Origin of the sequence: Microbispora sp. NBRC 16548, from assembly GCF_030268985.1 — a bacterium.
In the GTDB taxonomy this organism is placed as follows: Bacteria; Actinomycetota; Actinomycetes; order Streptosporangiales; family Streptosporangiaceae; genus Microbispora; species Microbispora catharanthi.
Genome location: NZ_BSSF01000004.1, coordinates 1 through 57,671, shown reverse-complemented (window position 1 = coordinate 57,671; position 57,671 = coordinate 1). Strand labels below are relative to the sequence as shown.

48 protein-coding genes (1 of these 48 running past the window's edge) are annotated in these 57,671 nt (G+C 70.4%); 15 read left to right on the top strand and 33 right to left on the bottom strand.

Features of this window, described 5'->3' with window-relative positions:
- The 5 genes from QSK36_RS11345 to QSK36_RS11325 all read right to left on the bottom strand — a co-directional run.
- Nucleotides 1–100: the 5' end (the start) of an acyl-CoA carboxylase subunit beta gene (locus QSK36_RS11345; protein ID WP_285782347.1), read on the bottom strand. 1,361 nt of this gene lie to the left of the window's left edge; 100 of the gene's 1,461 nt are visible here — the first part of the coding sequence; its start codon is at nucleotides 98–100; its stop codon lies off the left edge, out of view.
- A gap of 124 nt (nucleotides 101–224) precedes the next feature.
- Entirely contained in the window at nucleotides 225–1,286 is a 1,062-nt protein-coding gene (locus QSK36_RS11340; RefSeq protein ID WP_285782346.1) for a methyltransferase, read from the bottom strand.
- Between the two features lie 35 nt (nucleotides 1,287–1,321).
- Complete coding sequence (locus QSK36_RS11335) at nucleotides 1,322–1,708, bottom strand: PPOX class F420-dependent oxidoreductase (RefSeq protein WP_041952844.1); 387 nt, start codon at nucleotides 1,706–1,708, stop codon at nucleotides 1,322–1,324.
- A 13-nt stretch (nucleotides 1,709–1,721) separates the two neighbouring features.
- Nucleotides 1,722–3,380 (bottom strand): FAD-dependent oxidoreductase, encoded by a 1,659-nt coding sequence (locus QSK36_RS11330; RefSeq protein WP_285782345.1) that lies wholly within the window; start codon nucleotides 3,378–3,380, stop codon nucleotides 1,722–1,724.
- Nucleotides 3,381–3,424: 44 nt separating this feature from the next.
- Complete coding sequence (locus QSK36_RS11325) at nucleotides 3,425–4,522, bottom strand: methyltransferase (RefSeq protein ID WP_285782344.1); 1,098 nt, start codon at nucleotides 4,520–4,522, stop codon at nucleotides 3,425–3,427.
- A gap of 161 nt (nucleotides 4,523–4,683) precedes the next feature.
- Between QSK36_RS11325 and QSK36_RS11320 the strand changes: the two genes are divergently transcribed.
- Both QSK36_RS11320 and QSK36_RS11315 read left to right on the top strand, forming a co-directional pair.
- On the top strand, nucleotides 4,684–6,324 hold the full coding sequence (locus QSK36_RS11320) for an FAD-dependent monooxygenase (protein WP_285782343.1): 1,641 nt from the start codon (nucleotides 4,684–4,686) through the stop codon (nucleotides 6,322–6,324).
- A 37-nt stretch (nucleotides 6,325–6,361) separates the two neighbouring features.
- Complete coding sequence (locus tag QSK36_RS11315; RefSeq protein WP_183537910.1) at nucleotides 6,362–8,251, top strand: KedN5 family methylcobalamin-dependent radical SAM C-methyltransferase; 1,890 nt, start codon at nucleotides 6,362–6,364, stop codon at nucleotides 8,249–8,251.
- Between the two features lie 51 nt (nucleotides 8,252–8,302).
- On the opposite strand, the gene QSK36_RS11310 is transcribed toward QSK36_RS11315, so the two are convergent.
- Entirely contained in the window at nucleotides 8,303–9,583 is a 1,281-nt protein-coding gene (locus tag QSK36_RS11310) for a DUF6365 family protein (RefSeq protein WP_285782342.1), read from the bottom strand.
- Between the two features lie 57 nt (nucleotides 9,584–9,640).
- The gene (locus tag QSK36_RS11305) at nucleotides 9,641–10,618 is read right to left on the bottom strand and encodes an acyltransferase domain-containing protein (protein WP_285782341.1); all 978 of its coding nucleotides are present in this window, start codon (nucleotides 10,616–10,618) and stop codon (nucleotides 9,641–9,643) included.
- A gap of 126 nt (nucleotides 10,619–10,744) precedes the next feature.
- Between QSK36_RS11305 and QSK36_RS11300 the strand changes: the two genes are divergently transcribed.
- The 3 genes from QSK36_RS11300 to QSK36_RS11290 all read left to right on the top strand — a co-directional run bounded on the left by QSK36_RS11300 (nucleotide 10,745) and on the right by QSK36_RS11290 (nucleotide 14,283).
- Nucleotides 10,745–12,025 (top strand): DUF6365 family protein, encoded by a 1,281-nt coding sequence (locus QSK36_RS11300; protein ID WP_285782340.1) that lies wholly within the window; start codon nucleotides 10,745–10,747, stop codon nucleotides 12,023–12,025.
- A 159-nt stretch (nucleotides 12,026–12,184) separates the two neighbouring features.
- A complete protein-coding gene (locus QSK36_RS11295) occupies nucleotides 12,185–13,726 on the top strand; it encodes an MFS transporter (RefSeq protein WP_183537913.1) in 1,542 nt (513 codons plus the stop codon).
- The gene (locus QSK36_RS11290; RefSeq protein ID WP_183537914.1) at nucleotides 13,723–14,283 is read left to right on the top strand and encodes a YceI family protein; all 561 of its coding nucleotides are present in this window, start codon (nucleotides 13,723–13,725) and stop codon (nucleotides 14,281–14,283) included. Before QSK36_RS11295 ends, QSK36_RS11290 begins: the two co-directional genes overlap by 4 nt.
- Nucleotides 14,284–14,347: 64 nt before the next feature.
- On the opposite strand, the gene QSK36_RS11285 is transcribed toward QSK36_RS11290, so the two are convergent.
- From QSK36_RS11285 to QSK36_RS11265, 5 genes are all read right to left on the bottom strand, one after another.
- On the bottom strand, nucleotides 14,348–15,898 hold the full coding sequence (locus QSK36_RS11285) for an FAD-dependent oxidoreductase (RefSeq protein WP_285782339.1): 1,551 nt from the start codon (nucleotides 15,896–15,898) through the stop codon (nucleotides 14,348–14,350).
- 7 nt (nucleotides 15,899–15,905) lie between these two features.
- On the bottom strand, nucleotides 15,906–17,339 hold the full coding sequence (locus QSK36_RS11280) for an NDP-hexose 2,3-dehydratase family protein (protein ID WP_285782338.1): 1,434 nt from the start codon (nucleotides 17,337–17,339) through the stop codon (nucleotides 15,906–15,908).
- 47 nt (nucleotides 17,340–17,386) lie between these two features.
- Nucleotides 17,387–18,703 carry a lipopolysaccharide biosynthesis protein RfbH gene (rfbH, locus tag QSK36_RS11275; RefSeq protein ID WP_225898220.1) on the bottom strand — a complete coding sequence of 439 codons (1,317 nt, stop codon included), beginning with the start codon at nucleotides 18,701–18,703 and terminating at the stop codon, nucleotides 17,387–17,389.
- A 90-nt stretch (nucleotides 18,704–18,793) separates the two neighbouring features.
- Nucleotides 18,794–19,795: an NAD-dependent epimerase/dehydratase family protein gene (locus tag QSK36_RS11270; protein WP_285782337.1), complete on the bottom strand. Its 1,002-nt coding sequence runs from the start codon at nucleotides 19,793–19,795 to the stop codon at nucleotides 18,794–18,796.
- A 126-nt stretch (nucleotides 19,796–19,921) separates the two neighbouring features.
- The gene (locus QSK36_RS11265) at nucleotides 19,922–20,941 is read right to left on the bottom strand and encodes a beta-ketoacyl-ACP synthase III (protein WP_183537917.1); all 1,020 of its coding nucleotides are present in this window, start codon (nucleotides 20,939–20,941) and stop codon (nucleotides 19,922–19,924) included.
- 161 nt (nucleotides 20,942–21,102) lie between these two features.
- On the opposite strand from QSK36_RS11265, the gene QSK36_RS11260 reads away from it, so the two are divergent.
- The 8 genes from QSK36_RS11260 to QSK36_RS11225 all read left to right on the top strand — a co-directional run bounded on the left by QSK36_RS11260 (nucleotide 21,103) and on the right by QSK36_RS11225 (nucleotide 28,880).
- Entirely contained in the window at nucleotides 21,103–21,369 is a 267-nt protein-coding gene (locus QSK36_RS11260; protein ID WP_041952854.1) for an acyl carrier protein, read from the top strand.
- Between the two features lie 36 nt (nucleotides 21,370–21,405).
- Nucleotides 21,406–22,623 (top strand): nucleotide disphospho-sugar-binding domain-containing protein, encoded by a 1,218-nt coding sequence (locus QSK36_RS11255; protein WP_285782336.1) that lies wholly within the window; start codon nucleotides 21,406–21,408, stop codon nucleotides 22,621–22,623.
- A gap of 16 nt (nucleotides 22,624–22,639) precedes the next feature.
- Nucleotides 22,640–23,605, top strand: coding sequence for a thiamine pyrophosphate-dependent dehydrogenase E1 component subunit alpha (locus tag QSK36_RS11250; RefSeq protein WP_285782335.1), 966 nt, complete (start codon nucleotides 22,640–22,642; stop codon nucleotides 23,603–23,605).
- 17 nt (nucleotides 23,606–23,622) lie between these two features.
- Nucleotides 23,623–24,660, top strand: a complete 1,038-nt coding sequence (locus tag QSK36_RS11245) for an alpha-ketoacid dehydrogenase subunit beta (RefSeq protein ID WP_183537919.1) — start codon at nucleotides 23,623–23,625, stop codon at nucleotides 24,658–24,660.
- Between the two features lie 18 nt (nucleotides 24,661–24,678).
- Nucleotides 24,679–25,557, top strand: coding sequence for a glucose-1-phosphate thymidylyltransferase RfbA (gene rfbA, locus QSK36_RS11240; RefSeq protein WP_139579828.1), 879 nt, complete (start codon nucleotides 24,679–24,681; stop codon nucleotides 25,555–25,557).
- A gap of 36 nt (nucleotides 25,558–25,593) precedes the next feature.
- Complete coding sequence (rfbB, locus tag QSK36_RS11235; protein WP_285782334.1) at nucleotides 25,594–26,556, top strand: dTDP-glucose 4,6-dehydratase; 963 nt, start codon at nucleotides 25,594–25,596, stop codon at nucleotides 26,554–26,556.
- A 474-nt stretch (nucleotides 26,557–27,030) separates the two neighbouring features.
- A complete protein-coding gene (locus QSK36_RS11230; RefSeq protein ID WP_183537922.1) occupies nucleotides 27,031–27,660 on the top strand; it encodes a polysaccharide deacetylase family protein in 630 nt (209 codons plus the stop codon).
- A gap of 50 nt (nucleotides 27,661–27,710) precedes the next feature.
- Nucleotides 27,711–28,880, top strand: a complete 1,170-nt coding sequence (locus QSK36_RS11225; RefSeq protein ID WP_285782333.1) for an endo-1,4-beta-xylanase — start codon at nucleotides 27,711–27,713, stop codon at nucleotides 28,878–28,880.
- Nucleotides 28,881–29,040: 160 nt separating this feature from the next.
- Here QSK36_RS11225 and QSK36_RS11220 read toward each other — a convergent pair whose 3' ends face one another.
- The 4 genes from QSK36_RS11220 to QSK36_RS11205 form a co-directional block, all read right to left on the bottom strand.
- Complete coding sequence (locus QSK36_RS11220) at nucleotides 29,041–32,241, bottom strand: type I polyketide synthase (protein ID WP_285782332.1); 3,201 nt, start codon at nucleotides 32,239–32,241, stop codon at nucleotides 29,041–29,043.
- Between the two features lie 314 nt (nucleotides 32,242–32,555).
- Nucleotides 32,556–33,380, bottom strand: coding sequence for a helix-turn-helix transcriptional regulator (locus QSK36_RS11215; RefSeq protein ID WP_183537925.1), 825 nt, complete (start codon nucleotides 33,378–33,380; stop codon nucleotides 32,556–32,558).
- 166 nt (nucleotides 33,381–33,546) lie between these two features.
- Nucleotides 33,547–34,698, bottom strand: coding sequence for an IS701 family transposase (locus tag QSK36_RS11210; RefSeq protein ID WP_183537926.1), 1,152 nt, complete (start codon nucleotides 34,696–34,698; stop codon nucleotides 33,547–33,549).
- Between the two features lie 30 nt (nucleotides 34,699–34,728).
- Nucleotides 34,729–35,766: a hypothetical protein gene (locus tag QSK36_RS11205; protein WP_183537927.1), complete on the bottom strand. Its 1,038-nt coding sequence runs from the start codon at nucleotides 35,764–35,766 to the stop codon at nucleotides 34,729–34,731.
- Nucleotides 35,767–35,985: 219 nt separating this feature from the next.
- Here QSK36_RS11205 and QSK36_RS11200 point away from each other — a divergent pair, with 219 nt between their 5' ends.
- A complete protein-coding gene (locus QSK36_RS11200) occupies nucleotides 35,986–37,482 on the top strand; it encodes an ATP-binding protein (protein WP_352240084.1) in 1,497 nt (498 codons plus the stop codon).
- A gap of 127 nt (nucleotides 37,483–37,609) precedes the next feature.
- Here QSK36_RS11200 and QSK36_RS11195 read toward each other — a convergent pair whose 3' ends face one another.
- From QSK36_RS11195 to QSK36_RS11115, 17 genes are all read right to left on the bottom strand, one after another.
- On the bottom strand, nucleotides 37,610–38,038 hold the full coding sequence (locus QSK36_RS11195; RefSeq protein WP_285782330.1) for an ATP-binding protein: 429 nt from the start codon (nucleotides 38,036–38,038) through the stop codon (nucleotides 37,610–37,612).
- Nucleotides 38,038–38,373 carry an anti-sigma factor antagonist gene (locus QSK36_RS11190; RefSeq protein ID WP_139579837.1) on the bottom strand — a complete coding sequence of 112 codons (336 nt, stop codon included), beginning with the start codon at nucleotides 38,371–38,373 and terminating at the stop codon, nucleotides 38,038–38,040. Before QSK36_RS11190 ends, QSK36_RS11195 begins: the two co-directional genes overlap by 1 nt.
- Before the next feature lie 6 nt (nucleotides 38,374–38,379).
- Complete coding sequence (glgX, locus tag QSK36_RS11185; protein ID WP_285782329.1) at nucleotides 38,380–40,491, bottom strand: glycogen debranching protein GlgX; 2,112 nt, start codon at nucleotides 40,489–40,491, stop codon at nucleotides 38,380–38,382.
- 10 nt (nucleotides 40,492–40,501) lie between these two features.
- Complete coding sequence (locus QSK36_RS11180; protein ID WP_285782328.1) at nucleotides 40,502–40,858, bottom strand: STAS domain-containing protein; 357 nt, start codon at nucleotides 40,856–40,858, stop codon at nucleotides 40,502–40,504.
- 92 nt (nucleotides 40,859–40,950) lie between these two features.
- Nucleotides 40,951–43,512, bottom strand: coding sequence for a DJ-1/PfpI family protein (locus QSK36_RS11175; protein ID WP_285782327.1), 2,562 nt, complete (start codon nucleotides 43,510–43,512; stop codon nucleotides 40,951–40,953).
- Nucleotides 43,509–45,107: a thiamine pyrophosphate-binding protein gene (locus QSK36_RS11170; protein WP_183537932.1), complete on the bottom strand. Its 1,599-nt coding sequence runs from the start codon at nucleotides 45,105–45,107 to the stop codon at nucleotides 43,509–43,511. The genes QSK36_RS11175 and QSK36_RS11170 overlap by 4 nt, the downstream gene beginning before the upstream one ends.
- A gap of 6 nt (nucleotides 45,108–45,113) precedes the next feature.
- On the bottom strand, nucleotides 45,114–45,938 hold the full coding sequence (locus QSK36_RS11165; RefSeq protein ID WP_041952867.1) for a type 1 glutamine amidotransferase domain-containing protein: 825 nt from the start codon (nucleotides 45,936–45,938) through the stop codon (nucleotides 45,114–45,116).
- A 131-nt stretch (nucleotides 45,939–46,069) separates the two neighbouring features.
- Nucleotides 46,070–46,840 carry a MinD/ParA family ATP-binding protein gene (locus tag QSK36_RS11160; RefSeq protein ID WP_081964603.1) on the bottom strand — a complete coding sequence of 257 codons (771 nt, stop codon included), beginning with the start codon at nucleotides 46,838–46,840 and terminating at the stop codon, nucleotides 46,070–46,072.
- Between the two features lie 6 nt (nucleotides 46,841–46,846).
- Nucleotides 46,847–48,154, bottom strand: a complete 1,308-nt coding sequence (locus QSK36_RS11155; protein ID WP_285782326.1) for a PP2C family protein-serine/threonine phosphatase — start codon at nucleotides 48,152–48,154, stop codon at nucleotides 46,847–46,849.
- A gap of 4 nt (nucleotides 48,155–48,158) precedes the next feature.
- Entirely contained in the window at nucleotides 48,159–49,376 is a 1,218-nt protein-coding gene (locus QSK36_RS11150; protein ID WP_183537934.1) for an acyltransferase family protein, read from the bottom strand.
- Between the two features lie 18 nt (nucleotides 49,377–49,394).
- The gene (locus tag QSK36_RS11145) at nucleotides 49,395–50,291 is read right to left on the bottom strand and encodes a TIGR03619 family F420-dependent LLM class oxidoreductase (RefSeq protein WP_285782325.1); all 897 of its coding nucleotides are present in this window, start codon (nucleotides 50,289–50,291) and stop codon (nucleotides 49,395–49,397) included.
- Between the two features lie 3 nt (nucleotides 50,292–50,294).
- The gene (gene mftG / locus QSK36_RS11140) at nucleotides 50,295–51,833 is read right to left on the bottom strand and encodes a mycofactocin dehydrogenase MftG (protein ID WP_183537935.1); all 1,539 of its coding nucleotides are present in this window, start codon (nucleotides 51,831–51,833) and stop codon (nucleotides 50,295–50,297) included.
- 26 nt (nucleotides 51,834–51,859) lie between these two features.
- On the bottom strand, nucleotides 51,860–53,317 hold the full coding sequence (locus tag QSK36_RS11135; protein ID WP_067284637.1) for an MFS transporter: 1,458 nt from the start codon (nucleotides 53,315–53,317) through the stop codon (nucleotides 51,860–51,862).
- A gap of 205 nt (nucleotides 53,318–53,522) precedes the next feature.
- Nucleotides 53,523–53,927 (bottom strand): VOC family protein, encoded by a 405-nt coding sequence (locus tag QSK36_RS11130; protein ID WP_285782324.1) that lies wholly within the window; start codon nucleotides 53,925–53,927, stop codon nucleotides 53,523–53,525.
- Nucleotides 53,928–53,936: 9 nt separating this feature from the next.
- Nucleotides 53,937–54,398 (bottom strand): nuclear transport factor 2 family protein, encoded by a 462-nt coding sequence (locus QSK36_RS11125; protein ID WP_183537937.1) that lies wholly within the window; start codon nucleotides 54,396–54,398, stop codon nucleotides 53,937–53,939.
- A 56-nt stretch (nucleotides 54,399–54,454) separates the two neighbouring features.
- Nucleotides 54,455–54,877 carry a nuclear transport factor 2 family protein gene (locus QSK36_RS11120; RefSeq protein WP_285782323.1) on the bottom strand — a complete coding sequence of 141 codons (423 nt, stop codon included), beginning with the start codon at nucleotides 54,875–54,877 and terminating at the stop codon, nucleotides 54,455–54,457.
- Between the two features lie 467 nt (nucleotides 54,878–55,344).
- Nucleotides 55,345–56,736, bottom strand: a complete 1,392-nt coding sequence (locus QSK36_RS11115; protein WP_285782322.1) for an MDR family MFS transporter — start codon at nucleotides 56,734–56,736, stop codon at nucleotides 55,345–55,347.
- Nucleotides 56,737–57,289: 553 nt separating this feature from the next.
- Between QSK36_RS11115 and QSK36_RS11110 the strand changes: the two genes are divergently transcribed.
- Nucleotides 57,290–57,671, top strand: a 382-nt coding sequence (locus tag QSK36_RS11110; protein WP_285782321.1) for a helix-turn-helix domain-containing protein, incomplete at its 3' end; no start/stop codon positions are given.

Here is a 57,671-nt window from a genome sequence, read left to right as displayed (position 1 = left end):
ACTCCTCCACGGAATCCTGGTCGAGCAGTTTCCTTACTCGGACACGCGGGTCCCGGGTGTTCTCGCTGCCGGTTTCCGATCGCGGGATTGTCGTCGTCATACGCGGGCTCCTGTGGTCATCCGTCCGATCGAAAGCAAGGAGAACGGGGTTTCCAGCGCACGGCGGATGCCGGACCGGCTCGCGGAAGCCGGGCCGGTACGGCACCGCCGCGAAAGGCGACAGGTCAGCGGCGGACCGCCTCGATGATCGTGGTCGACTGCACGCCGGTCCACGCGGGACGCACCGGGATGAGTCTGGACAGCTCGAACCCGGCGCGCTCCAGCAGCTTCTGGAAATCCGCCTCGGTCCGCTCCCTGCCGCCGGGGCTGCTCAGCAACATCATCACGTCACTGCGAGCAGCGATCTTCGACGCCACCGAGTCGTCGAACCGCTCCGGGCACACGGTCTCGACGAGCAGGAGCCGGCCACCCGGCTTCATCGCTCTGTGGCAGTTGGCCAGGATCTGCACGCTGCGCTCGTCGTCCCAGTCGTGGACGACGCTCTTGAGGATGTAGAGGTCGCCGCCGGCGGGCACCGACTCGAAGAAGTCACCCGCGACGATCTCGATGTCCTTGCCGCCCTCCGTCGTGGCCAGGTGCGACTTCGCCGCCTCCAGCAGGAACGGCTGGTCGAGGAGAATCCCCCGCAGCCCGGGGTTGGCCGCCACCACCGCGGCGAGCAGCGAACCCAGGCCACCGCCCACGTCGACCACGGTGGAACATCCGCTGAAGTCGTAGGCGTCGACCACCGAGCCGACCGTGTAGGTGGAGAAGAAGGTCATCGACTGGCTCAGCAGGGCGATGACCTCGGGCGGCGGTTCGGAGAACACCGCCGACCCCTTCTCGAAGAGGGCCGTCTTGCCGGTCTGCAACACGTCGGCCAGACCTGCCCAGCGCTCCAGGTGTTCCGGGCTGGCCAGCGTCATCGCCACGGCGTAGAGCGAATCCCGCACATCGCTGCGCAGGTGATAACCGACATCGGTCAATCCGAACACCCCGGACCGGGGCTCCTCCAGCACCCCCGAGCTGACCAGCAGCCGCAGGAATCTGAGCAACGACGCCGCGTCCGTCGCCGACGCGGCCGCGAGTTCGTCCACCGGCCGCGGGCCGTCGGCCAGCAGATCCGCGATCTTCAGCTGTGCGGCCACGTGCACCGCGCTCGACTCGTGGTGGCCCGTGATCAGCTGGAACAGCTCGACCGCCGACGTCGGCGCATCGGTCCCGCCCGCGACCTCTATCTCGACCATGCGTACTCCTCTGCTGTGGAAGTCCTCGCCGACGGTCACACGTCTCTCGCGTTCATCGGCCCGAACCGGTCACCGTCGATCCCCCACGCCACCAGCCGGTGCGGGGTGACCCGGATCAGCGGCGTGTCGGAGTCGGCGCCGATGGCCTCGGCCTTGCCCCTGATCTCGATGCCGCGCGGCCGCCACGGGTCGACCGACTCCAATTCGTCGACCACCAGCGCGGCCTGCCCCGTCTCCTGCACGTCCCGGAACTTCCTGCTGCGCCGCATCACTTCCGCGTAGCCGTGGATGTCGATCGTGCCCAGGTCGGCGTTGTAGTCGAACCCCACGGGGACGACGTGTGGCGCGCCGCTCGCGTTCACGGTGGCCAGCCGGCACAGCCGCTGCGCCCCGAGGAAGGCGAGCTCGTTTTCTGTGAACACTTCACTTCTCCCTTCACGCCGATGCCGCGGCACCGGCGTCGGAGCGGTCCAGCAGACCGTTGAGGACGCCGGCGAGCCGCTCGCCCGCGTCCTGCTGCGCTCCTGTGCTGCGCCAGGCGACGAAATTGTCCGGCCGGACGAGCACCGCCCCTTCGGCGGTGATGCCGACCTGCTCGATCACCTTGTCGTCGGCGTCCTTGACGTCGCCGTCGGGCCCCAGCCGGTAGACCGTCAGGGGCAGCTCGCTGTTCAGCCTGTCCGCGGCCTGCCGCCACCCGGCCGCGTTCGGCCCCAGGAGCAGGGCGAAACCGGCGCCGGCCAGGTCCAGGGTGGAGACCTTCTCCCCCTTGCGCTCGACCCACACGTGCGGCAGCCGGCTGCCGGGCGAGCCGTCCAGGTTCTGCTCGACGTCCTCAAGGGAGGGAAGCTCCTCGCGGGCATCGATCACGGCGCCCTGCGTGTACTGGAAACCGAAGCCGGTGACCAGCGGGTCGGCGATCCGCAGCTTCGCCTTCTCCGCCTCGCCCTCAGGGCTGTTGTCCCAGTGCAACTCCATGAAGCGGAAGCGCAGCCTGGCCTGCTCGCAGGTGAACTGCGCGATCGGCAGGCGCTCCTGGTCGTAGGTGTCCAGCAGCCCCGGCCCGGCCTCGCCGTTGATCACCATGGCCAGCTTCCAGCTCAGGTTGTAGGCGTCGCCGATGCCGGTGCTCATGCCGAAGGCGCCGACGGGTGGAATGGTGTGCGCGGCGTCGCCGGCCATCAGGACCCTGCCGACCCGTAGCTTGTCGACCACGCGTGCCGACATCTGCCATGCGAGCCGGGCCAGGACCTCCACCTCGAGGTCAGGCCTACCGACGACCTTGCGCACGATCTCGGCGCAGCGCTCCGGCGGGTAGTCCTCCAGCGACTCCTTGTCCGCGTCGTACGTGAAGTGGAAGACCCAGCGGTCCTTGTTGTTGATCGTGAGGAGGATGCCCTCGATCTCCCCGGTGCGAATCTCGGCGAACGCGAACTCGTTGCCGGCGACCAGGTCGCTCAGGTCCGCGCGGAACATCATGTTGATCATCGGCTCGCCGAGCTTGTCCAGGCCGCTCATGGTGAGCCCCAGCGAACGCCGGGTGCGGCTGGACGCGCCGTCCGCGCCGACGACGTAGCCGGCCCGCACGTCGCGGCGCTCGCCGGTCTCGTTGTTCAACAGCGTCACGGTGACTCCGGAGTCGTCCTGCGTCAGCGACTCCAGCTCGGTGGAGAACAGGACCTCCACCCCGCGGTCCGCCGCCGCGGCCACGAGCATGCGGTCGATCTGGTCCTGTGAGCATGGGCCGATGTCGGTCGGGCTGATCCGCCTGGTCACCTCCAGCACGTCCAGCGGAGGCGTGGGGAACCGCGGTGCCGCGGCCAGGTCACTGCCGGCCAGCGACGGCGACAGATTGACCTTGCTCATGCTCGGCGCCAGGTCGGCGCTGGCCTCGCGCATCCGCTCCTCCAGCCCCATGGCGCGGAAGAACTCACGCGCCGGCGGCTGCACACCGGTGGCCCGCGGATGGATGGACGTGGTGGCGCGGCGCTCGACCACCAGTGATCGAACCCCGTGGCGGGCCAGCGCGACAGCCGTCGACAATCCGACGGTGCCCCCGCCCACGATCAGCACCGGAACGTGTTCGTACGCCATGACAAGGCCTTTCTGGTGAGAAGGACAGCTAGGAGGGGGCCGGGTCAGGGGCGGACGGCCTCGACGATCATGCTGGAGCGCACGCCGGTCCAGGCGGGCCTGATCTCGATGATCCGCCCGGGCCGGAATCCGGCCGCCGACACCAGCGCCTGGAACTCGGCGGCCGACCGCTCCTTGGCGTTGGCGTTGACCATCATGTTGACGTCGCTGCGGGCGGCGATCCTGGACGCGATCGAGTCGTCGAACCTCTCGGGATACTGCGTCTCGACCACGAGCAGCCTGCCGCCGGGCTTGAGCTGGTTGTAGCAGTTGGTCATGATCTCGACGCTGCGCTCGTCGTCCCAGTCGTGGATCACGTTGTTGAGCAGGTACGCGTCACCGCCGGCCGGCACCGCGTCGAAGAAGTCCCCGCCGACGATCTCGCACCGGTCGGCCACGGGGTTGCCCGCCATCCGCCGCTTGGCGTTCTCCGCCATGTACGGCAGGTCGAACATGATCCCGCGCAGGCCGGGGTTGGCGGCCAGGATGGCCGAGATCAGGATGCCCTCGCCCGCGCCGAGCTCGACCAGGGTGCCGAATCGACCGAAGTCGTAGGCCTGCACCACGGCCTGGGCGGTGTGCGAGACGAAGAAGGTCATCGTCTTGCCCAGCAGTTCGAGGATGTGCGGCGGCATCTGCTTGAACGGATCACCCTTGTGCTCCTCGGGCACCCGGGACGCGCCGGTGCGCACGCAGTCCGCGAGTTCGCCCCAGCGCTGCTGGTTGCGCGGGTTCGCCATCATCAGCGCGAACGAGTGCAGCGAGTCGGGGCGGTCGGTCCGCAGGTGCTCGCCCACCCTGGTCAGCCCGTACAGGCCCGGCTCAGGCTCGGTGAACACGCCCGAGCTGACCAGCAGCCGCAGCAGTCTGCGCAGCGCGAACGCGTCGGTCTTGGTGGCGGTCGCGAGCTGCTCGAAGCCGACCGGCCCGGCGGCGACCAGGTCGGCCAGGCCGAGCCTGGCGGCCACGTGCACCGCGCTGGACACATGGTGCGCCGTGATCGACTGGAACAACTTGACGGCGGTAGTCGGTGAATCGCTCGTGCCGGTCAACTCTGCCAGCGCCATGAACACGTCCTTCCACGTCGGGTCGTCGACAGGCACTGTCGCCATCCTCGGTGGACCGCCTCTCGAAGCCCGCTCGATCCGCCGCCGGGGCGAGCCCTTCGAGCCGGGATGGATCGCAGGTCAAGGCGGCGCCACCACAGTGACCTGACCCAGCACAACGCTCCGCGACGTCCACAAGCGAGGAAGAGGGTTCACTCATGCCGGTCGAGCACGTTCCCGTTCTGATCACCGGCGGCAGCACCGTCGGATTGTCCACCGCCGTCGCCCTTGCCCAGCACGGACTACGTCCGATGCTCGTGGAACGCCGGGACGGAACGCTGATCCACCCGCGGGCGACCGGGCTGCACCCGCCGGCCCGGGAGTTCTTCCGCAGCACCGGTCTCGACGCCCAGATGCGAGAGGCCAGCGCGGTGCTGGCCAGCAGCCTGACCAAGTTCAGCGTGACGACGCTCGCGGGCGACGACCTGTCGAAAGTGGAGCGGATCCCGACCCCGCCGGAGGACGTGGTCGCGGCGACCCTGCGGATAAGTCCCACGGACGTCAACCCCTGTGCGCAGGACCAGATCGACCGGGTGCTGCTGGCCGCCGCGGCCGAGCGGGGAGTGGATGTCCGGTTCTCCACGGAACTGGTGTCGATGACCCAGGACGAGTCCGGGGTGACCGCGACGCTGCTCAACCGGGCGACCGACGAGCGCTACACCGTACGGGCCGACTATCTGGTCGGCGCCGACGGCTCCTCCAGCCGGGTGCGGGAGCTGCTGGGCATCCCCATGGAGATCGAGGATCGGCTCGGCAACCCGATGATCCACATCCTGTTCGACGCGGACCTCGGCGATCTCATCCGGGGCAACGAGTTCAACTTCTGCGAGATCAGGCACCCGGACTACGAGGGATTGCTGCTGTCGATCAACAACAGGGACCGCTGGGTGTTCCACCGCAGCTACGACGAGACCAAGGAGTCCGTGGCGGATTATCCGGAGGAGCGCTGCCTTGAGCTGATCAAGGGCGCGATCGGGCTGCCCGACCTGCCGGTGAAGATCCTGGCCATGTTGCCGTGGCGGATCTCGGCCGGAGTGGCCGACGCGGTGAGGGACGGCCGCGTCTTCCTGGCCGGGGACGCCATTCATGTCATCCCGCCCATCGGTGGTTTCGGCATGAGCACGGGCATCGCCGACGCCTACAACCTGAGCTGGAAGCTGGCCATGGTGCTGCGCGGCCACGCCGGGCCGGGTCTGCTGGACACCTACTCCCACGAGCGGCTGCCGATCGCGGAGTTCACCAGGGACCAGGCCGTGCTGCGGTTGCGGTACATGGCCCTGCACTGGGATCCCCGTCCGGAGGCCGAGCAGGAGCGCAACATGCTGCGCATCGCCGACCCGCTCGTCACCAGTTCGGGCTACCAGTACACGCAGGGCGCCGTGATCGATGCCCGCGAGGAGCTTCCCTCCCTTGAGGACGTCGAGCAGAACCTGGACGGCTCGCCCGGCAGCCGGTTGCCGCACGTGTGGGTCGAGCGCAAGGGGGAGAAGGTCTCCACCCTGGACCTGGCCGGCACCGGCTTCGCCCTGCTGACCGGTACGAACGCCACCGGCTGGCAGCAGGCCGGGCAGGCCGTCGCCGAGCACACCGGCCTGCCGTTGGGCGTCTACCGCATCGGGCCGGGCGCCGAGATCGACGACCCCGGCAGCCGGTTCGCCACCGTCGCCGGCATCGGCGAGGAGGGCGCGCTGCTGGTCCGGCCGGACAACTTCGTCGCCTGGCGTGCCACGGGAGCCCACCCCGAGCCGCGCGAGCAGCTCACCGGGATCCTCGACGCCCTCCTGCACCGGACCGCCTGACCGTTCCCCACAGACTCCAGGACAGGAAAGGCGGTCGATGGTGAACATCAGCCTCGTTCAGCAGGGCGCATGGGACATGCCGCTCGACTCGATGCCGCTCGCCGCGGGGTACCTCAAGGCGGTGGTCGACGCCGATCCGGATCTGTCGGCGGAGGCGACCGTGCGGATCCGCAACTTCCGGGGCGGCCGGACGCTGACGCAGATGGCCCGCCGGTTGTTCCTCGACGAGACTCCCGACGTGCTGGCGTTCTCCGTGCTCGGCTGGAACTACCGCAACTTCGGCGCACTGGCCGAGATGTTCAAGCAGCTCAACCCGCACGGCACCGTGATCTTCGGCGGCAACCACGTCGCGTACCAGTCCGAGCGGGTGTTCCGCGAGTTCCCGCACGTCGACATCGTGGTCAACGGCGAGGGCGAGCACACGTTCCGCGAGCTGGTGGCATACCTGCTCGGCCGCCGCGGCGACCTGGACCCGGTCGGCGTGGCCGGCTGCTCCTTCCGCCGCCCCGACGGCTCGGCGCACACCACGCCGGAGCGGGAGCGGATCTCCGACCTGGACACCATTCCCTCGCCTTTCCTCACGGGGGCCATCCCGATGACCGACTCGGCCGGGAACTTCCGTTATGACGTGGCGTTGATGGAGACCAACCGAGGCTGCCCGTACAAGTGCTCGTTCTGCTACTGGGGCGGCGCGGTCGGGCAGAAGATGCGATCGTTCTCCGCCGAACGACTGGCCGCGGAGCTCGACGTGTTCGGCTTCCACCAGGCTCCGTCGATCGTGCTGTGCGACTCCAATTTCGGGCTGCTGGAGTCCGACGAGCAGTTCGTCGAAATGCTGATCAAGACCAGGGAGCGGCACGGCTACCCGCGTGCGCTGGAGACCAGCTGGGCCAAGAACAAGTCGGCCCGGTTCTACAAGATCGTCAAGGAGCTGCAGCGACACGGTTTCCAGAGTTCGTTCACGCTGGCCCTGCAGACTCTCTCCGATGAGGCGCTGACCGGCATGCTGCGCAAGAACATGAAGGTCAACCAGTGGGAGAGCCTGGTCGACTGGCTCAACGAGGAAGGACTGGACTGCTACGCCGAGCTGATCTGGGGCGCTCCGGGCGAGACGCCCGCGTCATTCCTCGCCGGCTACGACAGACTGGCCGCCAAACTGTCGCGCATCGCGGTCTACCCGATGTTGTTGCTGCCCAACACGTCCTACAGCGAGCAGAGGGAAGTGCACGGGTTCGTGACCATCCGCGGTGAGGACGACGACTTCGAGTACGTGCTCGCCAACCGCAGTTTCACTCTCACCGAGAACCTGGAGATGCAGCGGTTCATCTTCTGGGCCCGGATACTGGGCGAGAACCAGTACCTGCGGTACGTCTGGCAGGCGGCCCGGGAGCTGGCCGGGCTGACCCAGTCGCAGGTGATCAGCAGCCTCAAGCAGTATTTCGAAGGTTCCGACCACCCCTCGGCGATCGCGTTGCTCAACGCCGTTCCCGTGCTCGCCGAGTCACCGGCGATCGCCGGCGCCCTGCGTTCCCTGTACGGCCGGCCCGAACTGGAGGCGGTCGTACACCGGTGGTGGCGGGAGGTGATGGTGCCGCGGTTCCCGCCTCGGTGGCGGCGGTTCGCCGAAGCCCTCTACGAGTACGAGCGCTGGTCCCGCCCGGTGTACGTGGTGCCGGGCGAGGATCCACCGGCCGGCTGGCGTCTCGCCGGTGACGACGGGTACGAGAGCGAGACCGTGTGCCTGCCGTACGACGTGGAGCAGGCCCTCGCGAATTGGACGGAAACCGTGGCGTCCGGCCCCACGGAGCGGCCGACGGCGTTCGCGTTCACCGCTCGTCGCGGTTTCCACGACCACCTGGACAACCACGAGACGGCGGCGCACTACATGGCTCAGCCGAGGCGCGTCCCTCAGCCCGCCACGGTCTGACCGGCGAGACCCGTGGGCGGCCACCGGCGGCCCACGGGTCTCGCACTCGGGTCAGGCGTTCTCGATGCCGAGTTTGCCGACCGCGGCCCGGATCACCTCGTGAGTGGGCGGCAGGTCGTCGACCAACCGGACGTAACGCGACTGCGCTTCGGCCAGCCGCTCACGGACCGCGGGTTCGTACAGGATGCCCCGCATCCCTTCCACCACGGCCTTCTCATCGAACAGCTGCTCGTGGGCCATCGCCGTCAGGTACTCGTTGCCCTGCACCAGCGGCTCGACGAAGTGATACAGCCCCTTCGGCCAGTGCCGGAACGGATCGATCGGCACGACCTCGCCCAGCCACGAGCGCACGGTGTCCGACAGACCGCCGAGCTCCTGTTCCATGCCGGCGACGCTCTGCTCGTCGGTCAACGTGAACCGGTTGGTGAGCAGCATGCCGGGCGTGCCCATCAGCACGGCGCGAGCGAGCGTCACCGCGTTCATGCTCAGCGACAGCAGCAGGTCAGCGGAGCTGAGCAGCGCGTGATAGCGGTCGGGTGTGGTGGGCGCGAGCACGTGCAGCCGCTCCGCGGGCAGGGTTGTGAAGGGCTCCAGCATGGGACCGACCACCACGACGTGGGTGCTGTCCGGCAACTGGCGCAGATAGTGGGCGAGCAGCTCGGGCACCCGCTCGCCCAGGCGGACCATCATGTCCGTGGTCTGCCGGGTGACCTCCTTGGGCTGCTGCCAGCTCGACACCGGAATCAGCACCAACCGGTCGTTCGGCGACAGGCCGAGCTCGGCGAACACCTTCGCCCGGGTGCGCTCGTCGCGGCCCGGCTCGGGAGCGACGATCCGGTAGGGGTAGCCGCGGCCGGACGGCCCCGGGTCCAGGTGCGCGATCGGAACCGGCCGGAGGTGGACGTCCATGTCCAGGATGTGCCTGTCGTACTCCCGCCCCCAGCCCCGGCCGCAGAAGTCGTAGGCGAAGACGGTGTTCTCCCATTCCCACATGTCGATGGGGAGCAACGGAACGCCGTGCTTCTCGATGAACCATGGGTCGTCCACGCCGCTGCGGACCATGTGGCCCCAGAAGTTGGTGTAGTCGGCCAGCACTATGGCGTCCGGGCGGACATCCTTGATCACCTCGTCCACGAACCGCTCGACCGGCCGGGCGTCGCCGTCGATGATGTGGAACGGATACCTGCCCGCGCGAAACAGCGGCTCCACGGCTTTCGTGGTGACGAAGTGGTTCTGGACCCCGCCGTCGGCCAGTTGGTCGGCGAGGGACAGGCCGACGAAGGTCTCGCCGTACCCACCCAGCACCGGCAGGCTGAAGTGCAACAGTTTCATCCGAACTCCCCTTGGTGGACTCTCCGTCGACGATGGCGAGCGCGCCTCGAGACCCGCTCAAGCCCGGGTGGTCGCCTGGATGCGACGCATGGCCGCCCGCACCACGTCCCGGTCGGCCCGCGGGTCGCCGGCCCGCGCCGGCGACATGGCCACGACCTCGCTGCCGCCCGGCCGCACCGCGGGGTGACGCCGGGCCAGGCTGGCCAGGCCCTGCCCCGGCCCGGCCTCCACGAGCAGGAAGTCCCCGCTCGCCAGCAGCGCGTCCAGCGCGGGCCGGAACAGCACCGGAGCGACCGGATGACTCGCCCAGAAGGCCGGGGCGGCCACCTGCTCCGCGGTCAGCACCGCGGCCGTGTAGCCGGAGTAGATGGGGATGCTCGGCGGCCGGGCCGGCACCGCCGCGAAGGCGCGCTCCGCCCCGGCGACCGAGAACGCCAGCAGCGGACTGTGGAACGGGCAGGTCGCGGGCACGCGGCGGCAGGTGAACGCGTGGTCGCGCAACGCCTCCTCCACCGCGAGCAGGGGCGCCTCGGCGCCCGCGAGCACGGTCTGGCGAGGCGCGTTGATCGCTCCGACCACCACGTCGGAGCGCAGGAACGGCTCCACCTCCCGCACCGAGGCCGCGACCACCAGCATCCCGCCGGGCACCGCCCCTGACAGGCTGCGCACCCTCTCCCGCAGCAGCCGCACGGCGTCGGCCAGGTCGAAGACACCGCCCAGGACCGCCGCCGCCATCTCGCCGATGCTGTGTCCCAGCAGCGCCGCGGGGCGTTCCCAGCTCCCCGCCAGCCGGCCGAGGGCGTAGTCGACCGCGAACAGCAACGGCTGGGACCGGGTCATGTGATCGATGGACACCTGAGGACGTGCGGCAAGCCAGTCGTCCCGCAACCGCGGGCCCTGGTCTTCGAAGGCCGCGAACACCTCGTCCATCGCCTCGGTGAACACCTCCTCGTGCCCGTACAGGCCGGCTGCCATCAACGCCTGCTGTGAGCCTTGTCCCGGCAACAGCAGGGCCACCGGTTTGGGCGCCGTCATCGCGAACCTCCTCAGTGCGTGCCTGACCGACTGAGTAAGCACCGATGATCGAGGACGGTTCGAACCCGCCTCGAGCAGGCGTCGGCAGTCTCGGCAGCCGGTAGCAGCGACACGACGGGAGTTCCCATGAGATTGCTGTACTTCAGCCTCTCCGCGGCCGCGTTCGGCGAGACGTTCATCGGCCTGTCACTGGCCGAACAGCTGCGCCGGGCGGGCATGGACAACCATTTCGTGGTGCCGCCGGTCACCGCCTCCGCCGTACGGCACTTCGGCTTCGAGCACACCGTGGTGGACTACGCGACCTGTCCGAAGGGACCTGCCGCCCGGGCGTTCATCGACGACCTGGTGAAAACCGTGGAACCGGACGCGATCGTGCTGTCGGACTACGGCTCATACTCCCGCAGCGTGGAGTTCCACCTGCGGCTCGACCCGTGGTTCATCGAGGAGTACGGCCTGCCGATCCTGCCGATCGACCTGGGCGAATGGGAGAACACCACCTTCGAGATCGACCTGGTCGGCCGCGATCCCGTACCGGTCAGCAAGAAGATCCTGGACTGGCCGGCCCACCTGCGCCCGGTCCCGACCGCCCACCTGGACGCGGGAGCGGGCGGCAGCGGCTGTCCCTACCGGGTCGTCGCACCGGAGCCACCCGTGACCGACCTGGCCAGGGCCGGAGTGTTCAACGAGTTCGGCCTGCGCCGCGACGACCGGCTGGTGCTGATCCCGGTCTCGTCGTGGCAGCAGCCCGGCGGCCGGATGTCCGGTGAGATGAGCGCCCGGCTGGCCGAGCGCGTCCCCGAGTTGCTGGTCCACTATCTCGGCCGGCTGCCCGCCTCCACCCATTTCCTGGTGATCGGCGAGCCGCCGCCCGCCCTGCTCGGCCTGCCTGCCGAGCGTCTGCACGTCATCCCGCCCTGCTCGATCGAGCGGTTCACCACGCTGCTCGGCACGTCGGACCTGACCATCGTGTTCAGCCCGACGAGCGCGACCAGTGCCCGGTCGGTCCTGATGAACCGCACCGCGATGGTCGTGCAGAACCGGTTCCGGGTGCACAACGACGCGGACGTGGCGCTTGTCGACGCCGAGGTGCGGCTGACCGACACGGTGCGCGACTGGCTGGGCCGAGCGGCGCCCATCGACCCGTTCCGCCTGTGGCCGAAGGGCGCCTACTTCGTCCAGGAGCCGATGTTCACCGACAACCCGTACATGGACGCGCTGATCACGGCGGAGATCCTGGACGAGACCGGTACCGTCGCCGCCATGGAAGGGGCGCTGTACGACCCCGAGATCCGCGATCGGCACGCCTCGGCCCGGGCGGACTATCTGCGGGCGGTGAACGCCCTGCCGGACACCGCGGACGTGGTGCTCGCCGCCGTCCAGCGCGCCACCGCCGCCCTCTCCCATTGACGGAGTAAGTGCTCACTCCGTATCTTGGGATGGCGACGCCGGCCGTGCCACGCACGCGAAGCAGTTCAGGGACGCCACCTCGCAGCCGGGTATCCCGCTCGGCCCGGCAGCGCACGTCCTCACCGGTCATTCCATTCCCAGCACAGGAAGGAGCACACTGTGGCGGAATTCGGCAACCCCGCCGCCTCCACCGGCAGCGAGCGGCCGACCATACGCGACGTGTTCGGGCGGATGGACCCGCGGGCCCAGCGGATCGTGCTCATCTGCACGTTCGCGGCCGCGTTCCTGAGCCTGCTCGACGCGACGATCATCGGTACGGCCCTCCCCAAGATCGTTGAACAGCTCAACGGCGACCAGACGCTCTACACCTGGACCGTAACCGGATATCTGCTGACGTCCACGGTGACCGCGCCGTTGTACGGCAGATACTCCGACCTCCATGGCCGCCGGCCGGCCCTGCTGATCTCGCTGGGACTCTTCCTCCTCGGATCGGTCCTCTGCGGGCTCGCCCAGTCGCTCCCCTTCCTGATCGTCTTCCGGACGCTGCAAGGCGTCGGGGCCGGCGGCCTGCTCCCTGTGGCCATGGCGTTCGCCCGTGAGGCGTTCCCGATGGAGGCGATCGGCAAGCTGCAGTCGGCGATGGGCACGATGATCGCGGTCAGCCTGATGGGCGGGCCGTACGTCGGTGGTCTGCTGACCGACTTCGCCGGCTGGCGCTCGGTGTTCTTCATCAACCTGCTGCTGGTGCCGCCGATCATCGCGGTCGTCGCGCTGCTGATGCCGCGCTTCCGCGCCGCCGACGTCCCGTCGGGGAAGGCGGACGTGCGCGGCGCCCTGTTGTTCATGAGCGGCCTGTCGCTGATCCTTTTCGGGTTGACCCAGAAGGGCCGGACAGCCGACGGACAGGTCATGTACGACTGGCTCAGCCCGCCGGTGGCCGGGTGCCTGGTGCTCGGTGTGGTGCTGATCGGGGTCTTCGTACTGGTCGAGCGGCGCACGCGGGTTCCCCTCCTGCCGCTTGAGCTCTTCCACAACCGGACGTTCTCGGCCGTGCTCGGGGCCAGCGGCTTCTTCTCCATGGCGATGTTCCCCGCCGTGCTGTTCATGCCGCTCTACTTCCAGCAGGTGCGGAACATCTCGGCGACCGTGTCGGCGCTGCTGCTGTTCCCCCTGCTCCTGGGCATGGTGCTGAGCAACCGGTACAGCGTCCCGATGATGTGGCGTCCCACCTGGGCGAAGCCGGTTCTCGTCGCGGCGGCCGCGTTGCTCGGCGTCGGCTCGGCGCTGTCGTTCACGGTCAGTGCGGAAACGCCGCTCGTCCTGGTCGTGCTCTACCTGACGTTCATCGGGGTGGGCATCGGGCCGTCCATGGCCGGCGTCGGCCTGCTCGCGCAGAACTCGGTGCCACCGACCGACATCGGCACCGCCACGTCCACCCTGATGCTCACCAAGACCGTCGGCCACACCCTCGGCCTGGCGATCGGGCAGACCATGTTCTCGGCACTGCTCCAGTCGGCCACGGCCGGCCCGCAGGCCGGGATGAGCGACGCACTCACCATGACCGTGGCCACGGTCGGGTTCGCCGGCGCCGTCCTCGCCGGCCTGTCCTCCCTGTTCATGCGTCCGGTGACGATTCGCCGTCCCGGCGGTCCTCCCAAGCCGGACCTCGCGTCTCAGCCAGCGGAAGGAACCCAGCAATGACCACCACGGAAACCCTGTCGGCACCCGGCCTCACCGCCGGCCTCTGGACGATCGACGTCGCCCACTCAGAGGTGTCGTTCTCGGTGCGGCACATGATGATCGCCGCGGTCCGCGGCTCGTTCGGCGCGGTCAGCGGCACGATCGACGTCGCACCGGAACTGACGGCCTCGTCGATCGAGGTCGAGGTCGACACCGCGTCGGTCTACACACGCAACCCCAAACGCGACGAGCACATCCGGTCGGCGACCTTCCTCGACGTGGAGAAATACCCGGCCGCCACGTTCCGCTCGACGGGACTGGAACCGGCCGGCCCCTCCACCGCGGTGCTGACCGGCGAGCTGACCATGCATGGCACGACCCGGGAGGTCCGCTTCGACCTGCGGTTCAACGGGGTCCGGGTGGATCCGTGGGGCAGCACGAAAGCGGGATTCAGCGCGGAGACGGTCATCGACCGGCACGACTTCGGGATGGTCACCGACATGCCCCTCGACAGCGGCGAGCTGTTCGTCGGACGCGAGGTGACCCTGACCATCGAGCTTGAAGCCACGGCACAGTAAGAGAGCACAGGTGGAACAGGCCCTTGTGGAGAACTCCACAAGGGCCTGTTCTCGTTAGGTCTCGCTACGGGGCCGCGACGCCCACCGAGGTCAGCGCGGCGGAGAGCCGGCCGGCAGTCAGCTCGGCACCGGCCGCGCACACGTAACCGTCGGGACGGACCAGCACCCAGCCGCCCGCGGCGATGCCGAGATGACGGCCGAGCGTGCTTTCAGGCCGCAGGACGCGAACCGTCAGCCATTCCCCCGCCTTCGCCGACAGCTCGTCGGCGAGATCGGCGGAGTCCGGCCCGGCGAGCAGCAGCCAGCGGGCAGCGGCGAGGTCCGCCTGCACCTCGGTCCACTCCGGGCCGGACGTGACATGCGCGGGCAGCTTGGTGATCCGCTCACCGGGCCGGGGGCCGCCGTCCCTGTCCGGGCCGGCGACGGTGAGCGGGCTGTCGGCGTAGGTCAGGTTGAGCCCGGAGATCCCGCCCAGGATCTCCCGTTGCAGCTTCTTGCGCACCGGCGGCACCGTACGGACCACGGTGAACACGATCGGCAGCAGCCAGCCCGCGACGGAGTTCTTCAGCTGCACCAGGAATGTGGCCTTCTTGGTCGACTTGAGCAATGCCGCACCGACCGGAACGCGCTCGGCGGCGTACGTGTCGAGCAGCCTGTCCTCGGCACGCCCGCGCAGCGCCATCGCCAGTTTCCAGGCGAGGTTGTACGCCTCCTGGATGCCCGTGTTCATTCCTTGGCCCGAGGCGGGACTGTGCACGTGGGCGGCATCGCCGGCGACGAAGCAGCGGCCGACCCGCATTCTCGGGACCATCCGCTGCTGGAACGTGAACACCGAGGTCCAGGTCGGCTCGTCCACACGCACCCGTCGCCCCAGCCCCGCGCTCAGCTCGCGGCTGAAGCGCTCGGCGACGGTCGCCGGGTCGGTGCCGTGCTCGACGTTCACCGTGTCCAGCAGCCGCCACCGGCGCTCGCCGCTCATCGGCGCCATCATCATGGTGAGGCCACGGTTGCGGACCCAGTAGATGCTGTTTCTCGGCACGTCGACGTCGATCGTCGCGTCCGCGATCAACCAGGTCTCCGCGGACTCCCCGATCAGCTCCAGCCCGAGCTTCTTGCGGACCGTGCTGTGCCCGCCGTCGCAACCGACGAGGTAGTCCACGGCGACGGCCTCGGACGCACCGGAGTCGTGCCGCAGCGCCGCACGCACCCGGTGCTCGTCCTGCTCGAAGTCCTCCAGCCTGACACCCCACTCGATCTCGACGCCCTGAGCGCGCACCGCGTCCCTGAGCACCTCCTCGGTCAGCACCTGGTCGATGCAGAGGGTGAACGGAAACCGGGTCGGCATCTCGTCATAGTCGGCTTCCAGCCGAGTCAGCCTCCGCCCGTTCTGGAACAAGGTGAACGCCTGGACGCGTTCTCCCCGCCCGACCATCCGGCCGGCGACTCCCATCTGCTCGTAGATCTCCAACGTGCGCGGATGGGTCGCGATCGCCCGGCTCGTCTCCGCCGGAGCCTGTTTGGCGTCCACCACCCGGACCCGCACACCGCGGCGAGCGAGCTCATGCGCCAATGTCAAACCGGCGGGGCCCGCGCCGACGACGAGAACCTCGGTCATCGGCGCTTCACCACAGACCATGGAGGCAGGCGGTCAGGGTGCGTGCCTGCACGTTGAGATAGCGGCTGTGCTGCAACAGGTCGGTCAGCTGGCTGACGGTGAGCCAGCGGTGATCCTCGGACGCGGCCAGCGGGAAGTCACCGTCGACCTCGACGACCATGTAACGGTTTCGCGCCCGGTAGAAGCGGCCGCCTTCCTCGGACTGAACCGCGTCGTAACGGATCCTCTCCGGCGGCGCCGTCAGCACCTCGTCCAGGAACGCCGGCCGGCTGCCGGCCGGCAGCCCGTCGTAGTTCGACGGGGTGCACTGCACGGTGGGCGCCAGCTCGACCATGTCGAGATAGCCGGGCTCGATCCGGGCGTGCACCAGCACGTGCAGCACGCCCTCGATGCGCTTGGTGAGGAAGGCGATCACACCCTGATCGCGCGGCGCGAACAGCGGCTGCGTCCAGTTCGCGACCTCACGCGTGTTCCCCTCGACCGACACCGCGATCGTCTCGAAGTGTTTTCCCTCGGTGTGCGCGATCGTGTCGTCGCCGCGCCGCCACCCGGTGACGTCGTTCAGCGGGATGCGCCGTACGGCCAGCCGGTAGCGGGTCTTGGTCTCCGTGACCCAGCTGAGGATCTCTCCCATCGAGTGGAGCGTTCCCTCATCCCGCGCCAGCGACCGCACCAACGCCGACCGGAACCCGGAGTCGGTGCCGGCGCCGCCGGGCGTGCCGAAGGGGATGCACGACAGGACCGTCCGCGCGTCCATGTTGACCACGTTGTCCAGCTGCAGCAGTTCCTGCAGCTGGCCCAGCGTGAGCCAGCAGAAATCCGGGTGCAGCGGAACGTCCTGGGTGGTCTCCACGACGATGTTGCGGTTGCGCTTGTGGTGGAACCAGGCGCCCTGCTCGGACTGCAGAACGTCCACCAGCACACGGCCGCGCCGGTCGCCGACGAAATGCTCCAGGTAGGGCACACTGCCGCCCCTGTGGACCCTGGTGTAGTTGCTGTGGGTGGCCTGCACGGTCGGCGACAACTGCAGCAGCGGATGATTGCCCGGCTCCATCTTCGCCTGCATGAGGCAATGCAGCACGCCGTCGATCTGCTTGACCAGGATCCCGAGAATCCCGATCTCGGGCTGGTTGATGATCGGCTGCGTCCACCGGGGAACGGGACCGTAGTCGGTCTGCACCTCCAGGCCTTCGACGGTGAAGAACCGCCCACTGACATGCCCCAGGTTGCCCGTGTCCGGATCGAAGTCCCATCCGTCCAACTCGGCGAACGGCACGCGGCGCACCTCCAGCACACCGGCGCTGGCTCGCTCGGCGAACCACTCGTGGAACTGGTCCGTCGGCATCAGCCGGTTGTCGCTCGTGGACCCTGACTCGGTGAAGCGGTAGTCGTGCTCCCGGTTCTCGCGCCGGAGCAAGGCGTTGGCCGGCACTTGCACCACGTGCACCTCCTGACTAGGTCTGTCCGCTGGACAGGTCGGCTCGCGCGTCAGGCGCAGCCCGCGACGAACTCACGGATGGTTGAGGTCATGTAATCGATCATTTCGGCGGTGATCACCGGATGGACGCCGATCCAGAAGGTACGTTCGGTGACGATGTCGCTGTTGGTCAGGTCGCCGGCGACCCGGTAGGTCTCGTTGCGGTAGGCCGGGTGGCGGGTCAGATTGCCGGCGAACAGCTGGCGGGTGCCGATCCCGGCCCGTTCGAGTACGGCCACGATGTCCCTGCGTTCGAACGGCGCGCCCTCCTCGACGGTCAGCACGAAGCCGAACCAGCTCGGATCGCTGCCCGGAGTGGGCTCGGGCAGCCGCAGGCCCTCGACGCCGAGCAGGCCGTCACGCATTCGCCGCCAGTTGCGACGCCGGGCGGCCCCGAACTCCGGCAGCCGGCGCAGCTGGGTCTCGCCGAGCGCGGCCTGCAGGTCGGTCGCCTTCATGTTGTATCCGACGTGGGAGAAGATGTACTTGTGGTCGTAGCCGGGCGGCAGCGTGCCGAGCGTCCACTTGAAGCGGCGAGCGCACTTGTCGTCCTCACCCGGCTCGCACCAGCAGTCGCGTCCCCAGTCCCTGACCGACTCCACGATCCTGGCCAGCTGCAGGTTGTCGGTCAGGACACTGCCGCCCTCGCCGGTGGTGATGTGGTGCGCCGGATAGAAGCTCTGCGTCGCGAGGTCGCCGAACGTCCCGGTCAACCGGCCGCCGTAGGTCGAGCCGAGCGCGTCACAGTTGTCCTCGACGAGCCACAGCCCCTTCTCCTTGGCCAGTTCCGCGATCTCGGCCACCGGGAACGGATTGCCCAGCGCGTGCGCGATCATGATCGCCTTGGTCTTCGGGCCGATGGCCTCGGCGACCCGCTCGAGGGTCGTGTTGTACGTGCTGAGCTCGATGTCGACGAACACCGGGATGAGCCGGTTCTGCACGATCGGGTTGACCGTGGTCGGGAAACCCGCCGCGACAGTGATCACCTCGTCGCCCGGCAGCAGCCGCCGGCGGCCCAGCAACGGCGACGTCAACGCGGTCAGCGCGACCAGGTTGGCCGACGAACCGGAGTTGACGAAGTGGGCCTTGCGCAGGCCGACCGTCTTGGCCAGCGCCAGCTCGAATCGCCGTGAGTAGGCGCCTGCCGCGATCCGCATGTCCAGCGCCGCCTTCACCAGCGCGACCCGGTCGTCCTCGTCGAGGTCCGCTCCGGTCGGGGTGATCGGTGTCTCTCCTGGCACGAACGGCTTGGTGCCGATCTGCTGATGGTATTTGCGGACCTGCTCGAGGATCAGCGTCCTGGTGTCGCTCGCCATCGGGCTCGTCATCGTGACTGTCTCCCACTCCCACTTTCGTGGCGCGGGTCCGGCGTACGCGGAAGATGACACACCTCCCTGCCGTCCCTGCCGTACCGGACTTCAGTGTTGCGGCAACGGTTGGAAGGCCCCTCGATGCCCGCTCGAAGGCCGCGTTCCCGCGGTCCGCCAGAGATCTCCCAGCGTCTCGTCGACCGGCCACCGCGGCGTCCAGCCGAGGATCTCCCGCGCGGCCGTGACATCCGTCTGCTCCCATGCGATCCCGGCGGACCGGGTGGCACGCGAGTGTTCGAGTTCGTGGACCGTGGCCGGTACGCCCGCGATGGCGATCAGCCGCTCGACCAGATCCCGGACGCTCACCGCCGTTCCCCGGCCGATGTTGACCACCCGGCGCGGGGCCGGCGCCATCTCGGCCGCGGCGAGGACCGCACCGGCCACGTCTCGAACATCCACGACATCCCGCTCGTCGCGGAGCGACCCCAGGGTCAGCTCCACACCGCGGCCGTCGCGTGTGGTCAGCGCGTCGGCCACCTGGCCGAGCAGGCTCTGCGCGGGCTGCCCCGGGCCGATCACCTGGCACAGGCGCAGGACCGAACCACCGAGGCCGCTCTCCTCGAACGCGCGGAGCACGGCCTCCGTGGCCTTCAGCTTGCCGCGGGCGTACTGGCTGACCGGCCGGGCCGGAGTGTCCTCCCGCAGCGGAACGCCGCGCGGTTGCGGGCCGTACTCGGTGGACGACCCCAGGTGGACCAGGCTGATCGGCCGTGGATGCGCGGCAAGCGCGGCGACCAGTCGCCGGACCAGGGTCACGTTCGAGAACAGGACCTTGCGTTCGTCGTGATCCCACACCGCGCCCGCCGCGTTCACCACGAGGTCGGGACGCTCGACGCGTAACAGGCCGGTGACCGCCGCGCCGTCGGCGGCGTCGAGCGTGGCGAACCGGACGCCGGGCGCCACGCCGGGCGCGGCTCTGCGCGCGACGGCGAGCACGTCGTAGCCCGCTTCGGCGAAGGCGGCGCAGACGTACGTCCCGATGAAACCGGTGCCGCCCAGGACCAGCACGCGCCGCTGGTCGGATGCTCTCACCTCGGTCTTGTCGTGCACCCTCACGACGCTAGGGAGCGGTGGTCGAGCCATGTTGGAAGCCAACTCGAACGACGGCCGAGGGCCAGGCGGCACGCCGGCCGGCGCATCGGGCGCGTGGTTCACGTGCGGCCGATGAACGACGGGTCAGGCATCGGTCTTCCTCGCCTCGGGCAGCAGCACGACCTGACCCGCGTAGTTCAAGCCGGCGCCGAACCCGATCAGCAGGGCGGGGCCGCCCGGCGGCGCCTTCTCCTCACGCAGCAACCTGTCCATGGCCGACGGGATGGAAGCCGCCGACGTGTTCCCCGCGGTCACCACGTCGGTGGCCACCGCCACGTGCGCGGGCAGGCCGAGCAGGTCGGCCATGACTTCGATCATCCGCAGGTTCGCCTGGTGGGGGATGAACGCCGTCAGGTCGCCGACCCCGATCCCGGCCCGGTCCAGTGCGTGCCGCGCGGCGGGTACGGCGTGCTCCACGACCCATCGGAACACCCTGCGCCCATCCATCTTCATGGCGGGCCATTCCAGAGAGGGATCGTCCCTGAACTCGCCCCAGGTCGTGTTCATCCGCAACGCGTGGCGGGCCGAGCCGTCGGCCCACCGCACGACAGGGCCGATGCCGGGCTCGCCGGACGGCCCGACCACGACGGCGCCGGCGCCGTCGGCGAACATGAACGCGATGGTGCGGTCGGTGGGGTCGACGATGTCGGTCATCCGTTCGGCGGCGATCACCAGCACGTGCCTCGCACTGCCGGCCCTCACCAGGTCGCTTCCCACGGCGAGGGCGTGGCAGAAGCCCGCGCAGGCGGCCGAGATGTCGAAGCCCGCGGCGTTGGCCGCGCCCAGCTCGTGCGCGACGACGACGGCGGCGGGCGGGGTCTGCACCAGATTGGACATGCTCGCCAGAACGACGCAATCGATCTCGTCGGCGGTGATGCCGGCGTGCTTGAGCGCCTCCTGGCCCGCCAGCACGGCCATGTCGCACAGGGTCTCGTCGGCGGCGGCGAACCGGCGGGTGCGGATGCCGGAACGGGTCTCGATCCACTCCTCGGTCGAGTCGATCCGGCCGCACACCTCCTCATTGGACACAACGCGGCGGGGCCGGTACGTACCGACGCCGAGGATCCGGCTGTGCGTAGGCGTTGTCGTGCGCAGGTCGGCCACGGCATCTCCTTCCTCACTGGATGTCCCGCTCACGGTCTCCGGCACGACTCGAAACCGGCCGGAGCCGGGCTCGAACCACCCGGGCTCCGAGTTGGCTTCGACCACCGTTCGAGGGCGGCTGACGAGAGTGCGTGCAGCAGCGAAGGAAGGGAACCCGCCGAATGAAGCAACTCACCGTCGCCAAGCTCAGAACGATCGTCGACGCCTGTGTGGGCACCGACGGCAGCACCACCAGGGTCGACGACTCCGTTCTCGACACCAGGTGGGACGAGCTCGGCCTGGACTCCCTCGCGGTGTACGAGGTCGTGACCCGTCTGCAGGACGAGCTCGGAGTGAAGATCTCCGACGACGACATCGACACCTTCAGCACGCCCAGGTTGATGCTCGACTCGATCAACGGCCGGCTGGTCGAGCTCGCCGGTCCCTGACCCTGCCCTTCGAGCCTGCGAGGACGGAGAAGCGCGATGCGCGTGCTGGTCAATTCGATGGCACCGAGCCATTTCCTGCCGATGGTGCCGTTCACCTGGGCCCTGCGGGCCGCCGGCCACGAGGTGCTGTTCCTGGGATACGAGGAAACCGCGCACAGCGCCCACGAGGCCGGGATCCTCACCAGGCGGCTGTCCGGTGACGCCGGTTCGGTCGGGCGCTGGCGGCCGCCGGTGAAGAAGAAGGATCCTTTCTGGGCGCCGGGGTCCAAACAGGCACCGCCGCCTCCCCAGGACGCCCGGACGACCGCGATCGCGGGCCGCTGGAAGGCCAGGATCGAAATCTTCATCGACGAGTACCTGGAGTTCGCCCAGGCGTGGTCGCCCGACGTGATCATGACGGATCCGATGGAGTTCAGCGGCCTGGTGGCCGCGGCCGCGCTCGACGTGCCGGGTGTCGTGCACAGGTGGGGCTTCGACGCCTTCACGTCGACCCTGCTGGAGCCGGCCAAGCACGCACTGCATGAAACGTGTGCGCGGCTGGGCGCGGAGAACGGCATGGCCGACCCCGCGCTGATCCTCGACCCGTGCCCGCCGAGCATGGTGTCGTCGAACCTCGTTCCCGGCACGCCGGTCCGGTGGGTGCCGTACAACGGAACCGCCGGTGTCCCGCAGTGGGCCGTCAAGCGCGGCGCGGGCACCAGGATCTGCATGTCGTTCGGCCTGTGGTCGGGCGAGGCACTGGCCCAGGGCGGTGACCTGCACGCGATCATCGAGGGGGTCCACGAGGCCGCCCGCGGGATGGACGACGTCGAGGTTCTGCTGCTGGCCCCGGAGCAGTACCACGCCGATCTGGGGACCGTGCCGGACACGATCCGGGTCGTCGGCCAGTTGCCGGTGAGCGCCGTCATGCGGGACACCGACCTCCTGGTCCACCACGGCGGCGGTGGCGGTTCGCTGGCCGCCTACGCCTACGGAGTTCCGCAGGTCGTGGTCGCGCAGGAAGGGCCGATGCTGGTCCAGGTCGGCGAAACGGTGGCGGAAAGCGGCGCGGGCCTGGGACTGGTCGAAGAGGCCGCCAGGGTCGACGTGGGCGCGATCAGAGACGCGGTCACCGAAGTGCTGACCGAGCCCCGCTACCGCAAGGCGGCCGAGCGGGTCCGCGCCGAGATCGCCGCGACGTCGTCGCCGGCGGAGATCGTCCCCGTTCTCGAATCCCTTGTGGACGCGAAAACTGTGGACTCGAAAACCACGTAGCCGGAAGGAGGAACGCGTGGAATCCGGTAAGCGGTTGCTGCGCGAGATGGTCCGGATCCGCTGCGTCGAAGAGGTGCTGGCCGACCTCTACCGCGACGAGCAGGAGATGCGGACCCCGACCCATTTCTCCATCGGGCAGGAGGCCGTGCCGGTCGGGGTGTGCGCGGCCGCCGGGCCCGATGACGTGGCCTATTGTGGCCACCGCAGCCACGGACCGTACCTGGCCAAGGGCGGCGACCTGCGGGCCATGGTCGCCGAGCTGTACGGCAAGGCCACCGGCTGCGCGGGCGGCCGGGGCGGGTCGGTGCACCTGACCTCTCCGGATACCGGGTTCATCGGCGCCACGGCGATCCTGGCCGAGTCGATCTCCCTTGCCGTCGGCGCGGGGTGGGCGTTCGCACTCGAAGGGGCGCCCCGGGTCGCCATCACGTTCTTCGGCGACGGCGCCGCCGAGGAGGGCGCCTTCCACGAGGCGCTGAACTTCGCCGCGACGCAGCGGGCTCCGGTGCTGTTCGTCTGCGAGAACAACGGATACTCCATCTCGTCGCCGCTGCGGGCGCGTCAGCCGTACGGGACGACCATCTGGGAGCGGGCCCGCGGGTACGGCATGGCGTCCCGTCAGCTCGACGGCAACGACGTCTTCGCCGTGCACGCCGCGGCGCGGGAAGCCGTCGAATGGTGCCGGGACGGCAGGGGGCCGTACTTCCTGGAGCTGCGGACCTATCGCTGGCGCGAGCACGTCGGCCCGAACTGGGACTACGACGAGGGCTATCGGACCAAGGCCGAGCTGGACTCCTGGATGGAGCGCTGCCCCATCAAGGTGGCCGCGGCCAGGCTCGGCGCGGCGCACCCGGACATCGACGAGGAAGTCGCCGGATGGCGGCGGGAGTTCCGCCAGGAGGTGCTCGACGCGGTGGCCGCGGCCAAGGCCGACCCGTTCCCCGCGGTGGCGGACCTGCTGCAGGGCGCCTACGAGAGCTGACAAGGAGAGTCTCGAGGATGCGCAAGCTCAAGTACCGGGAGGCCATCGGGGAGGCCACCGTCCAGTGCATGAAGGCCGATCCCCGGATCGTCCTGGCGGGCCAGAATGTCGACGACCACAAGGGCGGGCACGGAACCACCACCGACGCGTTCCGCGTGTTCGGCCCGTCCCGGGTGCTGGACATCCCCAACTCCGAGAACGCCGTCGCCGGCATCGCGGTCGGCGCCGCGTCCATGGGGATGCGGCCGCTGGTGGTGCACGCGCGCGCCGACTTCATGTTCCTGGCCATGGACGGTCTGATCAACCTCGCGGCCAAATGGCGCTACATGTACGGCGACAAGGGCGGAGTGCCGGTCGTGATGCGCGGCATCGTCGGGCGGGGCTGGGGCCAGGGCGCGACCCACTCGCAGAACCTCCATTCCGTCTTCGGCCACTTCCCCGGCCTGTACGTCGCGACGCCCGCCAGTCCCGCGGACGCCAAGGGGCTGCTCGTGTCCGCGCTCCGCAACGAGACGCCTGTCGTGCTGCTGGAGAACCGCGGTCTGTACGAGATCGAGGGTGAGGTGCCGGAGAACCCGGAGCCGGTGCCCTTCGGCAAGGGCCGGATCGTCCGTACGGGCAGCGACGTGACCATCGTGGCGGCCTCGCTGATGGTCCACGAGGCGGAACGCGCCGCCGGGCTGCTCGCCGAGCAGGCGATCAGCGCCGAAGTGGTGGACGTGCGCAGCATCAGGCCGCTGGACGAGGCCATCATCTGCACGTCCGTGGCCAAGACCGGGCGGCTGGTCGTCGCGGACACGAGCTGGGCGCGCTACGGCCTCGCCGCGGAGGTCGCCGCTGTGGTCGCGGAGAACGTCCACGGCGCCTTGCTTGGCCCCGTCCGGCGCGTGACGTTGCCGGACAGCCCGGCCCCCGTCTCATGGCCGCTGGAAGAGGCGTTCCACCCGAATGCCCGGACGATCGCGGCCGCCTGCCTGGACGTGCTCGGCGGCGACCCGGCCCTCCCGATGCGCGAGATGACCGACATCACCGCCGGTTTCGTCGGGCCGTACTGACTCAGGACGGGAGCTTCGATGAAAGGCATCATCCTGGCCGGCGGGTCCGGCACCCGGCTGCACCCGATCACGCTCGCGGTGTCCAAACAGCTGCTGCCCGTCGGCGACAAGCCCATGGTCTACTACCCGCTCTCCGTGCTCATGCTCGCGGGAATCCGCGACATCCTTCTCATCTCCACTCCGATGGACCTGCCGCACTTCCGGCGGCTCCTGGGCGACGGCGCGCACCTGGGGTTGCGGATCGACTATGCCGAGCAGGCCGAGCCCAACGGCCTGGCCGAGGCGTTCGTGATCGGCGCGGACCACGTCGGCGACGACAGCGTGACGCTGGTGCTGGGCGACAACATCTTCCACGGCCCGGCGTTCTCCGAGGTCCTGGCCAGGAACACCCGGGACGTGCGGGGCTGCGTGCTGTTCGGCTACCCGGTGCACGATCCCGAGCGATACGGGGTGGGGGAGAAGGACGCGCACGGCAACCTGGTCTCCATCGAGGAGAAGCCCGCTCGCCCCCGATCCAATATCGCGATCACCGGGCTCTACATCTACGACAACGCCGTGGTGGACATCGCGAAGAATCTCCGGCCGTCGGCGCGGGGCGAGCTGGAGATCACCGACATCAATCAGCGATACCTCGAGCACGGCCGGGCCAAGCTCGTCGACCTCGGGCGGGGCTTCGCCTGGCTGGACACCGGCACGCCGGAGTCGCTGCTGCTGGCCGGTCAGTATGTACAGACGCTCGAGAACCGCCAAGGCGTGCGGATCGCCTGCGTCGAGGAAGTGGCGCTGCGCATGGGGTTCATCACCGCACACGAGTGCTACGCGCTGGGCGAGCGGCTCGCGAATTCCAATTACGGCCAGTACATCATGACCATCGCCAAAGAACTCGCGGCCGTGTAGGACCCTTTCGTTCCGTTCGTACGCGGAGAGGACGTCATGCGAATCCTGGTCACCGGCGCCGCCGGTTTCATCGGCTCGCACTATGTTCGAAACATTCTGGGCGGCGCGTTTCCCGGGCTGGAATCGGCCCGGGTGACCGCTGTGGACAAGCTGACGTACGCGGGCAACCGGGCCAACCTGCCGGCCGAACATCCGCGGCTCACGTTCGTTCACGGCGACGTCTGTGACGCGGAACTGTTGCGCGAGTTGCTGCCCGGTCACGACGCGGTGGTCCACTTCGCCGCCGAATCCCACGTCGACCGTTCGATCGACTCCGCGTCCGCGTTCTTCCACACCAACGTCCTCGGCACGCAGACATTGCTGGAAGCGGTGCTCGCCTGCGGTGTCGCGCGCGTGGTGCATGTCTCCACGGACGAGGTGTACGGGTCCATCAACGACGGCGCCTGGACCGAGGATGCGCCGCTGCTGCCCAACTCGCCTTACGCCGCCTCGAAGGCGAGTTCCGACCTCGTGGCCCGCGCGTATTGGCGCACTCACGGCGTGGACGTCTCCATTACCAGGTGCTCCAACAATTACGGCCCCCGGCAGCACCCCGAGAAACTCATTCCGCTGTTCGTCACGAACCTCCTGCGAGGCAGGAAAGTGCCCTTGTACGGCGACGGCGCCAACAGACGCGAGTGGATTCACGTCGAGGACCACTGCCGAGCCGTCCATCTGGTGCTGACGAAAGGCAGCGCCGGCGAGATCTACAACGTCGGCGGCGGTGCGGAGCACACCAATCTGGAAATCACCGAACGACTGCTGGACCTGTGCGGCGGCGACGCTTCCATGATCAAGCGGGTGGCGGACCGCAAGGGGCACGACAGCCGCTACGCACTGGATGACAGCAAGATCCGCCAAGCGCTCGGATATGAGCCGACCGTCGACTTCGGCCGAGGCCTGGCCGAAACCGTCGCCTGGTATCGCGCCAACCCCCACTGGTGGACGCCGCCGGCGTGACCTGGCCGCGTCTCGGTCCTGCATCTCGACGTCGGCGTCCGACCGGGTGAATCCCCAGGTCGGGCGCCGTTTTGGCGGGTCGGGCCGAGAGCGTGGGCGTCGGACCCACGAGACCGGCCACCCGGCCCGTCGCGACGATGCGGCGATCCCGTCGGCAGGCCGCCTCTCGTGATCGTCTTCCTCCGATCGCCGAAAAGTTTCGGAAGAGCTGTCGGTTGATTTAAGGCAGCAGGGAAGCCGACTCTCGCGTGCCACGCGACCGACGCCGCGCCGCCCGTGAACTTACGAGCGGTTTTGACCCCTTGACGTACCACAAGCGCGTTCCTATGGTCTGCATTACTTTCGTAATGTCACAGAAACTTTCGGGCGTCCTCGTCGCCTGAAGATGGAGTCATCGTGGTCAACCGAAGCCGGCGCCCACGCGGGCCACGTCTTCTCGCAGTTCCACTGGCCGCGATAGGTCTGCTGCTGGGCATGGCGCGTCCGGCCCTGGCGGACGACCCGACCCCCACGGTCGTCGACTCGACCCGCGGCGGCGGGCTGTCGGTCGGCCTCACCTTCGACGACGGCCCGAATCCGCCCGACACGCTGCGCCTGCTCGGCGTGCTGCGCGAGCACCACGTGAAGGCGGTCTTCTGCCTCTGGGGCGATCATGTGCGGCAGCACCCGGAGGTCGTCCGGCGGATCGTCGCCGACGGGCACACCCTGTGCAATCACGGCATGCGCCACGACGACATGGCGGCCTGGCCGGCGGAGCAGATCCGCGCCGACCTGCTGGAGACGAGCGCCGCCATCCGCGCAGCGGTGCCGGGGGCGCACATTCCGTACTTCCGAGCCCCGTACGGCAGTTGGGGGCGGACGCCGGCCGTCGCGGCCGGTCTCGGCATGCAGGCGCTGGGCTGGCGTCTGGCCATCGGCGACTGGGAGCCGCCGGGCACCGCCGAGCTGATCCGCCGCCTGCGCGAAGGGATCACGCCGGGCGCGGTGGTCCTGATGCACGACGGCGGCGGGGACCGGAGCCAGACCGTCGACGCCGTCGACGCCGTCATCCCCGCGCTTCGGTCGGAGGGATGGCACCTGTCGCTGCCCGCCCGCCGGGGCTGACCTGATCGCACCACCCATCCATCCCGTTTCCCCCAACCCGAGGAGTTCCCTTGCTTCGTCCCGCACTGTCCATCGGCCTCGTGAGCGCCACGGTCCTGCTGGGCGGGGTGACTCTCGCCGGCTCGGCCTCGGCCGAGCCCGGCCCCGCCCCCGCGCAGTCCCAGGCCGTCAAGTACCCCGCGGATTCGCTGCGCGCCCTCGGCGACCGGATCGGCCTGCGCATCGGCACCGCCGTGAACACGGACGAACTCGGCAGCAACGCCGACTACACCCGGATCACGGCCGAGCAGTTCTCCAGTGTCACTCCCGAGAACGTGATGAAGTGGCAGCTGGTGGAGCCCAACCGCGGCACGTACGACTGGGCCGCGGCCGACCGGCTGGTCGCCTTCGCGAAGAAGAACAAGCAGCTGGTCCGCGGCCACACGCTGGTGTGGCACAGCCAGCTGCCCACCTGGCTCTCCTCCGACGGCTACACCACCACCCTGTCGAACGACGAGCTGAAGGCCCTGCTCAAGAAGCACATCCAGGACCAGGTGAAGCACTTCAAGGGCGACATCTGGCAGTGGGACGTGGTCAACGAGGCGTTCGACGACGACGGGCAGCCCCGCCAGGACATCTGGTACAAGGCGTGGGGCGGCCTGGGCTACATCGCCGACGCCTTCCGCTGGGCGCACGAGGCCGACCCCAAGGCCCTGCTGTTCTACAACGACTACAACCTCGAGTTCACCGGGCCGAAGAGCAACGCGGTGTACGACCTCGTCAAGACCCTGAAGGCGCAGCGCGTGCCCATCGACGGCGTCGGCTTCCAGGGCCACCTGGACACCCAGTACGGCTTCCCTGACCTGCAGAACAACCTGCAGCGCTTCGCGGACCTCGGCCTGAAGGTGGCCGAGACCGAGGTGGACGTCCGCACGTTCACGCAGGCCCCGCCGAACGAGAACACCCCCACCAGCCCGCTGGCCTCGTACGCCCAGGAGAGCTACTGGTCCCGCGCCCTGCAGGCCTGCCTGGCGGTGCGCGAGTGCATCTCGTTCACCCCGTGGGGATTCGCCGACACGTACTCCTGGATTCCCGGCTGGTTCGACGACCCGCAGGAGGGTGCCGCCCTGTTCTACGACGGGAACCTGCAGCCCAAGTCGCAGTACTACGTGCTCCAGCAGGACCTGGCACTCGCCGCGGGCGCGCCGCGCCGGTCCGGCCCGGGCGCGGGTCGCGACTGAGCGGTACCGGCAGGCACGGGGCCGCACTCCACCAGGCGGCCCCGTTCGCCGCACTCCGCCGTATGACGCGTGGCGGCGTCCTCTCCACAGGGATGTGCCGCCAGGCGTGACGCTTGCCGGGATGACCAGACCCGCCCGCGAAACGGGCGGGTCTTCCGCGTCAGCGGCCGGAAGCGCGGAGCGAGGCGGCCTCGTACAGCTCGCCGGTCAGGTTGCTCAGCGGGCGGTGCCGCAGCAGTTCGCCCACCCGCACGTGCACGCCGAGGTCCGCCTGGATCTGGGCGCTCAGCTTGGCGGCGAGCACGGAGTCGAGACCGTGCACGGTTATCGGGGAGTCCAGGTCGAGCTCGTCGGGCGACATGCCGAGGATGCGGGCGGAGCGCATCACGACGTATCTGGTGATCGCCGCGGCGGCCACCGACCTGTCCGTGAGCGGCGGGTCCGCCATGCCGTCCCCGTCCGGACCGGCTGCGGCCGCCTCGGCGACGGGGACGGCGGGCAGGACCGCGACAGGACCGGGCCCGACGAGGGCGGCCGGGCCGGCGGTGACGTCCGTCACGGACACGGAGGACACAGCGGACACGGAGGACACGGACGCGGAGGACACGAGCACGGGAGACACGGTCACGTCGTCCCGGCCGGGCACGGGCTCCACGCCCGGGACCGCGTCCGCGCCCGGCACGGTGTACGGCCCGGTCACGGCGGGCAGGGCAGCCGCGGCGAACGCCGGCGCGGCGGAGTCGCGCGGATCGACCCAGAACCGCCGGCGCTGCCAGGGATACCCGGGAAGGGGGGTGAACCGCCCCCCGGGATACAACCGGCTCCAGTCGGGATCGCAGCCCTGCACGTACGCGACGCCCAGGGACCGCAGCATGCACTCGAGCCCGGGCTCGTCCCGGCACAGCGAGGGGATCACCGTCCCGGCGCCGGCCGCCGCCGCGATCTCGTCCTCGATCGCCGAGGCGAGCAGCGGATGCGGGCTGATCTCGATGAACAGGACCGGGCCCTCGTCCGGCAGCGCGGCGCGCACGGCGGAGGCGAAGCACACGGGCCGGCGCAGGTTCTCCATCCAGTAGCCGGCGTCGAGCCGGGAGCCGTCGACCATGTCGTCGAGCATCGTCGAGTGCATCGGCACGGCCCCGGACCGGGGGCGCAGCTCCGCCAGCGCCTCGATCAGGTCGTCCCGGATGGGATCCATCTGGGGGGCGTGCGAAGCGTAGGCGACCTGCACCTGCTTGCAGAACGCGCCGTCGCGGCGCAGCCGCTCGACCACCTCGCCGAGCGCGTCGGCGTCGCCCGCGAGCACGCAGGAGTGCACGCTGTTGACGACCGCCACGCAGACCCTGTCGGCGTTCTCGCCGATGGCCTCGCGCGCGTGGAGCTCGCCGACCTGCACCGCCCACATCGCACCGGATCCGCCGAGCCGCGTCAGCAGGCGGCTCCTGCGGCACACCACGGCGGCGCCCTGCCGTACGGTGAGGGCGCCCGAGGCGGTCGCGGCGGCGATCTCGCCCATGCTGTGGCCGATCACGAGGTCGGGGCGGATCCCCCAGGCGGCCCAGACGGAGGCGAGCGCGACCTGGATCGCCCACAGGGCCGGCTGGATCTCGTCGGTCCCGGCCGGCGGGCGGCCCTCCCGCAGCAGGTCGATCAGCGACCAGCCGAGCTCGTCGTGGATCGCCCTGTCGCACTCCCGCAGCCGCCGGGCGAAGACGAGGTTGTCGTCCAGAAGGTCCCTCGCCATGCCGGGCCACTGAGCGCCCTGCCCGGGGAAGACGTAGACGACCTTGGGCGTCGCGCCGGCCCTCGCCGTCCCGGTGACGACCGACTGAGGGGCCGCCCCGGCGGCGTACGACCGCAGCGCGGCCGCGATCCCCCGGCCGTTCGTGCCCACGACCGCGACCCGGTGCCCGTGGTGACTGCGGCGGTCGCCGGCGCTGAAGCAGAGGTCGTGCGGGGAGGAGTTGCTCGGCTGCAGGGCGTCGGCGTACCGGAGGGCCAGGTCGGGCAGCGCGCGCTCGTCCCTGGCCGAGAGCGGCAGCAGGTATGTCCCCGACCGGCGACGGCGGGCCGCCGCGACGGGCGGCGCCTCGGCGAGCACGACGTGGGCGTTGGTGGCCGACAGGCCGAAGGAGCTGACGCCGGCCATCGCCGGCCAGGACCGCTCGGGCCATTCCCGGGTGCGGCGGACGAGTTCCAGAGGCATGCCCGGCTGCTCGAACAGCGGGTGGGGCCTGCGCACGTTCAGGGTCGCGGGGACCGTCCGGTGCCGGAGCGCCAGGGCGGCCTTGAGCAGCCCGACCAGGCCGGCCGCGCCCTCCCCGTGGCCGACGTTGGACTTCGCCGAGCCGACCAGGCACCGCTGCCCGGGCTCGCGTCCCTCCCCCATCACCCGGGCGAGCGCGGTCAGCTCGGTGAGGTCGCCCGAGGGGGTGCCGGGGCCGTGCGCCTCGACGTAGTCGATCTGCCCGGGCCGCACGCCCGCGTCGCGGTAGGCCTCGCGCAGCATGGCCTCCTGGCCGCTCACTCCGGCGGCGATGAGGGTGCCGGCGCCCCTCCCGTTGCTGTTGACCGCGGTGCCGACGATGGAGGCGTAGACGCGGTCGCCGTCCGCGAGCGCGCGCCTGAGCGGCTTGAGCAGCAGGGAGACGACGGCCTCGCTGCGCACGTAGCCGTCCGCGTCGGCGTCGCCGAACCTGCAGCGGCCCTCCGGCGACAGGATGCCGGCGTCGGACAGGCCGAGGTAGATGTCGGGGGCCATCAGGAGGTTCACGCCGCCGACGACGGCCATGTCGGTCTGGCCCGCCCACAGCTCCCTGCAGGCGAGGTGGACGGCCACCAGGGAGGTCGAGCAGGTGGCCTCGACGCTCATGCTCGGGCCCCGCAGGTCGAACAGGTAGGAGATGCGGCCGGGGAGGTTGCCCCAGTTGCCCCCGCCGATGGCCGCGTGCATGTCGTACATGCCGGCTCCGCGCAGCCGGTCCCAGTAGTCGGACCACAGGCAACTCGTGTAGACCGCCGTACGGCTGCCGGCGAGCTTGTGCAGGGGGATGCCGGCGTCCTCGATGGCCTCCCACGTGACCTCGATGAGCAGGCGATGCTGGGGGTCGATGCGCAGCGCCTCGTGCGGGGAGATCGAGAAGAACGAGGCGTCGAAGCTGTCGATGTCGTCCAGGAAGCCGCCGGCTCGTGTGCCGATGCCGCCGGCGCCGGGGAACCGTCCCGGCGGAATCTCTCCGACCGCGTCGCGCTCGCCTGCGAGCACGTCCCAGAAAGCGGACGGACCGGAGGCGCCGGGTAATCGGCACCCCGCGCCGATTATCGCGATCGGGTCGCGCGGGGGGACGGACGCCATGCTCATGCGACCGCCTCCTCTGTTCGGACCACTCCGCGCCGGCGTGCCTGCGCGGCTGCGCGGGCACGTGCCGACGGGTACGTCGAGTCCGGGTACGTCAAGTCCGGGTACGTGAAGTCATGGTGCACGGGGTCCCCCATTCGGTGGCGAGGTGTGCGGTGACCGGCCCTGTGGTCGGCTGTGGTCGGCTGCGGGAAAAGCCGGGGCATGGACATCCCCGCCCGGCTCCGACGTCACGCAGTGCTTCCACCATCCGCCGGTGACGTGAGTACGTCCATGGTGAGATAACGAAATAAGCGATAAAAGCGGCTAACTGGGATTCAGGAGGAGCCGGTTCCCGTTTCCTCGGCCAGCGGCAGGTGAATCACCAGAGAGTGCCCCGGGCTGTCCAGGACGCTCGCGACGACGAGACGGAAGGTGCGCCTGCCCAGGCCGGGGACGTCGAGCGTCCGCGGCCGCTGGTGCTGGCCCCGCACATGCTGCTCACGCCACCAGCCGCGGAAGTCGGCGCTGGCGCTCTCCAGGTCGCTCACCAGCTCCTGCATCCTCTGGTCCGCCGTCCTCGTGGCGTACGCCAGCCGCAGCCTCGCGATGACGTCGAGCGTGTCGTCGGCCCAGTTCACCAGTCGCTTCTTGGCCTCCGGATCGGTGAGCATCCACCACAGGATGTTCCTGCGCGGCCGGGGCAGCCCGCCGAAGTCGGTGTACCAGTCGGCGGCGGCGCGGTTCCAGGCCACCACGTCGCCATACCGGTTGCCGGCGTACAGCGGGAAAGGGCCGTGACCCGCCACCTCCACCACCTGGAAGACCAGCTTCTCGTCCGACTCGTCGAGCCCGTACGCGGCCTCGGCCGGCCCCTGGCCGAACGCGAGGCGGTGGACGTAGGCGCGCTCGTCCTCGCTCAGGCCGAGGACGCGGGCCAGGCTGTCGAGGACCTGCGGGGAGGGATGGATGTCGCGGGCCTGCTCCAGGTACGTGTACCAGGTGGGGCTGAGCCCCGCGAGAACGGCCACCTCCTCCCGGCGCAGGCCCTTCGTGCGCCGGTGGACTCCGGTGGGGAGCCCGGCCTCCTGGGGGCTGATGCGCGCGCGACGGCTACGCAGAAACTGAGCGAGCTCCTGTCTGTTCTCGCTCCTGTCGGACAAGGCATCCCCCAACGACTGCCGCAACAAGGTCCGGGTCGTTCAGCGCAAATCGGCTTAACCCATCATTATCGTGGAGCTGTATCGCCGGGTGAAGATGCCGCACCCGCCCCCCCGGGCGAAATATCTGCAATCTTCTCACGCCTTTTTCCCGCCTGTCCCAGAAGTGTCAGGCCGAGCGGTCGGCCTCGCTGCGGAGCGACCCGAGCAAGTGGAACGCGTGCGCCACCGAGACCAGCGTCACGTGGTGGTGCCAGCCCCGATACGACCTGCCTTCGAAGTGACGCAGCCCGCACTCCTCGCCCACGCGGGTCAGGTCGCCGCGCGCCCGCTCCCGCAGCCCGATCAGGCCGATGAGGTCGGGCAGCCGGGCCTGCGTCATGTTGGTCAGCCACAGCCGGGCGGGCGCCTGGCGGCCCGGACCCCACTCCGCCAGCACCCGGGCGCGCGACCGGCCTATCTCGTACGGCATGCCCGGCCCCTGGGGCAGGGACCCGTGCAGCGACACGGGCGTCGAACGGAAGGTGACCCGGCCGTGGCCGTGCCACCAGTTCAGGGTCTGCGCCGACGGCCCGGTGACGGCCGCCGCGATCTCACCCGCCGTACGGCACGGGCCCGGGCCCAGCGGAGTGTGCTCGTCGACCTGGACGAGGTAGCGCAGGCCGCGCTCCTCCAGCCCGCGGACCAGCTGTTCCACCCGCCGGTTCTGCCGGGCGTCCACGAGCACGGGCGCGGCGGCGAGCTCCCACGCGGCCATCTCGTCGAGCGCGTCCAGCAGATGCTGCCAGCGCGAGCGGGCGCGCTCGTGCGCCGGCACATGGGTCACCGCGCGCCGCCTGGCGTCGTCGTCCCACGAGCGGGGCAGCAGGAGCCGCCAGTTGACCGGGCAGGCGCCCTCCTGCCCGGCCATCAGTACGGCGAGCCCGAGCTGGCAGTTGAGGACCCGGCCGGCCGAGTGGGCGTACTGCTTGGCGACGCCGACGGAGTGCGAGCCGTTCTTGGGGAAGACGACCTCCTCGACGGTCCACGCGCGGGGCCGCAGCACGGCGGCCATGTCCTGCGCGAGGAGCCGCCGCACCGGTTCCCAGCGCCAGGGGCTCTGGTTGAGGAACTGCTGGAGGGACTGGTCGGCGGGCCAGCCCACCACCTGTTCCGAGATGCGCCGGATCGACTTGCGGCCCGGCACGCAGTCGAGGCCGCGCACGTACACCTCGGCCCATCGGCGCTGGTCGGACCGGGCGAAGGAGGAGAACAGATGCCGGCAGAACTCGGCCAGCTCCGTGAGATCGGAGGACGTGTAGACGTCCGGAACAGACAACATTGGCGCTCCCGTGATGAGAGGGCGGATCCTTCAGCACGCCATGGGCGTGTCGCTCTCCGCTCGACCGACGCCGTTGTCGGGTGGCGGCTCATAGCTGTCGATCTCGTAGAAGATGCGGGCGGCGATGCCCGTGGAGTACGGCGCGTAGCGCCTGCGCAGGTTCTGGAAGACCGCCTCGGCCCCCCGCTCGTCGCGGTCGGTGGGCAGGCCGGCCTTCACGGCGAGCCGCATCGTGTCGGCGAAGCTCTGCTCCTCCCTGCCCTGCAGGCTGACCAGAGCCGGATGGACCCGGACGCCCAGTTGCGCCGCCACCCGCTGCAGGCACCGGGTGCCGGTGTCGAGGACGGTGCGGGTGTTGGGCGGGGCCCAGTCGGGAGCCACCGCCTCGGTGAGCGCCGCGGCGTCCATCACGATGACGGCGGCCTTGAGCCAGCACAGCTCCCCGGCCGGGCGCTGGAAGGCGAGCGCGGGGTAGGCCACGTGGCTGGCGCCCACGTCGGCGAGCCAGGCCGCCCATTCCGCGAACATGTCGTCGAGGTGGTCCCGCGATCCGGAGCGTACGCACTCCGCGAGCACCGCCTCGGCGTCCGGCGGGCGGACCGCCTGCCCGGCCAGCCGGAGGACGAACCGCTCCCGCCGGCTGAACGCGTCGATGATCCGCATCAGGTGCGCGGTGAACGCGACGAGGATCAGCGCTGACGACAACCACGCGAGGGCGGCGAGGGCGGCGCCCGGCGAGCGCATCAGGAACACCTCGGCGATGTCCTCGGGATGTGGACTCACGCCGTACGCGCCGTAGGCGACCAGCCCGAACCCGGCGAAGGACGCGACCAGCCAGGCGGCCCCCACCGCGAACACCGCCGTCGGCCCGCACATCTCCAGCACCCGCTCCCGATACCTTCCGGGCAGGTGCCTGGCCACGAGGTACGCGCCGGTCGCGACCACCCGGACCGTCCGCAGGGCCATGCGCGACGACCGGCCCTGGGGGGTCATCACGGTGCGGAGCACGCTGCTCCAGACCGTGAGGACCAGGGCCACACCCAGCACTATGGGAACTGCTTCGCTCACCTCGGACGCACCCTTCGTGCGATCTTCGCGAATTGGGTCAAAAACGAGCCTCGAATACGGGGCCGCCGATGAACAGAGCCCATCGACGCTGGCATTGCGAATGCCACCACTGGGATGCGCGCCCGCCCGCCCCCGGCATTCCGTTAGTTCGGCATTGACCATGGAAGCGCCGACCGGAAATGGTCATTGCTCATATTCACCTCGACATGGGGAGGAGCCATGACGCCCTGGCCTCAAGTCGGCAGGACGGAACAAACTGCACAGCTAACGAACGCTCTGGACAGGCCCGCGTCGGGGCCCGTCGTCATCAGCGGCGCCCCCGGCACGGGCCGGACCTCGATGCTGCGGCTGGCGGTCACGCTCGCCGAGCGCCACGGTTATCTCGTACTGCGATTACGCCCCCGGGGGGCCGGCGCGATGGCCGCCCTGCGCGGCGTGCTCCCGCCGGGGCCGGTTCCGGCGCCCGAGGAGGCGGCGCGGACCCTGCGGACGCTCGCCGGCGGCCGGCGGTTCATGGTCGTCCTCGACGACGCCCACCTGGCGGACCACGAGACGCTCCTGACGCTCCGCGCGCTCAACCGGTCGCACACCACGGCCCTGGTGGTGAGCAGGACGGCGATCACCCGGGGCGAGGACGACCCCGCCCCCCGGCCCGATCCGACCGACTGCCTCATGTACGAGCGGGGGCTGGTGCATCTCGTGTTGCCGCCGCTGGGGCCGCGGGACGTCGCGGAGCTGTTCACGCGGCTTGTGGGAGGTCCCGTACGGCAGGCCACCGCGGCGGCGCTGCACGCGCTGACCGGCGGCGTGCCGCGGCGGCTGCACGAGCTGGCCGACGCCGGACTCGTCCGGTGCCTGGCGGAGCGGCGCGGCCGATGGGAGATGACCGAGCCGGGCCCGCTCGACCCGGCGCTGCCGCGCGAGGCGGCAGACGCGGCGGCGGCCGCGCGCCGGGCCTGGGCCTGCCTCGGCCTGGACCAGGCGGAGGAGCTGTGCCGGGTGGCGCTGTGGCAGCGGGCGGAGGCCGACGTCGCCGACGTCTGGGCGGTCGTCCTCCTGCTGCGCGGCCGCGGGAAGGAGGCCGCCGCGTTCCTGGACTCGCTCCCCCCGTCCGCCGCCGCGGACGGCGACGACGCCGAACCCGCGCGGCTCACGTTCGCTCGCGCCCTGGTCACGGCCTTCGGCCTCGGCAAGCCGTCCGAGGCGGCCGATCTGCTGCTCCTGCGGGCCCTGGCGGCCCGGCCCGACCGGGACAGCCGCCGCGACCGGCACCTGGCGCAGCGGGCCTGGATCCTGGCGGTGACCGGCGCCGCGGAGCCCGAGGCCAACCTCGACCGCGGCGACCGGGAGACGGCGCTGTTCGTGCACGCGGCGCAGGCGGCGCTCGCCGCCGACCGGCCGCAGCAGGCGGTGCTCCACCTCCGCCGGGCGCTCGCCGTGTCGGAGGGGTGCCACGTCGAGTCGGCCTGGCTTCCGGCCTACCTGCGCGGCGAGCTGACGGGTGCGCTCGCCCGCGCGGGGCGTCCGGTGTCCGCGGCGGCCGCCGACCGTGCTCAGGAGCCGGTGGCCGCGGCCGTCGCCGCGATGCTGCGCGGCGCGCGGGCGACGGCCGGCCCGGACCTCCGCGAGGCCGCCACGGCCGTGCCGAACGGCGCGGAGACGGGACGGAGCAGGACGGCGCGCACCTCCGCCCGCGACGAGGTGCCGGCACGGTGACCACGGCCGCCGGTGGTGAGCACACCACCGGCGGCCGACCCGGTGAGCACGGGAGACGAGGTGCCCGTGCGGCGGGCACGGAAGACGAGACGAGCGGGGGCCGCGGCGGCCGCCCGCTCGTCTCGTCTCACTCTCCCTCGCGCGGAGTCCTCCGCATGACGAGGATGTTGCGGTTGCGCCCGCCGACGCGGTCGTAGACGAACTCGTCGAGCCGGCCCAGCGCCAGGAGCAGGCCGTACCCGCCCTCCTCGCGGAGGGCGGGATCGGCGGCGAGCCGGGGCGCGGGGTCGTATCTCGTCGGGTCGAACGGCGGCGCGTCGTCCTCGACGCGCACCCACACCCGGTCGGTCTCCACCCCGCCCTCCAGGTCGATCACACCACCGCGGCCGCCGTAGCCGTGCTGCGCGATGTTCGTCGTGATCTCGTCGGCCGCGAGGCGCAGCCAGTACGCCTGCCGGGTGTGGAGGGTTCCGGTGCGGGCCAGCATCAGGACGAACTCGGCCACCCTTCCGGCGAACGACGCGCCGGCGTCCAGTCGGAGTCGGCACCCGATCATCAAGCCTCCGCGGACTCCCGCTCGACGGACTCCTGCATCACGACGGTACGGTCGAAGCCGGTCATCCGGATGGTCTCCGCGACCTCCTGCCGGGTGCCGACCAGCACGATCTCCGCGCCCCTCGGCAGCTTCTGGTGGGCGAACAGCAGGCAGCGGATGCCCGCCGACGACATGTACGTCACGTCGGAGACCAGCAGCACCAACCGGCGCACCTGGGCGGCGACGGCGTCGGAGATCAGCAGGTTGAGCCGGGGCGCGGACCGTCCGTCGAGCTCCCCGGAGAGCCGGATCGTCGCGGTGCCCTCGTCGATGTGCATCTTCGCGTCGAGCGTCATGCTCCTTCACTCCTCTGGTAGTCGTTCCCTCGCGACCAGGACGAGCGTGGCCCGCGGGCCGATCGAGACCCGTACCTGGTCGGCCAGCCGGGGCTCGCGTCCCGGCTCGTGGGCGTCGTGCGGCGGCGCGGCCGCCGTGTCGGCGAACAGGTGCCAGACGGTGCCCTCAGGGGGTGCGGGGAGCTCCAGGACGTGCCCCTCCCAGTAGGAGTTGGCCGCCACGTAGACGCAGTCGTATCCCCCGTCATCCCTCATGGTGGAGAACATGGCCGCGACCAGGCGGCTGTGCGGCGACCAGTCCGGCGTCCAGGCGTGCACGCCGTGCCAGCTCACCTCGGGAAGCCGCCCGTCCACCGAATGGCCGAGCGCGCCCTCCCCGCGCCGAAGGGCGGGGTGGGCGCGGCGGAACGCGATCGCGTTGCGGACGAACCGGTGCAGGTCCCGGTGCTCCCGGGCGAGATCCCAGTCGATCCACGACAGCGGCCCGTCGTGGCAGTAGGCGTTGTTGTTGCCCTGCTGAGTGCGGCCCATCTCGTCGCCGGCGAGCAGCATCGGGATCCCGTGGCTGGTCAGCAGGAGCAGCAGGGCGTTGCGCACCTGCCGGGCGCGCAGCGCCAGCACGTCCGGATCGTCCGTCGGGCCTTCGTGCCCGCAGTTCCAGGAATGGTTGGCCGAGTCCCCGTCGCGGTTCTCCTCCCCGTTGAGCTCGTTGTGCTTGCGGTTGTACGACACCAGGTCGCGCAGGGTGAAGCCGTCGTGGGAGGTGACGAAGTTCACCGAGGCGACCGGCCCCCGGGGGCCGTAGATGTCGGTGGAGCCGGTCATGCGGGCGGCCAGCTCGCCCACGGTCCCGAGGTCGCCCTTGACGAACCGCCGCACGGCGTCGCGGTAGCGCCCGTTCCACTCCGACCAGCGGCAGTACGACGGGAACGTCCCCACCTGGTAGAGGCCGGCCGCGTCCCACGCCTCCGCGATGAGCTTGCAGTCGCGCAGCACCGGGTCGTGGGCGAGCGACTCCAGCAGCGGCGGGTTCGCGAGGACCGTACCGTCGGGGGCGCGCCCGAGCACGGCCGCCAGGTCGAACCTGAACCCGTCGACGTGGAATTCCGCCGCCCAGTGGCGCAGGCAGTCGAGAACGAATTCCCGCACGACCGGGTGATTGCAGTTCACCGTGTTGCCGGTGCCGCTGAAATTGTAGTAATGGCCGTCCGGCGTGAGCATGTAATAGGTGCTGTTGTCGAGGCCGCGGAACGAAATCGACGGCCCCCGCTCGTTTCCCTCCGCCGTGTGGTTGAAAACCACGTCGAGCACGACCTCGATGCCCGCGCGGTGGAACTGCTTCACGAGGTTCTTCATCTCGTCGACCTGCATGCCGTACGGCCCGGAGGCCGCGTAGGAGGCCTTGGGGGCGAAGAACCCGACCGTGTTGTAGCCCCAGTAGTTGTGCGGCCCGCGCGGGTTGTCCAGCTCGTCGAACTCGAAGACGGGCATCAGCTCGACGCAGTTGACCCCGAGGTCCACGAGGTACGGCAACCGCTCGACCAGGCCGGCGAACGTGCCGGGGGCCCGCACCCCCGACGACGGGTGCCTGGTGAAGCCCCTGACGTGCAGCTCGTACACGATCAGGTCCTCCGGGCGTATCCCGGGCGGCCGGTCGTCCTCCCAGTCGAAGTCGTCCAGCGCGATCCGGCCCCGGTAGGGGTACACGCCGTCGCGGGGGGCGCCCCACGCCTCCCGGCCGCCGACGAGCTTGGCGTACGGGTCGAGGAGGATCGTCGCCGGGTCGAACCGGTGGCCGTCCTGGAGGCGGGACGGGCCGTCGGCGCGGTAGCCGTACTCGAGCGTCTCGACGTCCAGCCCCAGGTCGTCGAGCCCGAACACGGTCATGGCGTACACGCCGCCCCGGCGGAACGACGGCGGGAACGGCAGTTCCACGAGGGGCGCCGCCTCCCCCCGCCGGAACAGCACGAGCGTCATGGCGGTCGCGTTGTTGGAGTAGACCGAGAAGTTGACGCCGCCCGGCACCGGGGTGGCCCCGAAGGGAAGGGTCCGCCCCGCCCGGACCGGCACGCCGCCGATCCGGTGCGTCGGGTACGCGTCGACGCGGGTCTCGAGCATCGGGTCCTGCCTAACGGTCGGCCACTGAAGAGTCGGACGCAGCGGAGCCGGTCACGGAGGAGCCGGCCACGGGAAAGAGGTCGAGGAGACCGGTCGCGGCCATCACGGTCTCGATCTCGGGAGGGACGCCGGCCAGCACGACCCGCCCGTCGGCCGCGCGGTGCAGCAGGAGCAGCACCCGCAGCCCCGCGCTCGACAGATACGTCACGCCGGACATGTCCAGCAGCACCCGCCCGTCCTCCGGCAGCAACTCCATGAGCCGCCGCTGCACGCCGGGACCCGAGCGGCCGTCGAGCTCCCCGGTCAGCCCGATGACCGTCGTCCCGTCGCGTACGGATGTGTCGACCAGCACGACCGGCTCGGTCATCGGGGACTCCTTCGTCGGCTCGTTCGACGGCTTGTTCGACGGCTTGTTCATCGGGGCTGACCGGGGGGCTTGTCGGGCGGCTTATCGGGGGCCTATCGAGGAGCGAGGTGCGCGCGGACCGTGAGCGGCCGTTCTGAGTCCGGCAGCTTGACCGTGAGGCCCTCGGGGTCGAACGCGGAGTAGGGCCTGCCGTCCACCTCGACCCAGTCGAGGCGCACCATGCCGGGCGGCAGGGCGTCCGGCGCGACCCGCAGCACCCGGTCGGGGAACCCGTCGGGGGAGGGCCGGAACCACAGGCTCAGCGGTTCCCGGTCGAGGAGCAGGCGCTGGTAGACCGTCGCCAGGAAGCACAGCTCGGCCGCGTGGCACATGCTCATCGAGTGGCTGCCCTTCAGCCGCTCGGTCCCCACCAGGTAGGGCGTGCCGTCCGCCAGGACGTTGAAGTAGACGCCGCCCTCGTCGTGGTCGAGGAAGAACGCGTTGTAGAACGCGGCCGCCTCGCGCGCCCGTCCCCGGAACTCCTCCTGCCCCGTCAGCGCGGCCAGGATCTGGTAGGCCAGGATCGCCTGCTCCTGCTGCCACCAGGCCTTGCGGTCGTGCCAGACGAAGCGGTGCACCCGCCGCCCCGGCTCCAGGCTCCGCTCGACCACGTCGTACCAGCCGCCGCGGCGCAGGTCGGCGCCGAGCTCCGGCATCCGGTGGCCGATCCGCTCGGCGAGCTCGCGGTAGCGGTCCTTCGGACGGATCGACATCATCCGCATGAGGTTCCACGAGATCTTGAGGTTGTGCCCGACCACCGCCCTGTCCTGCTGCCAGTCCCACGTGCGGTCCGGGGACCAGTCGCCGTGGAACCGCTCCTGCACGAACGGGCTGTCCTCGCGCGGCATGTGCCGCACGATCAGGTCGAACGTCTCCTCCAGCATGTCGGCGTGCCGCTCGTCGCCCGTCCCGAGGAACAGGTTGATCAGATACGCCGGCGCGTGGTCGCCGACGGAGTTCCAGTTCTTGCGCGACCGGTTGGGCCCGAGCGACTCGTGGTGCGGGCTGAGCAGGATCGGGTCGATGTGGGAGTAGTAGCCGCCGCGGTCGGGATCGCGGAAGAACTTGCGGAACAGCCGCAGGGTGCCGTCGATGTCGGCGGCCACCTCCGGGTCGCCGGTCACCCGGAAGAACTGCGTGGGCCCGGCGAGGGCGTAGATCTGCTCGTACATCGGGATGGCGTCGTAGTCGTCGCCGAACTCCGAGGTGAAGAGCTTGTGCTCGACCCCGTCCCGCACGTCGATGCCGTGGTACCAGTAGACGACGTCCTCGTCGGGGTCGACGAACCGCATGTGCTCGCGCAGGTAGGCGGTGCCGCGCTCGGCCACCTCGAGGAAGTCCTCGTCGCCGGTGAGCATGTACGCCGACGACATCCCGTAGACCAGCCGGGAGATGGTGTCGGTCTCCTGCACGTGGTGGTCGGCCTTGTCGCCGCCCAGCCGCAGCACCGTGCGGTAGTCGGCGAAGTCCACCGGCCCCTCGTCCCCGAACTGGGCCCGCCGGTAGAAGCGGCCCAGCTCGCGGATCTGCCGCACCCACCAGTCGGGCTGCTCGAAGACGTGCTCGTCGGGTCTGCGGCCGACGAAGACCAGCCGCTTGGCGTCGAAGGAGGCCGGCCCGCCGTCGGGGTAGAAGATCCCGTGGGCGAACAGCCGCCGCCCCGGCGTGAGCAGCTCCCGCAGGTGACCGGACGCGTCGAGGTAGGGATCGCCGAGGTTGCGCAGGAACTCGGCCGATGTGGTCGAGGTGAGCCGCGCGGTGACCGTGCGGCCCTCCGCGGTGCGCAGGTCGACGAGCCCCTGCTCGGCGTCGTACCCGGTGATCACACCGGCCACCAGGTCGGAGTAGGTGTAGCCGCCGCGCCCGGCCGGCTCCGTGTCCCCCGACGCGGCCCGGGGGGAGGGGACGGCGGGCCGCCGGTCGCCCTCCCCCCTGTTCTCCGCTCCGCTCTCCTTCCCGACCGGCTCGTGGCGGGCCGGTAGGTGGCGGGGCACGGCGCGCCGGGGCACGACGCGCCGGGGAGCGCCGGCCGTCCTGCGCCCGCGCCGCGCCGCGATCAGCTCGATCATCATGCGGGCGAAGGCGTGGCAGTGGTCGGCCGTGCGCGCGGTCACCAGGTCTCCGTCGACCACCACGTCCTGGTCGGTGTAGACCGCTCCCATGTTGCGCACGTCGGAGATGAGGTTGTTGTGGCAGGTCACCCGGCGTCCCCGGACGACCTCCGCGATGGGCGACACCAGCCACATGCCGTGGCAGACGATCCCCTTCAGCACGTCCGGCAGCGCGAACGCGTCCCGCAGCAGGCGCACCGCGGGGGAGAGCTCCCCCGCGTTCTCGCTGTAGCGCAGCCGGTCCGACACCATGCCGGACGGGACGATGAGCGCGTCGAGCTCCCGCAGGCCCTCGGCGTCGAGGGCCTCCAGGTCGCCGTCCACGGTCAGGGGCTCGCGGAACTCGTGCCCGTGGAAGGTGAGCGACGGCTGCCCCCACAGGCGGGTGACGAACCGGGTCCGCGCCCCTTCCTCCGCGAACCTGCGCTGGTAGTAGTGCACCTCGGGCTCGACGAAGTCGCTCTCGATGAGGATGGCGACGGTGGCCCCGTCCAGCCTGTTCACCGGGTCCCTCCCGTGTCGAGGTCGACGAGGAACGGACCGGGCGCGGACAGCATCCGCTCGACGGCGCGCTCCACCTGTGCGGGTTTGTCCACCCGGACGGCCTCGACGCCCATGCTCCGGGCGAGGGCCGGGAAGTCGATCTCCGGCCGGGCGAGGTCGAAGCCGGACGGGTGCGCGTGCGGGGGGACGTCCCGCTCGCGCCAGTACTGCTCGATGTTGTCGTCGAGCAGCTGATAACGGCGGTTGTTGCAGATGACGAACCGCGCGGCCACGTTGTGCCGGGCCGCCGTCCACAGGGCCTGGATCGTGTACATGCTGCCGCCGTCCCCGGTGAATCCGACGACCTCGGCGTCCGGCCGGGCCAGCTTCGCCCCGATCGCACCCGGGATGCCGACGCCGAGCGAGCCGCCCCTGGTGAGGAAGTACGAGCCGGGGACGCGGGCGGGCAGGCGGCGGGTGAGCGCGGGCGAGGCGGTGAGCGCCTCGTCGAAGACGACCAGGCCGGCCGGGACCCGGCGGGCGATCTCGGCCGCGAAGGCGTCCATCAGCGTGTCGCCCTCCGGGGGTGGCCCCGCGAGCGCCGGGCGCACCGGCGCGGGAGGCAGGCGGTCGGCGAGGGCGGCCAGTGTGAGCTTGGGGTCGGCGCACAGCGCGACGTCCACGGGGAAGTTCTTGGCGATCTCGTAGTCGTCGAGGTCGACGTGGACGATCCGCGCATCCTCCCTGAACGGGCTGACCAGGTGGGGGAAGACCTCGGGGAACACGTACGTCCCCACGATCAGCACGGCGTCGGCGTCGCGGACCGCCGCGGCGCTGACGTGGCCGAACATGTGCCCGAGCTGCCCCCGGTAGAGCGGATGCGCGGTGTCGATGTTGACCTCGGACGAGTCGACCCCCCAGACCGGGGCGCCGAGCCGCTCGGCCACGAGCGCCAGCTCCTCCTGGGCGCCGGAGACCGCGACGCCGTCGCCCATGAGGATCACCGGTGACCGCGCGTCCCGCAGCACCCGGGCCGCCCGGTCGAGGTCGTACGGGGCCGGCGTCACCGCGCGGCTCGGCACGGTGCTCGGCACCGCCGGCTCGGCGGTCTGCGCGTCGAGGACGTCCATCGGCAGCGCCACGAAGACGGGGCCCCGCGGCGGCGTCATCGCCGTCTTGACGGCCCGGCGCAGCACCCGCAGCACCGAACCGGGGTGCGTGACCCGGGTGGCGTACTTCGTCACCGGCCGCGCCATCGCCACGAGGTCGGCGGCCATCTGGGCGTCCATGCTCTCGTACTGGACGCCCGCCTCGCCCGCGACGACGACGAGGGGCGAGTGGCCGCGCATGGCCTGGTACAGCATGCCGACCGCGTTGCCCAGCCCCACGCCGGCGTGGAGCTGGACGAGCGCGGGCCCCGCCGTGGCGCGGGCGTAGCCGTCCGCGATGGCCACCGCGACGGTCTCCTGCAGGGCCAGGACGTACTCCATGTCCGCGCGCTGTTCGAGTACATCGAGGAAGCCCTGCTCAACGGTGCCGGGATTGCCGAAGACGAGCCTGATCCCGTCCGCCGCGAACTGCTCGAACATCGCGACCTTGCCCGGTCTCGAAGCCACGTCGGATCACCAGCCGTACCGGCGCAGCCCGGTCTCGAGGACGTCCACCAGCTTCTCCCCCGACAGGAACGAGTCGGGCGTGGACCTGGCGGTGATGAACGGGTAGTCGACGATGACGGAGGTCTCCCTGCCGACGTTGCCGTGGTAGCGGCCGTCGGGGCCGGTCGCGTCGCGCAGGATGTACTCCAGCGGGTACGGCGGCGGGCCCATGTTGAAGTCCACACCGAGGAAGCCGGTGCCGTCCTTGTAGTCGTACTCCTTGCAGTGGCCGGTGACGTGCTTGCCCCAGATGATGCTCTCCCGGGTCTCCCAGTCGCGGGCGAAGGCCAGGCAGGCGATGCCGTAGCACTCGGCCAGGATCGGCTTGTCCGCCCGGAGGAACGCGAGGATCAGGTCGTGCACGCGGCCGCTGTTGGCGAGGTCGACGATCGGGCCGCTGCCGCCCACGATCACCAGCGCGTCGTACTGCTCGATGTCGGCGTCGACCTCGCCCAGGGCGCGGTAGTACGCCTCCAACTTGCGGAGGTGGTCGGGCTCGCTGTCGTACGGCCGCTCGGGAATCCACGCGCTCAGGCTCAGCGGGGCGTCCAGCCGGTTCGACTCGTCGAGGTCCCTGGCCGCGACGGCCACCTCCGGCGTGGTGACCGAGCGGCCGAGCGGCGGGTCGATGTAGCCGGGGTCGAGGCTCGGCGGGAGGGCCCGGGGCCGCTTCCCCGTCGGCGTGGCGAAAACGGTCTCATATCCTTCCCGGTCGAAAGCGGTGACCGGGCCGAGCAATTCCTCCCCCCAGTAGCCGTACTCGGAAAGGAGAACGAGAATTCTTTTCGACATCTTGATTGCTCTCCAATCTACGTGCGGTCGTGATGAATTCCGTCAGCCAGAAGTCAAGGCGACGCGGATGCGACGGACAAGGAAAACGGCGGGGGCCGCGCCTACTTCTTGAAGTCGGCGGCGGCACTCCGTCAGGTGCGCAGCCCGGCCAGCAGATTCGCGACGTCGTGCAGCGCGACCGTGAAAGGGTGCTCGGGAAAGGCGGCCGCGAACAGCCCGGTGTGGTCGCCCCTGGCCAGCTCCGCGGCCCAGGGCAGCGCGCCGGCCATGGGGGATTCGTACCGGCGCAGCGCGATGCCGGTGAGCGCGGTGTTCGTCATCCCGGGCGGGACCATCGTGAACAGCACGAGGGCGAAGGGCACGCTGAGCCGTCTCGATATGGTGGCCATCAGCGGGCCGCCGGACAGACCGCGCGTGTCGGGGCGGGCCGCCGTCAGGCAGACGTCCGCGATGGCAAGGGCGTGCACGGCCTCGTGGTTGACCCCGGAATGCGTGTCCACGAGGACGGCGTCGAGGTCGAGCGCCACGGCCATCTGCCGGATGCCCTCGTGCAGCAGTCCCGTGTCGTACTGGCCCGCGAGGGCGGGCCGGGCTATCGCCCCCATGTCCACCACGCCGGGGGCGAGGTGCAGCGCGCCGCGGCCGCCGCCGAGACCGGCGAGCGGGCCGAGGTCGTACAGGATGTCGTCGAGCCCGCACTCGCCCACCAGGTAGCCGGTGATGCCGCGGCGCAGCTGCCCGTCGGGGACGCCGCAGGCGAGATGGAGGCCGGGCGCCTGCAGGCCGGCGTCGACGAGGCCGACCCGCAGTCCCAGCCGGGCGAGCAGATAGCCCAGGTTGGCGACGGCCGTGGTCTTGCCGACCCCGCCACCCCACGAGTGGACCGTCACGATCATCGGCATGCGCCGTCACCGGCCGGCGAGCCGGCGCAGGGCCAGCATCGTGATGTCGTCGTACTGCTCGCCGTCGCGCAGATGGGCCCGTACGTCGGCCTCCACGCGCTCCAGCAGCCCCAGTGAGGTGCCGGCCAGGCCGCGGACCAGGGCCGACAGGCGGTCCTCCCCGTAGAACTCGCCTTCGGGGTCCCGGCTGTCCGTCACCCCGTCGGTGTAGGCGAGCAGCACGTCGCCGGGGTCGAGCCGCACCTCGGCGAGGCGGAACTCCGAGTCGGGGTGCAGCCCCACGGCCGGTCCGGTCACCTGCAGCCGCTCCAGGCGGCCGCCCGCCCGCCTGAGGAGGGGCGGATTGTGGCCGCCGTTGGCGTACAGCAGGCAGCCGGACTCCGGGTCGAGCACCCCGAAGAAGACGGTCGCGAAGTACCCCTGGTGGTTGCTCGTCATGTAGCGGTTGGTCCCCGTCATGGCCTGCAGCAGGGGCGCCGCCCCCGGCACGAGCGCGGGGGACTCCTGCCGGACGTCCCGGGCGAGCGCTTCGAGCGGCGGCAGGCCGTCGAAGAGGTTCCACTGCCCGGCGTGCTCGGCCGTGTGCCGCAGCAGCGTGCGGATCAGGGCCATGAACAGCGCCGCCCCGACCCCCTTGTCGCACACGTCCGCCACCACGATGGACAGGCGGCGTCCCTGCAGCAGGGGGAACGCGTCGTAGAAGTCGCCGGCCACCGCGCGGGCCGGGCGGAAGCGTACGTCGATCTCCCAGCCCGGCGCGCACGGAAGGTCGGAGGGCAGGAACCCCTCCTGGATCTCCTGGGCGATGCGCAGCTCGCGCTCGTACTGGCGGAGGGAGACGGCCAGGGCCGCCTCCTCCGCCACGCGAGCCAGCCGGTGCCGCTCCACGTCGCACATCAGCTGGGTCCTGATGAGCGAGCCGCGGTACGGCGGGACGAGGTAGTGGTAACCGTGCTTGACGCAGGCCTCCAGGTCGGCCAGCTCCCCGTCCAGGTAGACCATCACCGCCGTGTGCCGCGCCTGGTGCCGCCCGGACGGGTCGCCCTCCGGCGCCGGGGGGACGAGGAGGTCCCCGTTCCCCCGGCGCAGGAGCATTCCGTACCGGCCGACGCGGTCCGCGCCCAGTGAGGACGGGAGCAGGAGCAGGTCGGGCGGGTCGGGTCCGGTGAGGTGCTTGACGACCTCGTCCGGCAGGGCGTGGACGACCCGCATCCTCGCGGCCCGCAGCGCCTCGTCGAGGTCGTGCCCGTCCTCCTGGGACGTCTCGAGGGACGTTCTGTCGCGCAGGACGAGCACCGCCGACAGCTCGGCCATCGGACTATCCCTCCGGCGGCGGAAGGGGAAGGGCGGAGGGGGCGGGCCGGGGAGAGACGACCGTGTCCTCGGGCGCCGCCACCGCCTCGGGGGCGACGGCCCCGGCGGGCCGCCGGCGCGGTTTGCTCCAGCGCCGCATCGCCGGCACCTCGACGAAGCGGTAGAGCAGCCAGGACAGCGCGATGGTCACGGCGAGGGCGGCGAGCAGCATGCCGAGCGCGGGCAGGGTGTCCCACTGCCGCTTCGCGCCCACCGCCATGTGTCCGAAGCGGAGCACGAGCCGGTGCCACAGGTAGAAGGCGAACGAGATGTCCCCCAGCCACACCATCACCGGAAGGCGCAGCAGCGATCTGGTGCCTCTGACGTCGGCCATGGCGGCGGCCGGGATCACCAGGGCCATCGGGATCGCGGTGACGGCCACCATCCGGTAGACGACCGGGACCACGCCGGCGGCCAGGAAGCCCACCACCAGCAGCGCGAACGCCGGGCCGAGCCGGAGCCCTATCCACTTGCCGCTGAGGACGATGCGCGCCATGACCATGCCGAGCACGAAGTCGAGCGCGCGCACCGGCGGGGCGGTGTAGGCCAGCCAGAACTCCCACTGCGACACGTTGTGCCATGGGATGCTCGGGCCGCCGGTGGGCAGGGGCAGCCGGGCGACGACGGTGGGCACGGCCCACATCAGGGCGAGCAGCCCGCCGGCCAGCCACCACAGCCGTTCCGGCCTGATCCGGTTGATCCGCGTCAGCAGGAACGGGAACAGCAGGTAGAACGCCGCCTCGCAGGACAGCGACCAGGAGACGGAGTTCACGCTGAGCATGACCGACAGGTTCGGGGTCCACGCCTGCAGCAGGAACAGGTTGAGCAGCGCGGGCCCGGCCTGGGGCGGCGTCACGAGCCAGGTCAGCAGCAGCGCCGCGACCAGGAACGTGACGAAGTGGTTCGGGTAGACCTTGAAGAACCGGCGGCGCCAGAACCGTCCCGGCGTGTCACCGGCCCTGGCGGACCAGGTGAGGACGAACCCGCTCAGGATGAAGAAGAATCCGACGCCCGTGGGCCCGCCCTGACCGAGGATGGCCGCGTACACGTCCTGCGCGGCGGGGTCGGCGAACACGTGCTCGAACTGGGCGTGAAAGAAGAAGATCATGCCGGCGGCGATGATCCGCATACCGGTCAGCGACGGCAGCCGCGTGGTCGACACGGCCGTGCCGGTGGTTTCCATTGGATCTCCTCAACTCACTCACGGAGAAGAGATGTGGGCGGCGTTGCGACGGACGTAGTCCGCCAGCCCGCGCGCCCCGAGGTTGGGAGGGGCCCACAGCACCAGGCGGTCGACGCCCAGGCGCCGGTAGGCCTCGACGATGTCCTTGTCGATCCCGCCCCTGGGCGGGGACACCGTGATCGACAGAGGACCGAGCCGGGCCGGCCGCTCCACCGTCCGCGCGATGTCGCGCAGGCGCATGAGCAGGGCCTCGAGGTGCGCGGGCGGCAGGCCGAAGGCGAACCACCCGTGGGCGTGCGTGATCGCGAGGCGCAGCGCCTTGTCGCTGTGGCCGCCCGCGACCAGCGGCAGGTCGGCCTGCACCGGCCGGGGGAAGGACTCCACGCCACTGAAGTCGACGTGGGCGCCGTGGTAGGCCACCGGCGGCTCGTCGTACCACAGGGCGCGCATGGCCTCGAGATGCTCGCGGCCGCGGTCGGCGCGGCCCCTGAAGGCCACCCCGACCGCGTCCGCCTGGGCCCTGATGTAGCCCATGCCGAAACCGAGCGTGAACCGCCCGCCCGACAGCCGGTCGAGCGTCGCCACCTGCTTGGCCGTGATCACGGGATTGCGCAGCGGCAGCAGCATGACGCCGGTGCACAGCCGGATCGTGCTGGTCAGCGCGGCCAGATGGGACAGCGTGATCAGCGGGTCGTTGAGGACGTACCCGGGGTGGAACCATCCGCCCGGAGGCGGGGGCACCGGCATCACCGGGTGCTCCCCCATCCACAGCGAGTCGTAGCCGGCGTCCTCGGCGAGCCGGGCGATGTCCCGCATGTCGGCGGGGTCCTCCACGGTCTCGCCGCCGTTGAGGGCGAACAGGCCGATGGCGGGCGGTGCGGTCTCCGCACGTGCGATTTCGGTGGTGAGCGGCATTTTCTAGTCCTGGTCGGCCCGCAGCCAGTCGGCGACACGCTCGCCGATCATGATGCAGGTGAGGTTGGTGTTGACTCGGATGGTGACGGGGATGACGGACGCGTCCGCCACGACGAGGCCCTCGACGCCCCGCACGCGGCAGCGCTCGTCCACCACCGCACCCGGGTCCCCGTCGGGTCCCATGCGGGCCGTGCCCATCGGGTGGCAGTGGTTGTCGACGGTGGCGCGCATGAACTCGTCCAGCGCCTCGTCGGACTCGATGACCTCCGGCGACGGCACCATGTCGCCCATCGCGAACGGCCGGAAGTACGGGGTCTCGGCGATGCGCCGGGCGAGGCGGATGCCCTCCCGCATGCGGCGCAGGTCCTCGGGGTGGTCGAAGAAGTTGTAGACGATCTTCGGTGCGGCCGCGGGGTCGGTCGACTCGACCGTCACCCGGCCGACCGAGAACGGCCGTTCGACCCCCGTCGAGATCATGAAGACCTTGTCGGTGCCGATCTGCTCGCGCAGGTCGGCGGCGAACCCGTTCAGGTCGACGTGACTGAAGACGTAGATCTGCATGTCGTCGGTCTCGCCGGAGCCGGGGTAGGTCCCCTGCAGCATCATCTGCACGACCGGCAGCGACTCGTCGTACACGCCGGGCCGCGGGCGGAAGGTCACCAGGCAGGTGGGGTGGTCCTTCAGGTTCTCGCCCACGCCCGGCAGGTCGGCGACCACGGGGACGCCGAGCCGTCCGAGGGCCTGGGCGTCCCCGATCCCCGACCGCATGAGGATGGCCGGCGTGCCGATCGCGCCCGCGCTGAGCACGATACGGTCGCCCCGGACGACCTCCTCGCCCCGCTCGCCGCGGACGACGACGCCGACGGCGCGGCCGTCCTCCACGAGGATCCTGTCGACCAGCGTCTCCGGCCTGATCTCCAGGTTGCCGCGCTCGCGCGCCGGCCCGAGGTAGGCGATGGCCGTGGAGATCCGCAGCCCGTCCACCTGGTTGGTGGCCAGCGGGCCGACCCCGGCGCCGTCCGGCGCGTTGTGGTCCTCGGTCTCCGGGAAGCCGAGCGACTTGCACGCCTCCCGCAGGGCCACCTGCAGCGGGCCGAGCTGCTCGTCCCGCCACCGCCAGACCGGGATGGGCCCGCCCTTCCCGTGGTCGGGCGGGCCGAAGTCGCGGTCGTCCTCCAGCCGGTTGAAGTAGGGCAGGACCTCCTCCCACGTCCAGCCGCCCACGCCGAGGGAGGACCACTCCTCGAAGTCGACGGGTCGCGGCCGTACGGCCAGCGAGGTGTTGATGGCCGAGCAGCCGCCCACGACCTTGCCGCGGGCCAGCGGGATCTCCCGCCCGGGCACCGCCTCGGCCCGGAAGCCCCAGTCGTGGTCGATGAACGACGGGTAGAGGCCGTTGCGGAGGTCCTCCGGCATGGTCTCGACGTCGGGGAAATCGGGGCCGGCCTCCAGCAGCAGGACACGGCGGTCCGGGTCTTCGGAGAGCCGGGCGGCCACGACCGCCCCGGCCGACCCGGCCCCGATGATGATGTCGGTGTACATGAGGGCAACTCCTGAGTCCGGTCGCGTCACCGGGCGCGGAACCGTCCGGTCCACCACCGGTTCGGTATGGTCACCACGGAGGCCAGCGCCGCGAGCGCGATGAGGTAGACGAGACTCGCCGCGAACGCCCTGCCGTAGGCGGCGGGGGAGACGCTCGCGCCGTTGAGGGTGCCGAAGAAGATGATCCCGATGATCGCGACGCCGAGAGCGCCGGCCATCTGCTGAACCGTGGACAGCACGCCCGAGGCCGACCCGGCGTACTCCGGCTCCACGCCGAGCAGCACCTGGGACAGCAGCGGGGCGCCGACCATGCCGATCCCAGCGCCGGCCACGGCCATCAGCACCTCGTACAGCGGCAGGTTCACCCCGGCGCCGGCGTCGCGGGTGATCAGCGCGAGGCAGACCTCCCCGGCGACGATCAGGATCGCGCCGACGGTGAGCGTGCGGCGGCCGAGCCTGCGGATGAACTTCGCCGCGTTCATGGAGGTGGCGAAGAACGCCACGCCCATGGGCAGGAAGACCATCCCCGCCCTGAGCGGGGAGTAGCGCAGGCCGTCCTGCACATACAGCGCGATCACGAGCATGAACGAGGCCATGCCGCCGTACACGGCGAGCACGGTGGTCAGGCCGGTCACGAACGACCGGGAACGGAACAGGGACGGCTCGACCAGGGGCGTGCCGCCCGCCCGGGACAGGCGCACCTGCTGCCACGTGAACAGCGCGAACACCACGACGCTCGCCGCCAGGGAGACGAACGTCCAGGCGGGCCAGCCCTCCTGCCGGCCCTCCACCAAGGGCACGAGCAGCAGCAGGACGGCGGGGAACACGATGGCCACACCGACCAGGTCGAGACCGCGCGCGCTCTCGGAACGCGACTCGGGGACCAGGCGCGGCAGCAGGAGCAACGTGACCAGGCCGATGGGCAGGTTCACCAGGAAGCAGGCGCGCCAGCCCAGCCCGAGCACGTCGGAGGCGATCAGCAGGCCGCCGATCACCTGCCCGCCGACCGTGGCGAGGCCGAGGGCGGCGCCGTACCCGGCGAACGCCCGCGGCCGGTCGTCACCGGTGTACGTGACGTTGATGATGGACAGGACCTGCGGGAACATGAGCGCGGCCGCCATGCCCTGCAGGGCCCGGGAGACCACCAGCATCTCCGCGCTCACCGCCAGGCCGCACAGGGCCGAGGCGACGGTGAACGCCGTGAGGCCGATGGCGAACACCCTGCGCCTGCCGTACAGGTCGCCGAGGCGTCCGCCGGTGATCAGGCCCGAGGCGTACGCGACGCCGTAGCCGGCGACGACGAACTGGATCTGCGCGTCGCTGGCGCTCAGCTCCGCCTGGGCCGACGGAATGGCGACGTTCACGATGAAGAAATCCAGAATTGTCATGAACGTGCCGACGAGAATGACAGGGAGCGCGAACCACCGAGTGCGGTCGTGCGTTTCTCCGATGCTCGCGGGGACCGATCCGGTGACGCTGCTCATGCCGTCACCTCACAGCGGTCCGCGGCGTTTGCCGGAGGCACGATTTCGATCGCCTTGCTAAACGCGCAGCGCCCGGTCATTCGCTCGCTTCGCTTGCTCATCTTCCTCTCCTAGGGCGTTGCGAACGGGGGGATTCCGATAAAGCTTTTCCGGCGGCGGCCGCATGCTCCAGAATCGACCTGTGCTGGTATCGCGAGTACCACCGTCAGGCGCGGTCCCGGTATCCCTCGCTCACTTCGACGATCACGCCGTCGGGGTCGCGCAGCCACACGCTGCGCCAGCCGTGGATGTGGGCGGAGAAATCGAGAGGGCCCAGGGTGATCTCGGCCTGCCCCTCGATGCGGCGCAGGAAGCCGTCGAGGTCGTCGGTCTGGAAGGCGATGTGCCTGACCGTGCCGGCGACCGGATGGCCGTCAGCGCCGGGGGTCTCCCCTGCGGGCGGGCGGGCCTGCCCGAACAGCTCCAGGTAGGCGTCGCCCAGCCGCAGGAAGACGATGCGCAGGTCGCCGAGGTCGAACTCGTTCACCCTGCGGGCGCCGAACCAGGTCGTGTAGAACTTCTCGGTGGTGTCGAGGTCGCCGCAGTTCAGGGCGGCGTGTGACCAGCGCACGCCGACCCCTCAGACCACGGTGCGGGTGCCGTCGGGGTTGACCGGCGACCACCACATGTTGAACGCCGTGCTGCCGTCGCCGAAGATGGCGCCGCGCCCCTCGACGACCCGGCCGTTCTCCCACTTCAGCAGGTGCAGGCCCTCGATCTCCAGGCGGTCGAACGGAGACGTGCTGTCGGAGGAGGCGTGGCCGCGGGTGGCGTAGGTGCGGTTGACGTCGACCGAGTAGCCGTCGACGTCGTTGACCAGCACGGTGACGGGGTCCATGGTGAAGGTGCCGCCGGAGACCTCGTGCACCTTGTTGATGAAGGCGACGAAGGCCTCCAGGCCCTCGTGCCAGCCCGCGTACGGGTGGTGGCCGGGGGTCAGGAACCGGACCGCCGGGTCCCAGTACTGCTCGGCCTTGGCCAGGTCGCCCGACATGAGGGCGTCGTAGGCCTCGTACACGCGTGCGGCGGTGAGCTCGCTCATGCTTGCGCTCCTTACTGCTCTGGTTGCTGGGGTTGCGGACGAATGTCGCCGGAGGGCTAGAGGGAGGCCGACCCGGGCATCGGGGCGAGGTCCTCGACCACGTAGGTGAGGATCCTGGGAGCGCCGTCCTCGGACGTGACGGACCACGTCTGCGTGGCGTCGAAGCCGAGCCAGGCGCTCTTGGGCGAGGGCGCGTCCCAGATCGTGGCCTGCCAGTTGACGACGACCCGCACGTCCGCCCGGCCCGGCCCGGTCGGGGTCACGTCGACGGACTTCAGCTCGTGGATCTCGTCGAAGAACCGGTGCGTCACGGTGTCGTACCACTTGCGGAAGTCCTCGAGGCCGTTCAGCGTGCCCTCGGGGAATTCCATGACCAGACCCTCGGTGGCGAGAAAAGGAATCACCTTTTCCACGGGGTCGTGCCGGTCCAGCGCGTCGTACCATTCCTGTACGAGCCGGCGCACTTCTGCCTCGGTCACCGCGCACTCCTTTCTCGGAATCCGTTTCACGCGGTTGTTCCGAGTTAACGAAGGCGGCGCCCGGCGGGGCAAGGAAACGCAGAGAGAAGAGAACTACTCCGCCAACTGCACGCAATGTCAGCCGTTTCACGCCGGCCGTGTGCGGGATCGTGACGGGCGACCCGCGGGCGGTCCCACCGGCGCACCGACCGGAACGGAGGCATGCGCGGGAACAGCGGCGGCGTGCACGGGGAACGGAGCGGCGGCGTGCGCGAGCCGGCGGTCCGGGTGGAGGCGGGACCGCCCGCGCCGATGCCGAAGAGTGGACGAACAGCGGGGAAGCTCATGACGATCGAGGGCTCAAGCATCGCGCCCAGACTCTCTGGGGCGACGCCGAGCCCTCGATGCGACGGAACGGGCAACGCTTGGGGTGGACGTCCCGCTTGAGGTCAACGCCAGGCGTTCCGCCCACCGGCGTCACGCCGGATTCATCGGCCGGATTCCTCGACCTCGACGCCGCTGTCGGCTCGGGCCGGCAGGAGCACGGCGGTGACGACCACAGCCAAAGACAGCACCGCGCCGATGACGAAGGCCAGCCGCATGCCGTCGAGGTTGGCGAGCGCCTCTGCGACTCCCGCGGATTTCAGGGCATCGGCTCGCGCGCTCATCACGGTGATCACGAGCGCGGTGCCGAAGGCCGCGGCGACCTGCTGCAGAGTGCTCAGGATCGAGCTGCCGTGGGAGTAGAGCTGCGGGGGAACCGCTCCGAGCCCGAGAGTGAACACCGGGGTGAAGGTCGCGGCCAGACTCACCATCAACAGCGCGTGCAGACCCAGGAGCTGCCAGTACGGCATGGTCATGGTGACCTGGGTGAGGCCGGCGAGCGCGAGCGCGATTCCGATCGCGCCGGGAATGACCAGAACCCGGCCGCCGAACCGGTCGAACAGGCGGCCCACGGCCGGACCGAGCAGCCCCATCGCGAGACCGCCCGGCATCACGAGGAGTCCGGTCTCCAGGGGGCTGAGCTCGCGGACGTTCTGCAGGTACAGCGGCAGCAGAATCATCGAGCCGAGCATCGCCATGAAGGCGACCGACATCAGGACCAGCGCGACCGTATAGGTGCGGTGGCGCAGGGTGCGCAGGTCCATCAGCGGCACGCCACGCTTCTGCAACGACAGCTGGCGGACGACGAAGACGACGATGGCGGCCAGGCCCACTGCCACGATCGTGGCGGCCACGCGGACGTCACCGCCCTCGAACCGGCTGAGCCCGTAGACCAGGCCGCCGAAGCCGGCGGCGGCGGTCACCACGCTCAACCAGTCGATCGCACTGGCCTGGGTCTCTCCGACGTTCTCGAGCTGCTTCAGGCCGCGCCACGTGATCAGCGCGGCGATGGGGAGCACCACGGCGAACAGCAGCCGCCAGGACCCGAATTGAAGGATCAGGCCCGAGACCGTCGGACCCATCGCGGGCGCGACCGAGATGGCCAGGCTGACGTTGCCCATCACGCGGCCCCGTTCCGCCTCCGGCACCACCTGCATCAACGTGGTCATCAGCAGCGGCATCATCACGGCCGTCCCGGACGCCTGGATGATGCGGGCGCCCAGCAGCACCTCGAACGACGGCGCGGCGGCGGCCAACGCCGTGCCGACCAGGAACAAACCCATCGCCGTGGCGTACGCGCGACGGGTGGACACCCTCTGCAGGAACCATCCGGTGATCGGGATGACGGCGGCCATGGTCAGCATGAAGGCGGTCGAGAGCCACTGCGCGGTCTGCTCGGTGATGTGCAGAGCGCCCATCAGCCGCGGGATCGCGTTGATCATGATCGTCTCGTTGAGGATGACCACGAACGTGGCGAGCACCAGCAGCCGGATCACGGCCGGGGTGCGCCTTGAGACGGCGGTAGCGGGTTCGGCAGGCGAATCAAGCTGTGCGATGGACACGGCACCTCGATCAGGGGTTGTCGGGTAACGACCTGGTCCCGGCTGGCGTCCCAACCTGGATTCGTGGTTCATGGCAAGCCTGACAGGCACCACCGACAAAACTCATCGCCCATGCCGGAATTCCGGCAAGCGACGCGGAACGGTCACCCGGTTTTCACCGCCATCGAAGGCGATCTCCGGCCACGTCCACGGAGGCGCCGGGCCTCCCATCTCCCGGGCGTCCGTGCCCGGTCCACACACTCCAGCGCTGTCCTCCCGCCACGATCGGCGTGGCCTACGGCTGCACATGACTGGAACGAGCAACGGCGCCTGAACCTAGCAAATCCGCTGGTCAGACGCCGTTTTGGCTGGTCGAGCGGAGAGCGTGGTGTTCTGGTTCAGGACATAGGAAACGGGTGTCTCGAGACATAGGAAACCCCGGCGGAGCATCTCTCCGGAGATAGGAAACACGGAGAGTTAGGACCTGCGGGCGGCCGACAGTCAGCCCGTGTCAAAGGCCAGACTCATCATCACGGCGGTCGTCGTCGAGGGCCGCTCACAGGCAGAGGTCGCCCGCTCCTACGGCGTCTCCAAAGGCTGGGTGTCCAAGCTCGTTGCCCGCTACCGGCAGCAGGGCGAGGACGCCTACGAACCCCGATCCAGACGACCCAACACCTCACCGACCGCGATCGACGCCGCCACCGTCGAACTGATCCTCCGCCTGCGCAAGGACCTGTCCGGCCAGGGCCTGGACGCCGGGCCGGACACCATCGCCTGGCATCTGCACCAGCATCACCAGGTCACCGTGTCCCGGGCGACGATCAGCCGCTACCTCATGCGGGCCGGTCTGGTCACCCCCGAGCCGAACAAACGACCACGCTCCTCCTACA

Bases quoted from the DNA above. Each gene is read 5' to 3' on its own strand.
- QSK36_RS11340 (WP_285782346.1), bottom strand. From the start codon at position 1,286: ATGGTCGAGATAGAGGTCGCGGGCGGGACCGATGCGCCGACGTCGGCG.
- QSK36_RS11330 (WP_285782345.1), bottom strand. From the start codon at position 3,380: ATGGCGTACGAACACGTTCCGGTGCTGATCGTGGGCGGGGGCACCGTC.
- QSK36_RS11320 (WP_285782343.1), top strand. From the start codon at position 4,684: ATGCCGGTCGAGCACGTTCCCGTTCTGATCACCGGCGGCAGCACCGTC.
- QSK36_RS11315 (WP_183537910.1), top strand. From the start codon at position 6,362: ATGGTGAACATCAGCCTCGTTCAGCAGGGCGCATGGGACATGCCGCTC.
- QSK36_RS11310 (WP_285782342.1), bottom strand. From the start codon at position 9,583: ATGAAACTGTTGCACTTCAGCCTGCCGGTGCTGGGTGGGTACGGCGAG.
- QSK36_RS11305 (WP_285782341.1), bottom strand. From the start codon at position 10,618: ATGACGGCGCCCAAACCGGTGGCCCTGCTGTTGCCGGGACAAGGCTCA.
- QSK36_RS11300 (WP_285782340.1), top strand. From the start codon at position 10,745: ATGAGATTGCTGTACTTCAGCCTCTCCGCGGCCGCGTTCGGCGAGACG.
- QSK36_RS11290 (WP_183537914.1), top strand. From the start codon at position 13,723: ATGACCACCACGGAAACCCTGTCGGCACCCGGCCTCACCGCCGGCCTC.
- QSK36_RS11285 (WP_285782339.1), bottom strand. From the start codon at position 15,898: ATGACCGAGGTTCTCGTCGTCGGCGCGGGCCCCGCCGGTTTGACATTG.
- rfbH (WP_225898220.1), bottom strand. From the start codon at position 18,703: ATGACGAGCCCGATGGCGAGCGACACCAGGACGCTGATCCTCGAGCAG.
- QSK36_RS11260 (WP_041952854.1), top strand. From the start codon at position 21,103: ATGAAGCAACTCACCGTCGCCAAGCTCAGAACGATCGTCGACGCCTGT.
- QSK36_RS11255 (WP_285782336.1), top strand. From the start codon at position 21,406: ATGCGCGTGCTGGTCAATTCGATGGCACCGAGCCATTTCCTGCCGATG.
- QSK36_RS11245 (WP_183537919.1), top strand. From the start codon at position 23,623: ATGCGCAAGCTCAAGTACCGGGAGGCCATCGGGGAGGCCACCGTCCAG.
- rfbA (WP_139579828.1), top strand. From the start codon at position 24,679: ATGAAAGGCATCATCCTGGCCGGCGGGTCCGGCACCCGGCTGCACCCG.
- rfbB (WP_285782334.1), top strand. From the start codon at position 25,594: ATGCGAATCCTGGTCACCGGCGCCGCCGGTTTCATCGGCTCGCACTAT.
- QSK36_RS11230 (WP_183537922.1), top strand. From the start codon at position 27,031: ATGGCGCGTCCGGCCCTGGCGGACGACCCGACCCCCACGGTCGTCGAC.
- QSK36_RS11220 (WP_285782332.1), bottom strand. From the start codon at position 32,241: ATGAGCATGGCGTCCGTCCCCCCGCGCGACCCGATCGCGATAATCGGC.
- QSK36_RS11210 (WP_183537926.1), bottom strand. From the start codon at position 34,698: ATGTTGTCTGTTCCGGACGTCTACACGTCCTCCGATCTCACGGAGCTG.
- QSK36_RS11200 (WP_352240084.1), top strand. From the start codon at position 35,986: ATGACGCCCTGGCCTCAAGTCGGCAGGACGGAACAAACTGCACAGCTA.
- QSK36_RS11195 (WP_285782330.1), bottom strand. From the start codon at position 38,038: ATGATCGGGTGCCGACTCCGACTGGACGCCGGCGCGTCGTTCGCCGGA.
- QSK36_RS11190 (WP_139579837.1), bottom strand. From the start codon at position 38,373: ATGACGCTCGACGCGAAGATGCACATCGACGAGGGCACCGCGACGATC.
- glgX (WP_285782329.1), bottom strand. From the start codon at position 40,491: ATGCTCGAGACCCGCGTCGACGCGTACCCGACGCACCGGATCGGCGGC.
- QSK36_RS11180 (WP_285782328.1), bottom strand. From the start codon at position 40,858: ATGACCGAGCCGGTCGTGCTGGTCGACACATCCGTACGCGACGGGACG.
- QSK36_RS11165 (WP_041952867.1), bottom strand. From the start codon at position 45,938: ATGTCGAAAAGAATTCTCGTTCTCCTTTCCGAGTACGGCTACTGGGGG.
- QSK36_RS11160 (WP_081964603.1), bottom strand. From the start codon at position 46,840: ATGCCGATGATCGTGACGGTCCACTCGTGGGGTGGCGGGGTCGGCAAG.
- QSK36_RS11155 (WP_285782326.1), bottom strand. From the start codon at position 48,154: ATGGCCGAGCTGTCGGCGGTGCTCGTCCTGCGCGACAGAACGTCCCTC.
- QSK36_RS11150 (WP_183537934.1), bottom strand. From the start codon at position 49,376: ATGGAAACCACCGGCACGGCCGTGTCGACCACGCGGCTGCCGTCGCTG.
- QSK36_RS11145 (WP_285782325.1), bottom strand. From the start codon at position 50,291: ATGCCGCTCACCACCGAAATCGCACGTGCGGAGACCGCACCGCCCGCC.
- mftG (WP_183537935.1), bottom strand. From the start codon at position 51,833: ATGTACACCGACATCATCATCGGGGCCGGGTCGGCCGGGGCGGTCGTG.
- QSK36_RS11135 (WP_067284637.1), bottom strand. From the start codon at position 53,317: ATGAGCAGCGTCACCGGATCGGTCCCCGCGAGCATCGGAGAAACGCAC.
- QSK36_RS11125 (WP_183537937.1), bottom strand. From the start codon at position 54,398: ATGAGCGAGCTCACCGCCGCACGCGTGTACGAGGCCTACGACGCCCTC.